This window comes from Streptomyces sp. NPDC048254, assembly GCF_043201895.1.
In the GTDB taxonomy this organism is placed as follows: domain Bacteria; phylum Actinomycetota; class Actinomycetes; order Streptomycetales; family Streptomycetaceae; genus Streptomyces.
Window position 1 is genome coordinate 399587 of the sequence record NZ_JBICZJ010000004.1, and the last position, 57671, is coordinate 457257.

The 57671-nt window shown below is 73.2% G+C and carries 26 protein-coding genes (2 of these 26 running past the window's edge); 13 read left to right on the forward strand and 13 right to left on the reverse strand.

Translation table 11 applies throughout. The features are described from left to right. The 7 genes from ACGFZQ_RS14495 to ACGFZQ_RS14525 all read right to left on the reverse strand — a co-directional run. Nucleotides 1-406, reverse strand: partial view of a PP2C family protein-serine/threonine phosphatase gene (locus ACGFZQ_RS14495; protein ID WP_393840632.1) — the 5' portion only. It extends 692 nt beyond the left edge of the window; the window shows 406 of its 1098 coding nt (coding positions 1-406); its start codon is at nt 404-406; its stop codon lies off the left edge, out of view. A gap of 200 nt (nt 407-606) precedes the next feature. Beyond that, nucleotides 607-1494: a Gfo/Idh/MocA family protein gene (locus tag ACGFZQ_RS14500; RefSeq protein ID WP_393840633.1), complete on the reverse strand. Its 888-nt coding sequence runs from the start codon at nt 1492-1494 to the stop codon at nt 607-609. Nucleotides 1495-1541: 47 nt separating this feature from the next. Beyond that, nucleotides 1542-2525, reverse strand: a complete 984-nt coding sequence (gene tgmB / locus ACGFZQ_RS14505) for an ATP-grasp ribosomal peptide maturase (RefSeq protein WP_351736877.1) — start codon at nt 2523-2525, stop codon at nt 1542-1544. 15 nt (nt 2526-2540) lie between these two features. Continuing rightward, complete coding sequence (tgmA, locus tag ACGFZQ_RS14510; protein ID WP_133024031.1) at nt 2541-2732, reverse strand: putative ATP-grasp-modified RiPP; 192 nt, start codon at nt 2730-2732, stop codon at nt 2541-2543. A 176-nt stretch (nt 2733-2908) separates the two neighbouring features. Beyond that, on the reverse strand, nt 2909-3775 hold the full coding sequence (locus ACGFZQ_RS14515; RefSeq protein WP_393840782.1) for a fructosamine kinase family protein: 867 nt from the start codon (nt 3773-3775) through the stop codon (nt 2909-2911). A 27-nt stretch (nt 3776-3802) separates the two neighbouring features. Beyond that, the gene (locus ACGFZQ_RS14520; RefSeq protein WP_393840634.1) at nt 3803-4270 is read right to left on the reverse strand and encodes a hypothetical protein; all 468 of its coding nucleotides are present in this window, start codon (nt 4268-4270) and stop codon (nt 3803-3805) included. Nucleotides 4271-4611: 341 nt separating this feature from the next. Beyond that, on the reverse strand, nt 4612-5592 hold the full coding sequence (locus tag ACGFZQ_RS14525; protein WP_393840635.1) for a hypothetical protein: 981 nt from the start codon (nt 5590-5592) through the stop codon (nt 4612-4614). Between the two features lie 288 nt (nt 5593-5880). Between ACGFZQ_RS14525 and ACGFZQ_RS14530 the strand changes: the two genes are divergently transcribed. From ACGFZQ_RS14530 to ACGFZQ_RS14540, 3 genes are all read left to right on the forward strand, one after another. Further along, the gene (locus tag ACGFZQ_RS14530) at nt 5881-7269 is read left to right on the forward strand and encodes a glycoside hydrolase family 43 protein (RefSeq protein WP_393840636.1); all 1389 of its coding nucleotides are present in this window, start codon (nt 5881-5883) and stop codon (nt 7267-7269) included. Between the two features lie 236 nt (nt 7270-7505). Continuing rightward, nucleotides 7506-8030, forward strand: a complete 525-nt coding sequence (locus ACGFZQ_RS14535) for a hypothetical protein (protein WP_393840637.1) — start codon at nt 7506-7508, stop codon at nt 8028-8030. A 101-nt stretch (nt 8031-8131) separates the two neighbouring features. Beyond that, nucleotides 8132-8821 (forward strand): class F sortase, encoded by a 690-nt coding sequence (locus ACGFZQ_RS14540; protein WP_382543631.1) that lies wholly within the window; start codon nt 8132-8134, stop codon nt 8819-8821. Nucleotides 8822-8879: 58 nt separating this feature from the next. Here ACGFZQ_RS14540 and ACGFZQ_RS14545 read toward each other — a convergent pair whose 3' ends face one another. From ACGFZQ_RS14545 to ACGFZQ_RS14565, 5 genes are all read right to left on the reverse strand, one after another. After that, complete coding sequence (locus ACGFZQ_RS14545) at nt 8880-9887, reverse strand: LacI family DNA-binding transcriptional regulator (RefSeq protein WP_393840638.1); 1008 nt, start codon at nt 9885-9887, stop codon at nt 8880-8882. A gap of 2 nt (nt 9888-9889) precedes the next feature. After that, a complete protein-coding gene (locus ACGFZQ_RS14550) occupies nt 9890-11191 on the reverse strand; it encodes a glycoside hydrolase family 27 protein (RefSeq protein WP_393840639.1) in 1302 nt (433 codons plus the stop codon). A gap of 17 nt (nt 11192-11208) precedes the next feature. Beyond that, complete coding sequence (locus ACGFZQ_RS14555) at nt 11209-12732, reverse strand: alpha-N-arabinofuranosidase (RefSeq protein ID WP_393840640.1); 1524 nt, start codon at nt 12730-12732, stop codon at nt 11209-11211. A gap of 176 nt (nt 12733-12908) precedes the next feature. Then, nucleotides 12909-14354 (reverse strand): glyceraldehyde-3-phosphate dehydrogenase, encoded by a 1446-nt coding sequence (locus ACGFZQ_RS14560; protein WP_393840641.1) that lies wholly within the window; start codon nt 14352-14354, stop codon nt 12909-12911. Between the two features lie 30 nt (nt 14355-14384). Further along, on the reverse strand, nt 14385-15440 hold the full coding sequence (locus ACGFZQ_RS14565) for a LysR family transcriptional regulator (protein ID WP_393840642.1): 1056 nt from the start codon (nt 15438-15440) through the stop codon (nt 14385-14387). Nucleotides 15441-15508: 68 nt separating this feature from the next. Here ACGFZQ_RS14565 and ACGFZQ_RS14570 point away from each other — a divergent pair, with 68 nt between their 5' ends. Then, the gene (locus tag ACGFZQ_RS14570) at nt 15509-16180 is read left to right on the forward strand and encodes a LysE family translocator (protein WP_393840643.1); all 672 of its coding nucleotides are present in this window, start codon (nt 15509-15511) and stop codon (nt 16178-16180) included. A gap of 101 nt (nt 16181-16281) precedes the next feature. Here the strand turns inward: ACGFZQ_RS14570 and ACGFZQ_RS14575 are convergent, their stop codons facing one another. After that, a complete protein-coding gene (locus tag ACGFZQ_RS14575) occupies nt 16282-16596 on the reverse strand; it encodes a hypothetical protein (RefSeq protein WP_393840644.1) in 315 nt (104 codons plus the stop codon). Between the two features lie 371 nt (nt 16597-16967). Here ACGFZQ_RS14575 and ACGFZQ_RS14580 point away from each other — a divergent pair, with 371 nt between their 5' ends. From ACGFZQ_RS14580 to ACGFZQ_RS14620, 9 genes are all read left to right on the forward strand, one after another. Continuing rightward, nucleotides 16968-18200, forward strand: coding sequence for an exo-beta-N-acetylmuramidase NamZ domain-containing protein (locus tag ACGFZQ_RS14580; RefSeq protein ID WP_393840645.1), 1233 nt, complete (start codon nt 16968-16970; stop codon nt 18198-18200). Beyond that, a complete protein-coding gene (locus ACGFZQ_RS14585; protein ID WP_393840646.1) occupies nt 18197-19180 on the forward strand; it encodes a GNAT family N-acetyltransferase in 984 nt (327 codons plus the stop codon). Before ACGFZQ_RS14580 ends, ACGFZQ_RS14585 begins: the two co-directional genes overlap by 4 nt. Beyond that, entirely contained in the window at nt 19177-20493 is a 1317-nt protein-coding gene (locus ACGFZQ_RS14590) for an ABC transporter substrate-binding protein (protein WP_393840647.1), read from the forward strand. The genes ACGFZQ_RS14585 and ACGFZQ_RS14590 overlap by 4 nt, the downstream gene beginning before the upstream one ends. After that, nucleotides 20487-21452 (forward strand): carbohydrate ABC transporter permease, encoded by a 966-nt coding sequence (locus ACGFZQ_RS14595; RefSeq protein WP_393840648.1) that lies wholly within the window; start codon nt 20487-20489, stop codon nt 21450-21452. Before ACGFZQ_RS14590 ends, ACGFZQ_RS14595 begins: the two co-directional genes overlap by 7 nt. Next, nucleotides 21449-22318, forward strand: a complete 870-nt coding sequence (locus ACGFZQ_RS14600) for a carbohydrate ABC transporter permease (protein ID WP_393840649.1) — start codon at nt 21449-21451, stop codon at nt 22316-22318. Before ACGFZQ_RS14595 ends, ACGFZQ_RS14600 begins: the two co-directional genes overlap by 4 nt. 307 nt (nt 22319-22625) lie before the next feature. Then, nucleotides 22626-23930 carry a cytochrome P450 gene (locus ACGFZQ_RS14605; RefSeq protein ID WP_393840650.1) on the forward strand — a complete coding sequence of 435 codons (1305 nt, stop codon included), beginning with the start codon at nt 22626-22628 and terminating at the stop codon, nt 23928-23930. A 360-nt stretch (nt 23931-24290) separates the two neighbouring features. Then, nucleotides 24291-37406, forward strand: a complete 13116-nt coding sequence (locus tag ACGFZQ_RS14610; RefSeq protein ID WP_393840651.1) for an SDR family NAD(P)-dependent oxidoreductase — start codon at nt 24291-24293, stop codon at nt 37404-37406. 12 nt (nt 37407-37418) lie between these two features. After that, a complete protein-coding gene (locus tag ACGFZQ_RS14615; protein WP_393840652.1) occupies nt 37419-47786 on the forward strand; it encodes an SDR family NAD(P)-dependent oxidoreductase in 10368 nt (3455 codons plus the stop codon). Between the two features lie 13 nt (nt 47787-47799). Beyond that, nucleotides 47800-57671: the 5' portion of a type I polyketide synthase gene (locus ACGFZQ_RS14620; protein WP_393840653.1), read on the forward strand. Its footprint extends 6019 nt past the window's final position; only the first 9872 of its 15891 coding nucleotides appear in the window; its start codon is at nt 47800-47802; its stop codon lies beyond the right edge, outside the window.

Genomic DNA, 57671 nt, shown 5'->3' on the forward strand with positions numbered 1-57671 from the left:
CGGCCCGCTGCACCGCCTCGCCCACCGCCCGCTCGGTGACCAGCTGCGCGTCGCGGTGGCTGCGCACGTACGAAACGAACACGCTCAGTAGCGCGACGAAGGTGACCGTGAGCAGGTCGGTGTCGCCGGGATGGTTCAGATGGGTGGCGGGCACGTTCAGCAGGACCACGACCAGGCAGCTGAGCATGGCCGTGGCCAGCGGGCCGTACGACAGCACGGCCAGCGGCGGGATGGCCCCGAGAAGGAACCCGAAGTCGTGTCCGTCGGGGCTGATCAGCGTCGCCGCGGTCACGACCGCGAGCAGCAGCACGGGCAGCACCCGAACCCAGCGCGGCGGCGGTGCACCCTGCAGCCAGCCACGCCCGTCCCGGTAGTCACGCGACGACCGGTCGCGCACCCAAGTCACATCCCTAAGCTACGCCCGTGCCCGGACACCGGTCCCGTGCGGATCTTGAAATGCCGGAGCGGCGAATTCCGTGGCCGGGTGCGGACCGGGGCCCCTGCCGTGTGGCCGTACGCCCGGGACCGGACGGAAGGAGACGAGTGTGATGTCCGTCTCACCCGTCCCGCGCTCCTTCCCGTCTCCCGGGCGTGACAGGGAGATCGCTAGCCGACGTCCTTGCCCAGCAGGGCCTCCGCCTCCGTGAGGATCTCGGTGACCCGCAGGGCGAACGCGGCGTCACAGGGGTGCGGGCGGCCCGTGCTGACGGCGGTGACCAGGGCGTCGGCGGCCCGGGACAGGGCGGGCACGGCTCCTTCCGTACTCCTCGGCAGCAGCGTCACCCCCGCCTCGCCCCGCAGCTCCACATCGGCCCCGGCCGCCGCCGGGGGAGCCGTGAGGCTCAGGGCCACCGTGCTCGACGCGCCGGCGGCATGGTCGAGAACCAGATGGACGGTGTCCGCGGGGCCGTGCACGGCGGCCGCCACCCGCCGTACGTCGCCCAGGACCGGCAGCAGCACGGACAGGGCGTGCGGGCCCACGTCCCACAGCGCGCCCTTCTCCCGCCGCCACGGCGACGCGGCGAACGGGCTCTCGTCGGTGAACACCGACCCCAGCCACTGTGCCCGCGCCGTGAACCACCCCGCCGTCCCGGCCTGGACGTCGATCCACGCCTCCGGTTCGCTCTGGAAGCGGGTGGTGAAGAAGACCACCGAGGCGACCCCGGCCCGCTCGACCGCCTCCACCACCGCCCGCCCCTCGGCGACGCCGAGCGCGAGGGGCTTGTCCAGCAGCAGATGCCGGCCCGCCGCCGCGGCCCGCACCGCCAGCTCCGCCTGGACCGCCGGCGGCAGCGCCACCGCCACCGCGTCGACATCGGCGAACAGCGCGTCCACGTCGTCGTACGCCCGGCCCCCGTACTCCCCGGCCAGCTCCGCCGCGGCCTCCGGGCGGCGGCCCCACACCCCGGTGAAGTCCAGCGATCCGTGCCCCGCCAGCGCGGGGGCGTAGGCCGCCCGTGCCCAGGGGCCCGTCCCCAGCAGTCCGATGCGCATCTCCCGTTCCTTTCTCCGTGCCCGGTTCCACCGCGTCGCCCAGACCGTCAAGGCGTCGTGCTCCGCCCGCCGCTGACGTACGGCCGGTACTGCTCCGTGCCGTGCGCCAGCCAGCCGGCGATGGTCTCGGCGATCGGCTGACCGGTGTCCATCTCGACGAAACCGAACTGGCCCGACTGGTTGCACTCGAGGAACCACCAGATGCCGTCGGCGTCCTCCGCGAAGTCGAAGGCACCATAGGCCAGCTCGGCGTCCTTCATATACGTGTGCACGGTCTCGGCGACTCGCGGCGGCACCTCCGCCGCCAGCCATGGCGAGACGGACGGGGCGAACCGGACGTCCACGTCGTCGGGACGCGCGTCCGGGCTCACCGGCTTGCGGGCGGCCAGCAGCCGCTCGCCGACCACCGTCAGCCGGATGTCGGCCCGCTTGGCCACCCGCCGCTGCAGCAGCGTCGGCCCGAACGCCACCGCCGCGAAGTCGGTGTCCGGTGCCACCCGGCTGGTCGGCACCGCCCGCGGCGGCTCCTGCGGATGCGCGCCCGACACCGGCTTGACCACCAGGTCCGGGAAGCGCTCCGCGAACTCCCTGGCCGCCTGCGGGAACGTGGTGATCAGCGTCGCGGGCACGGCGAGCCCGCTGCGCTGCGCCAGCCGCAGCTGCCACGGCTTGTGGCGGGCCCGGCGGGCCGCGTCCGGATGGTTCATCCAGCGCGCGTCGGTCCCGCGCAGCATGCCGTACAACGCCTGTTCGGACTCCTCGGTCAGCCAGGTGGACGGCTGGGTGGCCCGGGCGGCCGCCACTCCCGGCCTGCGCACCCAGATGGAGCGGAGGCCGTTCATGCTCACCAGGCGCCCGTTCACGGACAGATGCCCGCGACTGGCGCCCTGCACATACTCGCCCGACAGGGCCACACCGCTGGTCAGATCGGCAGGATCGAGGCGAACGACGGGCACTCCGGTCTCGTGCAGCCGGAGGACCACCATGTCCGCCGTCACGTCCTCGTCACTGGTCAGGATGAGCACAGTCATCGTCGGGGTCCGCGCTCAGTCGTCGAAGTGCGTCTTGGAGCCCGCCGTGGAGGTCGTGGTCCCCAGGGCTCTGAGCGTTGCGTGATCGGTGGCTGCGATCCGGCCATCGAGGAGAACGTTCAACTGCAGTCCGGAGTCATACGCGTACGGAGTGGTGACGTCCAACTGCACTGCGGGGCGTGCGTAGTTGAGCGCGAACGGTTGCATGGTCTCTCCCTGTTTCGTTCTTCCATGCACTTATACGATTCGAACGCGTGGTTGGTTTCCTTACTCTGCGTAATCTCAGCCCTAATTAAGGGCTTGTTAAGGAACCATCCGGAAATCAGCGGCGAATCGTTCCCGCCCGTGGCCGATTTCACATGCCCGTCCGGCATGTGACGGCGTCAGATGCCCGCGATGGTCCGGGATGTCTCCAGGGTCCGTTCGGCGTAGCCCCGTCCGAAGAGCACGGTATGCACCAGCAGCGGAAACAACTGATGCACCGCCACGCGCTCCGCCCAGCCGGCGGCCAGGGGGGCCACCTCCTGGTACCCCTCCAGAATCAGGTCAAGGTACGGGCAGCCGAAGAGGCGGAGCATCGCGAGGTCGGTCTCGCGGTGCCCGCCGTGCGCGGCCGGGTCGATCAGCCGGACCGGGCCGTCGGCGCCCCACAGGACATTGCCGTTCCACAGATCTCCGTGCAGCCGGGCGGGCGGCTCGGGCGGCCCCGCCACCTCCGGGAGCCGCTCGCAGACCCGCTCGACCACCGAGGCCTCGCCAGGCCGCAGGGTCCCCCGGTCGACCGCCATGCGCAGATACGGCAGCACGCGGTGCTCGGCGTACCAGTGCGGCCAGTCGGTGCCCGGCTCGTTGCGCATCGGGGCGCGGCCGATCCAGGCGTCGCCCGGGCCGTCCGGCGGCGCCGCCCCGAAGGCCGGGGCCCCGGCGGCGTGCAGAGCGGCGAGCGCCTGGCCGAAACGCGTCGCCGCCGCGGCGCCCGGGCGTCCGGTGGGGACCAGTTCGGTCAGCAGCCACCACTCGTCGTGCCCCAGCACCTCGGGTACCGCGACCGCTCCGGCGGCGGTCAGCCAGCGCAGCCCGGCCGCCTCGGCCGCCACCGCACCGGGGTCCTCGCCGCGCTTGACCATGACGGTGTGCCCGCCCGCGAGCATCACCTCCGCCAGGCCGCCCGGCCGTGCCCGCACGGCCGAGACCGGCCGCCCGGTGAGCCGGACGGCCGCCGCGCCCGGCCCCTCGCCGCAGTCGACCACGGCCACCAGAGTACGGGCCGTCCCGGGTCAGGAGCCCCAGGTGCCCTGGTCCACGGCGCAGTTCCACCCCGTGCCGTGCAGGGCGAACTTCACCTTGTAGGTGTGGGTGTTCAGCAGATGCGTCTGCACCTTCACGCCGAGGCTGGTCTTCTTCTTCAGCGTCGTCGTGTACACCGACACCGTCTTCGACGTCTTGTGGCTGACCTTGCCGCCCTTGGCCGTGGCGCTGCCGAAGCGGATGTTCTTCACGTCCGTCACGGTGAACGTGACCTTCTTGAAGCTCTTGCTCGCGCTGGTGTTCTTCACCGCGAAGTACAGTCCGCCGTTGGTGACCCAGCCGCCCGAGTTCACGTAGAAGCGGCTCGGATAGACGATGTCGACCGGGCAGCCGGTGCTCCGTGCCGCCCCGGCCTGCGCGGACGCGCCGGTGGCGAGGCCCAGTTGGGCGGCGGTGACGACCCCGGCGGCGGCCAGGACGGCGAAAGAAGTGCGCATACGGTTCACTGCGGTGATACCTCCCCCTGCGGTATTCATCGGACAGTAGAGGAGGGTCCCACCTCCCCGGCCTGAAAGCACCCTTATTTCCACGGGACTTCCACCATTGCTACGACAGGTTCCGGCCAAACCCCGGTGGTAACTACCCGTGTCGATCAGGCACCGCCAGCGTGAGGGCCGCCGCGTCGCCACACCAGGGGCACTGGGCCCCGCCGGACAGGCCCTGGCGCGCGGCGGAGGGTATCCCCCTTACGGCGAGGGCGCGCACGCCGTGATCGGCGCCTGCACGACCTCGCCCACTGGAGACTGGACCACTTCGACAGAGTCGACCCGGGCCTCCCTCAGGCCGGCTGGATCCGGCCGATCGCGTTGCCCAGCAGCTCGGTGAACCACACCGTGCCGTCCGGGCCGGCCGTGAGCCGGAAGGGCGACTTGTCGGGGCCGGCCGGCACCGGTACGACGGTGATCCCGCCGTCCGCCGCCACCCGGCCGATGCGGCCGGACCGGTCGGTGAACCACACCCGGCCGTCCGGCCCCGCGGCGATCCCGCCGGGGTCGCCGTCCGCTCCGGGCAGCGGGAACCGGGTGACACGGCCGGTGCCGTCGATCCGGTCGACGGAGTCCGACCCGGACGCGGTGAACCACATCCCGCCGGGCCCGGCGACGATGTCCTCGGGGAAGTCGGCGCGGCTCGGCAACGGGAACTCGGTGATCCGGCCGGTGGTCTCGATCCGCCCGATCCTGCCGCCGGCCAGTTCGGTGAACCAGAGGGCACCACCGGCACCGGCGGCGATGCCGTACGGGAGGGCGGCGGCCGTGGGCACCGGGTACTCGCTGATCCTGCCCGCGGTCGTGATCCGGCCGATCCGGTTGGTTCCCGGTTCGGTGAACCACAGCGCGCCGTCGGGCCCGCGGGTGATGCCGGCGGGTGCGCTCGCGGCCCTGGGCAGGGCGAACTCGGTGACGGTGCCGGAGGTGGTGATCCGTCCGATGCGTCCGGCCGCCTGCTCGGTGAACCAGAGGGCGTGGTCCGGCCCCGGGGTGATGGCGAACGGCGCGCTGCCCGGGGTCGGGGTGCGGCGGTCGGTGACGGTGCCGTCGGCCGCGATGCGCCCGATCCGGGCGGCGCCGGACTGGGTGAACCACAGCGCCCCGTCCGGCCCGGCGGTGATCCCCGCGGGGAGGCTGTCGGCGGTGGTGGTGATCGGATACTCCGTCACATCACCGCCGCCACCGGCGCGGGCGGGGGCCGCGACGGCGGTCACGCCGGTCAGGGCGCCGAGCAGGAGGGCGAGCACACGTCGGGGGAGTCGGCCGGGCATACGGGGTCCTGGTCCTTGTCAGACGGACTTTCAGATCGAGGCTAGACGCGGCCGTACGACCGTACGACCCGACCGGTCCGGATGGGGGAGGGGAGTGTCATCGCCGCCGGGCGGCCCCGTCCTACAAGCCGAGTCCGGTGACCCTCACGCTCCCGGTGAAGCAAGAGAAATCCGAGTAACTCCCTTGTTACGCAAGGATTGACGCGCCCCACGCGTCCCTCTAGTTTCTGATCGCCTCTCCGAACCGCGTTCGAAATATCGGACATCCCCCCTTCGTCTGGAGCGCACATGACCGGCATCCCCCTGTCGCGCCGTCACTTCCTCGGTGCGGCCGCGACCGTCCCCCTCGCCGCCACCAGCGCCCTCGCCCTCGGCGCCGGAACCGCCCGGGCCGCCACCAACTCGGCGTATGTGATGTGCTACTTCACCGAGTCCCCGGACATGCTGGCCGCCAACTACGGCCTGCACCTGGCGGTCAGCACCGACGGCCTCCAGTGGACCCCGCTCAACCAGAACAACCCCGTCGCGACCCCCACCGCCGGCTCGCTCGGCCTGCGCGACCCGTTCATCCTGCGCAAGCAGGACGGCACCTTCGTCGTACTCGCCACCGACCTGTACGGCACCGACTGGAGCTACGTCAGCCAGTACATCCACGTCTGGGACTCCACCGACCTGCGCACCTTCACCGGCTACCGGCGGATGAAGCTGCATGACATGGACACCCACGCATGGGCGCCGGAGGCCTTCTGGGACGCGGGACGCGGCACGTACGGCGTCGTCTACTCCGCCGTGAACGACAGCGGCCACAACGTCATCATGATCAACTACACCGGTGACTTCGTGACCGCCGGCGACCCCCAGGTCTTCTTCGACCCCGGCTACGACGTGATCGACGGTGACCTCGCGGTCGGCGTCAGCGGCGTCAACTACCTGTACTTCAAGAAGAACTCGACGCTGGTCGGCGCCCGCTCCACGTCACTGGACCCCGGCAGCTTCACCGAGTTCTCCACGGCCGTCTCGCACAACGGCACCGAGGCCCCGACCCTCGTCAAGTCGCTCACGTCGAGCTCGACCTGGTACCTGTGGGGCGACACCTGGGACCCCAACGGCGTCTTCTACGCCTGGGGGACCAGCGCCCTGTCCGCCGGCACCTGGACTGCACTCGACCAGAAGACCTACACCCAGCCGCTCAACTCCAAGCACTGCGGCATCCAGCCCATCACCTCGACCGAGTACAACAACCTCGTCGCCAAGTGGGGCACCCCCACCTGGAACCGGCTGAAGTCCTACAACTACCCGGCCCGGTACGTCCGGCACAGCAACTTCGTCGGCCGGATCGACGAGTACGCCTTCGACCCGTACACCGACGGCATGTGGAAGCTGGTCCCGGGCCTCGCCGACAGCAGCGGCGTGTCCTTCCAGTCGGTCAACTACCCGACCCGCTACCTGCGCCACTACAACTACCAGCTGCAGCTCGACGAGAACGACGGCACGACGACGTACGCCCAGGACGCCACGTTCTACCGGACGGCCGGACTCGCCGACTCCTCCTGGTCGTCGTTCCGGTCGTACAACTACCCGACGCGCTACATCCGCCACTCCGACTACGTGCTGCGGATCGACCCCGTCTCCACGAGCACGGAGCAGGCCGACGCCACCTTCCACGTCGGCTACTGACACCGCGGCCGGCCCGTCGCGCGGCGACACGCCGACGACGGGCCCAGGCACCCCCGAATGGCCGTGTGCCGCCGGGCGGGATTGACCCAGCCGGGCGGTGTTGGGCGTGTCGTCACCACGGATGGGCGGCCTGGATGGTGCCGGGCGTGGGGCTGGCTGACGGTGGTTCATGTCGGGGCCGGGTCGTTTCAGCCGATGGAGTATCCGCTGCCCGGCCACGGCGGAAGGACATCGAGATGCGTTCTGCCCGCATGATCCTCGCGACGACGGCCGCCACCGCAGCCCTCGCCTTCGCGGCACCCGGCGCTCAGGCCGCGGTCGCGGGGGACTGGGACAACGGAGGCCGTGACGACTCTTCCTACAGCAAGGAGCACAACGACGACAGCAGCCACGAAGGGCCGAGTGGCGGGATGTACACGGGCGGCGGTGTACTCGCCGCGGCCAAGCTGAGCGACCAATGGGACTCGGACAGCGGCAACGACAGCAAGTTCGACCCCGAGACCTACAAGGACAAGGGCGACGGTCAGGGGGGCAAGGACGACAGCGGCGGCAAGGGCGACAAGGGGAGCGGTGAAGGCCGGGACGAGGGCGGCTCTTGGGGCGACGACGAGGACAGTGAGAAGCCGCACGGCGGTATGCACACCGGTGGCGGCGGCCTCGCGACGCCCGGGGTGACGGCCGGCGGGCTGGCCGTCCTCGGTGTGGCGGCCGCCGGTGCCTACGCGCTGCGGCGCAGGAAGGCCGTCGGGTCCGTGTCCTGACGGGGTCACGCATACGGGAGCCGCGGCCGCCGACCGTCATGGGCGCGGCCGCGGCCCCGTTCCGCCCCTCCCGCTGCCGTGCCCCAGAAAGGTGACCTGTGATGGCAGCTGGCCCCTCCTCCCCCAACCCCGAGGCCCCCGGACCCGACGCCGCGGATCCCGAGAACCCCGACGGCACCCGGCGCGCCGGACGGCTGCCCGTGTGGGTCGCGGCCGGCCTGCTCCTGGCCGTGGCGCTGCTGGGTGGACACGGCAACGCCTCCGACGCCTCGGGCGGCACACGGGCCGAGAGCGCGGACGCCGCCCCCTCGGGCGGTGCGCGCCGGGCCGGCGAGGCACTGCCCCGGTCCGAGCCGACCCGCCTGCTCATCCCGAAGATCGCTGTCGACGCCCCCTTCACCACCCTCACCCTCGCGCCCTCGGGCCAGCTTGAGCCGCCGCCCGCCGCCGACACCAACCTCGTCGGCTGGTACGCCGAGGGCCCGGCGCCCGGCGAGGCGGGCACCGCGATCATCGCCGGGCACGTCGACACCAAGGTGTCGGCGGCCGTCTTCGTCCGGCTGGACGAACTGGAGCCCGGCGACCGCTTCACGGTGCTCCGGGCCGACGGCGCGAAGGCGCACTTCGTGGTCGACAGCGCCGACACCTTCGCCAAGGACGACTTCCCCAGCGAACGCGTCTACGCCGACACCTCCCGCCCGGAGGTGCGTCTGATCACCTGCGCCGGCGACTACGACCACGACGTGAAGGACTACACGGAGAATCTGGTCGTCTTCGGCCACCTCGTCTGATTCCGAACGCGTGATCGCGTGCCGGGCGGCGCGGATGGGGCCATGGCCGGGATCGCCGTCAGCCGCCCGTCGACTCCCGTACCACCAGGCGGAAGGGGCCGATGAACTGCTCCCGCTCCGGCCCTGGCCCGGCCGGGTCGATGCGTGCCGCCAGCAGGGCGACCGCGCGTTCGGCCATCAGGTCGTGGTCCGGGTCGACGGTGGACAGGGAGGGGACGAGGTAGGCGCTCTCGTCGACGTTGTCGAAACCGATCACCTTGACCCGCTCCGGCACCCGGAGCCCGGCGTCGGCGAGAGCGCGCAGTACGCCCATGGCCACCGTGTCCGTCACACAGAACACCCCGTCGAAATCGAGGCCGCCGGCCACCTCCTCCCGGATGCGGCGGGCGGCCTCCCGCATGGTGAGCGACTCGGTGGTCACCACCAGCTCCGGGGCGGCCGGCAGCCCCGCGGCCGCCAGCGCCCGCAGATATCCGGCGTGCCGCAGGCTCGACACATCGGCCTCGCTGCCCAGGCGCCCGCACACGAGGGCGACGCGCCGGCAGCCCCGCTCGACGAGATGGCGGGTCGCCGCCTGCGAGGCCGCCTCGTTCGGCATGGCGACATGGTCGACGGGCCCGCCGAAGAGCCGCTCGCCCAGGATCACCACCGGATGGTCGACCTCCAGCGCCTCGACGTCGGCCGGCCCCATCCCGACGGTGCTGAGGATGAGGCCGTCGTAGAGCCGGTGGCGGGACAGGGCGATGGCCGCAAGCTCGTTCTCCCGGCGGGCACCGGTCTGCTCGATGCTCACCCCGAGGCCGTGCCGGTCGGCCGCCGCGATGATCGAGGCGGCGAGCCGGCCGTAGTACGGGCGGTTGATCTCGGGGACCGCCAGGCAGATCGTCCCGGTACGGCCCTTGCGCAGATTGCGGGCGGCGACGTTGACCCGGTAGTCGAGCCGGGTCATCGCCTCCAGGACGCGGTCGCGGGTGGCCGGGCGGACGTTGGGGTGACCGTTGATCACGTTGGAGACGGTCATCGCCGACACGCCGGCCGCCTTCGCCACGTCCTGGATCGTCGCCACGCTCACTCCCGCCTGCCGTCCTCGGCAAGACGATAGAGGGCCGCGCCGTGGGCGGGCAGTTCGACGGTCAGCCGCCGCCCGTCGTGGGCGGTGTCGGTGCGGGTCCAGACCTCCCGGACCCGGTCGCGGGGCCCGGCCCCGATCGACCCCAGCGGCACCTCGAAGCGGCGCGCCTCGTCCGCCGGCGAGAACACCGCCGCGTACCGGGTGTGCCCGTCGGTGTCCCGGGCGGTCCACAGCACCAGGTCCCGCTCCCGCAGCACCTCCCGGTTGCCGGTGCTGTGCCAAAGGACGTCGAGCGCCTCGTCGTTGGTGAGCAGGCCGATGGTCTCGGGCGGGCTGGTGGGCAGGTCGCCGCCCATCATCAGCGGTGAGCGGGAGATCAGCCAGAGGGTGAGCAGGCTGGTCTGCTCGGCGTGGGTGAGAGCCGACTGGCGGTCCGCGCCGCGCTCCGCGCGGATGCCGATGTGGCCCAGCGGCAGCATGTCGGCGTCGGCCCAGCCGTGCCGGCCCTGCCAGGGGGCCCAGCGGGCCATCCGCGCGAACTGTGCCTCGACGTCCTCCCAGCGGTCCCACAGGTCGTCGCAGACCCGCCACATGGTGGCGTGCTCCCGCAGGTGGTCGAGACGCGCGAGGGACATGTCCGTGCCGGGGGAGAGGCTCAGCTCGATCGGCCGCCCGCTGCGCTCGACGGCCCGGGCGTAGGCGGCGATCTCCCGCTCGTGGTACGGGAAGAGCATGTCGTCGGCCTTGACGAAGTCGACGCCCCACGCGGCGAATTGGGCCACCTGGCTGTCGTAGTAGGCCTGGGCGCCGGGGTGGTCGTGGTCGAGGCCGTAGTTGTCGGAGTTCCAGGGGCACACGGAGTCGGTGTCGGCGACGTCGGCGGCCGTGAACTCCGTCCCGAGGACAGGGAGTTTCGCCTCGACCGCCCGGCGGGGGATGCCCCGCATGATGTGCAGCCCGAACCGCAGGCCCATGCCGTGCACGCGCCCGGCCAGCGGCCCGAACCCGGCCCCGGCCGCGGCGGAGGGGAACCTGTTCGGTGCGGGGAGCTGACGGCCGTGGGCGTCGAGGACGAGCGGGGCGTCCGGGTTGTAGCCGTGCGCCCGGGCGGTGGGCTCGTACCACTGGATGTCCACGACCACGGTGTCCCAGCCGTGCGGCAGCAGGTGCTCGCGCATGAACTCCGCGTTGGCGAGGACCTCTTCCTCGGTGACGGTGGTGCCGTAGCAGTCCCAGCTGTTCCAGCCCGCCGGCGGCCGCAGGTGGCGTGGGGGCAGCGGGCGTGGGGATCGGGTCATGTGCGCACTCCTGAAAGTCAGCGCTGGTTCAGCGGGGCCTGGACGGTGACGAACGAGTGCGGCGGGAGGGAGAGCCGAAGGCCGTGAGCGACGGCTTCGAGGTCCTCGAACGCCCGCGGGGCAACGGCCGTCGAGGCCTCTGGTGAGTTGTGGGCCTGGAGCTTGTCGGCCGTGAGGACACGGGCGGTCGGCTCGCCCAGGGTGCCGCCGCGCAGGTCGAGGGTGACGTCCGCGGGTTCCTCGGCGTCGAGGTTGCTCAGCGAGATCAGGACCGTGCCGTCCTTGACGCTGGCGGAGGCGGAGAGGGTGTCGAGTTCGGCGTCCCCGACCCGGCGGCGGGTGCCCTCGCCGCGTAGGTGCACCGGAAGCGACGTCGCGTCCTGGTGGCCCTTGTTCATCTCGAAGACGTGGTAGGTCGGGGTCAGGACCAGGGCGTCGCCGTCGGTCAGGAGCATGGCCTGGAGCACGTTGACGGTCTGGGCGATGTTGGCCATGTGCAGGCGGGCGGCATGCCGGTGGAAGATGTCGAAGTGGGTGCTGGCCACCAGCGCGTCCCGCAGGGTGTTCTGCTGGAAGAGGAAGCCCGGGTCGGTGCCGGGCTCCACGTCCCACCAGGTGCCCCACTCGTCGAGGACCAGGCCGACCGTGCGGCCCGGGTCGTAGACGTCCATCACCGTGGAGTGGCCGGTGAGGATGCGGTCGATACGGCGGGCCGACAGCATCGTGCGGTAGTAGTCGTCGGCGGTGAACTCGGTGGCGCTGCCCTTGGCCTCCCAGGGGCCGGAGAGCGTGTAGTAGTGCACGGACAGGCCCTGGAAGAAGGTCTTCGGGGTGGCCTCGCAGCCGAAGCAGCTGATCTGCTGCATCAGGGTCTCGGTCCACTTGTAGTCGGCGTCGGAGGCGCCCGAGGCGATGCGGTAGAGCTTGTTGTCACCGTGGTCGCGGCAGTAGGTGGCGTACTGGCGGGCCAGGTCGGCCGAGTACTCGGCGCGCATGTTGCCGCCGCAGCCCCAGGTCTCGTTGCCGATGCCCCAGAACCTGACCTGCCACGGCGCCTCACGGCCGTTCTCCTTGCGCAGCCGCACCATCGGGCTGTCGCCGTACCGGGTGAGGTACTCGACCCACTCGCTCATCTCGCGGACCGTGCCCGACCCGACGTTGCCGCTGATGTAGGGCTCGGCGCCGAGGAGTTCGCACAGGGCCATGAACTCGTGGGTGCCGAAGTGGTTGTTCTCCTCGACGTTGCCCCAGTGCGTGTTGACCATCCGGGGCCGCTGCTCGCGCGGGCCGATGCCGTCCCGCCAGTGGTACTCGTCGGCGAAACAGCCGCCGGGCCAGCGCAGGTTGGGGATGTCCAGGGCGCGCAGGGCTGCCACGACGTCGAGGCGGATGCCGCCCTCGTTGGGGACGGGGGAGTCCTCGCCGACCCAGAAGCCTCCGTAGACGCAGCGGCCGAGGTGCTCGGCGAAGTGGCCGTAGAGGTGGCGGCTGATGGTCGGGCCTGCGATGTCGAGGTTGATGATCGCGGTGGCGGTCGGCACGCGGGTACTCCTGTCCGGGAGGCCTGATGTTCGATATGTCGAGCAACGTTCGTGACATCGTTTGTATCGATAAAAAACTGCCATCGGGTCGTCGGTGCGTCAAGAGTGCGGACGAGTGCGGACGGCCCGGTCACCCTGTGCGCACAGGGTGACCGGGCCGTCGGAGGCGAGGGGCGTCAGACCGCCGTCGCCGGGAACGTCGGGTACTCGACGCCGGAGACGTGCTGGACGACCCGGACCACCTGGCAGGAGTAGCCGAACTCGTTGTCGTACCAGAGGTAGAGGATCGCGTTGTCGCCCTCCACCTTCAGGGCGCCCGCGTCGACGATCGACGCGTGGCGCGAGCCGATGAAGTCGCTGGAGACCGCGTCCGGGGCGGTGATGAAGTCGATCTGGCGCCTCAGCGGCGAGGTCAGCGACACCTCGCGGAGGTAGTCCAGGACCTCCTCGCGGGATGCCTCGCGGGCCAGCTGCAGGTTGAGGATCGCGATCGACACGTCCGGCACCGGGACCCGGATCGAGCTGCCGGTGATCCGCGCCTTGAGGTCGGGCAGCGCCTTCGCGACGGCGGACGCGGCACCCGTCTCGGTGATGACCATGTTGAGCGGCGCGGACCGGCCGCGACGCTCCGACTTGTGGTAGTTGTCCAGCAGGTTCTGGTCGTTGGTGAACGAGTGGACGGTCTCCACGTGCCCGCGCAGCACCCCGTACTCGTCGGCCATGGCCTTCAACGGCGGCACGGTCGCGTTGGTGGTGCAGGACGCGCAGGACAGGATCTGCTCGTCCGGCTTGATGGTGTCGTGGTTGACGCCGTGCACGATGTTCGGGACGTCGCCCTTGCCCGGCGCGGTCAGCACCACCTTCTCGATACCGGGCCGCAGGTGCGTCGACAGGCCCTCGCGGTCCCGCCACTTGCCCGTGTTGTCGATGAGGATCGCGTTGCGGATGCCGTACGCCGTGTAGTCCACCTGGGACGGGTCGTCGGCGTAGATCACCTTGATCTCGTTGCCGTTGGCGAGGATCGTGCTGTTCTCCTCGTCGACGGTGATCGTGCCCTGGAACTGGCCGTGGATGGAGTCGCGGCGCAGCAGCGAGGCGCGCTTCACGATGTCCTGGGCCCCGCCGCCGCGCACCACGATGGCCCGCAGGCGCAGCCCGTTGCCGGAGCCGGACTTCTCGATGAGCAGCCGGGCGACCAGGCGGCCGATGCGGCCGAAGCCGTACAGGACGACATCGCGCGGCTCGCGCTGCTCGATCTTGTTGGCGCCGGTGGCCCCGGCGACCGCCTCCGCGGTGAACGCCTCGACGTCCAGGCCCCGGTCGTCGGCCTTGTAGGTCGCGGCGAGCATGCCGATGTCGATCTGGGAGGGGCCGAGGTCGAGCGTGGTGAGCGCTCGCAGGAAGGGCATCGTCTCGGTGACGGAGAGCTCGGCGCCGGCGATCTGGCGGGCGAACCGGTGCGTCTTGAGGATGCTGACCACCGACTTGTTCACCAAGGAGCGGCTGTGGAGGAGGACCGTCACGTCCCGCTCCCGGTGCAGCTTCCCGATGATCGGGATCATCGACTCCGCGATCTCCTCGCGGTTCTTCCAGTTGGTGAACGAGTCGTCGTTGACAGTCACAGATCTACTCTCGATCGAGCTAGGTGGCGCTCATATGCTAAACCGGCCGGTCAATGATCGATCAAGGGGGTCCCGGTGTGATGTGGGTCGTCCCTCTGTGACGCGGGTCGTGCGGGTCGGAACCGGTGCGGGCCCCTGCCGTGGCGGTCGCCCGCTCACCCCCGAGGCGTCCAGGTCCCCCGGAGGTCGGCGGCCGCGTCGATCAGCAGGGTGCGGAAGACGTCCGCGAGGGGAGTCAGCGTGGTGTCGGACCGGGTCACGGCGTGCACGTCGCGGCGGGTCGGCGAGGGGGCGGTGCGTGGTGCCGGCGACGGGGGTGAGGGCCAGCCGGGAGACCAGGGCGACGCCGATGCCGGTGCCGACCAGCGCCTGGACCACGTCGTACGTCGCCGTCTGGAAGCGGATCCTGGGAGTGAAGCCGGCCTCGCCCGCCGCCCGGTCGAGCTGCTCGCGGGCGGCATGCCCGGCCAGGATGGTCACCCACGACTCGTCCCGCAGCTGCTCCAGGCGCAGTGGCGTGCCCTCGGGGGACCCGGTGACCAGCGGGTGGTCGTCGGGCAGGACGATCACCATGGGGTCCCGCATCAGCGTGTGCAAGGCGATGTGCGGGGACGGCTCCGGGGGCAGGGCCCAGGAGGCGATCACCGCGACGTCCAGCTCGCCGGCCGTGACCCGCTCGACGCCGCGCTCGGACGGCAGGTCCTCCACGGACACGTCCGCCCTCGGGTACCGGTGGCGCAGCGCGGTCAGGGCGGGCGGGAGCAGATGCAGCGCGGCGGCGAGGAAGGCGCCGACCCGCAGGCGCAGCGACAGATGACCGAGGAGGGCGGCGAGCCGCTCCCCGGCCTGTTCCGTCTGCTCGTCGATGACCCGCCCGTGCTCCGCCAGCAACGCCCCGGCCGCCGTGAGCGACGCCCCGCGCGGCCCGCGCACCACCAGCGGGACGTTCAACTCCCGCTCCGCCCGGGCCACCTGCTGGGTCACCGCGGCCGGTGTCACGCCCAGGGCGTGGGCGGCGCCGGTGAGCGAGCCATGGCGGTCGATCAGGGCGAGCAGGCGCAGCTGCCCCGGATCCGCGGTCGTCACTAAATCATCTTAATGCTGATCCGCGGCGCTCTAACTTCTCTTCACACGCGGCCCGCGCCAGCCTGGTGGTGGATCATCCCCCCGCACCCGGGAAGAAGGTCGGCGAGACCGTGCCCATCCATCTGCCGCTGTTCGTGATCACCACCTGGCTGCTGGCCATGCTCCCGGGAGCCGGACAGGCGCTCATGATCCGGCAGACCCTGGAACTGGGCCCGCGGCCCGCCCGGGCCACCATCGCAGGCAATGCCACCGGGCTGCTCGTCTGGTCGACCGCCGCCGCCGTGGGCCTCTCGGCCGTGCTCCTCGCCAACCCGCACGCCTATCTGGCAGTACGCCTCGCAGGCGGAGCGGTCCTGCTCGTGCTGGGGGTCAACACCCTCAGGGCGGCCGCGAGGCAGAGCGCCGCCGACACCGCTCCGAGCGCCGCGACGGCGGGGCCCACCGGTCTCTGGGGCGCGTACGGCGCCGGACTCGGCACCGCGCTGGGCAATCCGAAGGCCGGCGTCTTCGCCGTGTCGGTGCTGCCCCAGTTCGTCACGACCGACGGTCCCGTCCTCCTGAGCAGCATCGCGCTGGGCGTGCTGTGGGCCCTCGTCAACGTCTGCTGGTACCTGCTCTTCACCTGGGCCGTCGGCCGGGGCCGGGACCTGGTGACCAGGCCGGCGGTGCGGCGCGCCCTGAACATCGTCACCGGCGTGGTGCTGTGCGGGCTCGGCGTCGCCGTGGCCGGGGGAGTCTGACACCCCCGTGCCTCGGGTGCGTTCCGCCCGGACGCAACCCGGTGGCGCCGATCACCGCGTCGTGATCGGCGCCACCGGGCGGGGGCTGGACTGCTCCCGGCCTAGCGGGGGTTGAAGACCACACTCGCGAAGCGGACGCTACTGGGCGCCGAGTGCCCGGCAGGGACCCGGCGTGCGGTGCCCTTGCACTTCTGCTTGCTGTAGACGACGAGCGCCTTCTTCGTGGCGTTCTGCGGACCGCGCGCCTCCTGCGCCATGTCGAGGCACTTACGGTCCGGCGGGTTCTGGATGGCGTACGCCTTGCCCTGGGGCCCCACCCAGACGAACGACCCGTCGGCGGCGGCGGCCGGACCGATGGTGACGACGGCGAGGACGAGCCCGCCGAGAGCGGCGGTGAGGGGACGGCTGAGACGCATCGTGATGTCCTTCGTGAGCGGTGAAAGCGGTGACGACGGTGAAACAGTCGGCGACGGAATCGACGGAAGAGACCGAGGCCCGGCGCCATCACACACCGTCACCGCACCCGTGCGCCCCGGCGACACGGAAACGTCCCACGTCCGGGGGACGCCCGGCGGCGTGCCGTGACGCTCCGGCCCGGCCGGCGGGGCGGTGGTCCCGAGGACAAGTGCGGGACCGGTGACGGTGGTTGACCGACACCGGTCACTCGTGCGCCTGTTACTGAGGAGGCGCGGGAGCCGTCGGCGATTCATTGACGCTAAATGCGGGACATAAGAGTAAATTCCCGACCATTGCTTGCGAGAGGTGTCACCGGCGGACGGGGCAAGGGATGAGCACGGACGAGGGTGTCGCGGTGACGACCGGGATCGCGCGACTGCACGACTCGCCCGGACTCGCCGGGCCCGGCCGGTTCGCACTGGTGACCAACCACGCCGGAGTCCTCCCCGATCTGCGCCCGGCGGCGCCCGCGCTGCTCGCGGCAGGCGCGCCGCTGGCCGCCCTGTTCGGTCCTGAACACGGGCTGCACGGGACCGGCCAGGCCGGCGAGAGCGAGGCGGCCCGGTCCGACCCCGACACCGGCCTGCCGGTGTACGACACCTACCGGTGCGAAGGCGGCCACCTCGACAAGCTGTTGATCGACAGCGGCGTCGACGCCCTGGTGTACGACCTCCAGGACATCGGGGCCCGGTTCTACACCTACGTGTGGACGATGTTCGACCTGATGGTCTCGGCGGCCCGCACCGGCGTCCGGTTCGTGGTCGCCGACCGGCCGAATCCGCTCGGCGGACTCGTCAGTGAGGGCCCGCTTCTGGACCCGGCGTGGGCCAGCTTCGTCGGGCGCGCCCCGATCCCCGTCCGGCACGGTCTCACCTGCGGGGAACTCGCCCGGCACTTCAACGCCTCCGCCGTGCCCCAGGCGGCGGGCGGTGCCGTCGAGTTGACGGTGATCGAAGCCGTCGGCTGGCCGCGCGCCATGGACGCCGAGGCCACCGGCCTGCCGTGGATCGCCCCCTCGCCGAACATCCCGACGCCCGCGACCGCCCTCGTCTACCCCGGAACCTGCCTGTTCGAGGGGACGAACCTCTCCGAGGGACGCGGCACCACGCAGCCCTTCGAGATCGTCGGCGCCCCCTACCTCGACGCACGGTTCGCACCGGCACTCGCCGAACTCGGCCTGCCCGGAGTGCACTTCCGCGACCTGCGCTACGTACCGGCCTTCCACAAGCACGCCGGACGGCCGCTGCGCGGAGTCCAGCTGCACATCACCGACCGCTGGGCGTTCGCACCCGTCCGCACCGCCGTCGCGATGCTCGCCGTGCTCCGCCGGCTGTACCCGGACGACTTCGCCTGGCACACCGTCGACGGCGGCGCCGAGGGGACCGGACACCGGCACTTCGTCGACCTGCTCTGGGGGTCCGACCGGTTGCGGCGGACCGTCGACGCGGGCGAGGACCCGCTGCCGCTGTGCGATCCGCCGGCCCCGCCCGGCCGGTGGGCCGGCGACGACGTACTGCTCTATCCCGCAGCACCGATCTGCCCGGAAGGACGATCCCGTCGATGACCGACCGCACGCCGACAACCCCGGCCGGGATCCGCGGCTTTCGTGCCGGCGACGGCCCCCGGGTGGTGGAGGCCTGGCGCCGCAGCGCACCCGCCGACCCCATCACCCCGGACCGCTTCCGCACCCTGGTGCTGCTCGACCCCAACTTCGATCCCGAAGGGCTGCGGGTCGCCGTCGACGGTGACCGCGTGGTCGGCGCCGCCTACGCGGTGCGGCGGCTGACGCCGATGGCCGGTACCGACCTGGAGCCGGAGCAGGGCTGGATCCCGTTCTTCTTCGTCGCCCCGGACGCCCGCGGGCGCGGCCTCGGCCGCCGGCTGCTGACCGAGGCCCTCGACTGGCTGCACGGCCACGGCCGTACCCGGGTGGACTTCTCGTCGTACACCCCGAACTACGTGTTCCCGGGTCTGGACGCCGAGGCCTACCCGGAGGCGGCCGGGCTCCTGGAGTCGCTGGGCTTTCGCACGCTGTACGAGGCGGCCGCGATGGACCGCGGCCTGGTCGGCTACCGCCTCCCGGACGACGTCGCCCACCGCCTGGACCGACTCACCGGGCGGGGCTACCGGTTCGCCACCCCGGCCGACGACGACCTGGTGGATCTCCTCGCGCTCGCCGGGAGCCGCTTCGGCCCGGACTGGGCGTGCACGATCCGGGCGTGTCTGGCCGCGGGCACACCGCTCGACCGGATCGTCGTCGCCCGCGACCCGGCCGGCCGTATGGTCGGCTGGGCGATGCACGGCGCGTTCGACTCGGTGGACGAACGCTTCGGCCCCATCGGGGTGCTGGAGGAGATGCGCGGCACCGGGCTCGGCGAAGTCCTCCTCCACCTGGTCCTGGAACGGATGCGGGCCCTGCGCGCCCACTCCGCGTGGTTCCTGTGGACCGGCGCCCAGTCGCCGGCCGGCCACCTCTACCGCAAGACCGGATTCACCACGACCCGGGTGTTCCGCGTGCTGCGCCGGGAGGCGGCCGCCCGATGACACCGACACCCCCGGCCGGCCGGCTGAGCCGCCGTCGCCTCTCGCTCGCACTGCCCTCGGCGCTGCTCGCGTCCGGCTGCGCCGCGCCGTCCCGGGGCACCGGGCGGGCCGGGAACCCGGTCGTGCTCACCCTGCTCTCCCACTACGCCAGCGGGGAACTCAAGAAGGCCCTCCAGCGCCCGGTCGACGAGTGGAACGCCACCCACGACCGGGTCAAGGTGGCGACCAAGGCCGTCGAGTTCACCGAACTGCTGACCACGTTCATGGTCCGCCAGGCCGCGGGCCAGGGCGCCGACATCCTCCAGCCGTACTGCCTGTGGAACGGCCAGCTCGTCCGGGCCGGCGTCCTGCGGCCGGCCCCGGCCGGGCACGCCGAGGAGATCAGGCGCGGTTACGGCGCCGCCGCAGTCGGTTCCTCGTCGGTGGCGGGCCGGGTCTACGGCTACCCCACCGAGACGCAGACGTACGCCCTCTACTACAACAAACGGGTGTTGCGCGAGGCCGGCGCCGACGGACCCCCGCGCACCTGGCGGGAGCTGGAGGAGACGGCGTACCGCACCGCCCGGCGGGACGGCTACGGCAACACCCTGGTCCAGGGGTTCGGCCTGTCGACCTACGACGACTCCACGACCGTCGGGCAGACCCTCGCGCTGCTCAACGCCGCCGGCGGACGGTTCGTCGCCGCGGACGGCAGGAGCACCGCCATCGACTCGCCGGCCGGCCGGGCCGTCCTCGACCTGCAGCACCGTCTTGTCGCCAAGGGCGCGAGCGACCCCGGCGTCAACGTCTACAAGGCGTTCGCGTCCGGTCAGGTCGCCATGGTGATCAGCGCCGGCTGGTGGACCGCGAACCTCAAGTCCCTGATGGGCGAGGCCTACCGCGACGTCGGCGTGGCGCCGGTGCCCCTCCCCGGGGCGGACGGCCGGCACGCCACGCTCTCCACCGGGTTCATGCTCGGCGTCAACACCGCCAGCGAACATCCGCGCGAGGCCTGGGAGTTCCTGCGCTGGCTCAACGCCGAGAAGGTGCGCGGTGCCACCCGGATGAGCGCCCTCCAGGTGTCCGTCGGCTCCCTGACCGGCCGCGCCGACGACATGCGGACCCTGCTCGGCGCGGGCGGCGACCCGAACCTGCGGCCCTTCCTGGACGCGCTGGCCTACGCGGTGCCGGAGCCGAACGGGCCGGGCGCGCAGCAGGCCAAGTCGCTGCTGCGCAAGAACATCGAGGCGCTGTGGACCGGTCAGCAGTCCGTCGACGAGGCCCTGCGCACCACCCGCCGCCAGGTCGACCAGGAGGTGTCGCGCTCATGGTGAACGCCACCCTGACAACGGAGGCCGCCGAACGGACCGCCCGCCATCCGTCCGCCGTCGGCGTCCGCGGCGGCGGACGCGACCGGCAAAGGCGCCGCCAGGCCGTCGTCGCCTACCTCTTCCTGGCCCCGACACTGTTGTTCTACGCCGTCTTCCTCGCCCTGCCGCTCGGCTTCGCGCTGCTGCTGTCCATGTCCCGCTGGGCGGGCTTCGACCTCGGCGACATCGACCCCGTCGGACCGGACAACTTCGCCCGTCTCTTCGCGGACGGGGCGACGTTCCTGACACCGGTCCTCACCAACACGCTGCTGTTCGCCCTCGGCACCGTGGCCCTCGCGCTGGCCGGCTCCGTGCTCGTCGCCACCTGTATCGACAAGCTCCGGTTCCAGGGGCTGTGGCGCACGCTGTACTTCCTGCCGATCGTCACGACCGTCGTCGCCGTCGGCAACGTCTGGAAGTACATGTACGAACCCGGCGGCCTCGTCAACGGCGTCCTCAACGCCCTCGGACTCGGCTCGGTGGCGTTCCTCCAGGACCCGGACACCGCGCTGCCCGCGGTCGTCGTCGTCCAGGCCTGGGCCTCGGTCGGCTCGGCGATCCTCGTCCTGACCGCCGGGCTGAAGTCCGTCCCCCAGTCGTACTACGAGGCCGCCGCGCTCGACGGCGCCGGGCCCGTCACCGTCTTCTGGCGGATCACGCTGCCCCTGCTGCGGCCGTCCCTGCTGTTCGTGTGCGTCACCCAGTTCCTCACGGGCCTCCAGTCGTTCGCGCTGATCATCGTGATGACCAAGGGCGGACCCGGGGACGCGACCGACGTGGCCGCCCTCGAGATGTACCGGCAGGCCTTCTCCTACGGCGACTGGGGCACCGCGAGCGCCGCCGCCTTCGTGCTCTTCGCGGTGGTCCTCGCGGTCACGCTGGTCCAGTTGTGGCTCTTCCGGCGCAAGGGGGAGGACGCGTGATCCGCCGACGGTTCCCCTGGCTGTCGTATCTGCTGGTCGTCACCGGCGCCGTGCTCACGGTGGTGCCGTTCCTCGACATGGTGATGACGTCCTTCAAGGGCGCCGACGAGGCCGGCAGGCTGCCGTACCGGTTCCTGCCCGAGGCGTTCGACCTGTCCAACTACCGGGCGGCCGTCCACCAGCTGGACCTGCCGGTGCTCTTCCGCAACAGCGTCGTCGCCACGGCCGTGATCAGCGGTTCGGTGCTGGTCACCTCGTCGCTCGCCGGCTACGCGCTCGCCAAACTCCGCTTCCCCGGCCGGGACTTCGTCTTCCGCCTGGTGCTGTCGACGATGATGTTCCCGCCGTTCCTCTTCCTCGTCCCGCACTTCCTGATCCTGGTGCACTGGCCGCTGGCGGGCGGGAACGACCTGTTCGGGCGCGGCGGCGCCGGCCTGACCGTCAGCATCGCGGCGCTCGCCATGCCGTTCCTCGTCAGCAGCTTCGGGATCTTCCTGATGCGCCAGTTCATGGTCGCCATCCCGGACGAGGTGCTGGAGGCCGCGCGCATCGACGGGGCCGGCGAGTTCACCGTGTGGTGGCGGATCGTCGTCCCGCAGACCAAGCCGGTCCTCGTCACCCTCGGACTGCTGACCTTCGTCGACGCCTGGAACGAGTACATCTGGGCGCTGCTCGTCTCGACCGCCAACCCGGACGTGATGACCCTGCCCGTCGGCATCCAGCTCCTCCAGGACTACGTCGACCCGACCCGCACGACGCCGATCGTCATGGCCGGCCTGGTCCTGAGCACCCTGCCGGTCCTGGTGCTCTTCCTGCTGCTGCAGAAGCACTACATCCGTGGTGTGATGCTCAGCGGCCTCAAGTGAACCGCGGATCCTACCCAGGTCGTGGTGTCGATACGCTGTTTGTCGTAGCACAGCAGATTGTCCTTGGGGGGTTTGTTCTCTCATCGGTCGTGCGGTACGCCTGCACCATGCAACAGTCCGAGTGCCCCGTTGTGGCGACCGTCCTCAACTACCGTGGCCAGGGACGTTACTTGCCGGTCCTTCCTAAAGGACATCCCAGCGTCAGCCCAACTTCTCCAAGGGCCGCTTGACGCCAATTCCACGATCGGGTGACACTGATGTTGCTTTTGACGTCCCTCGATACGTCAGTGCAAAAAATGGAGAGCTAATGTCATTGGAACAGCCCGCCCTCCCGTTATCGCGAAGCGCAACCGAGGTTTCCCAAAGCGAGTTACCCGCTGTTCTCGGCGGGTTCGATCTCAGCGACCAGGACCGGTTCGGTGCCGGTTTCCCGCACGAGGTCTTCGCCCGGCTCCGCCGGGAAGCACCGATCCTGCTGCACCCGCCGGGCCGCACCCGCGACGGCGAGAACTTCTGGGTCCTGTCCCGCTACGCCGACGTGGTCGAAGCCGCGGCCCACCCGCTGCTGTCCTCCCAGGGCGGCGGCGACCGCGAGGGCGGCGGCACCCACCTCGACGACCTGCCCGCCGGCACCTACTCCGGCGCGATGCTGAACATGATGGACGACCCACGGCACCGGCTGCTGCGCGACCTCGTCAGCCCCTCGGTCACCGGCCCGGTCCTCGAAGCGCTGGCCCCGACCATCACCGAGCGCGCCGAGACGATCATCGACGAGGTCGTCGGGCAGGGCTCCTGCGACTTCCAGAACGACGTCGCCGGTCGGTACTCGGTCGAGGTCATGGCCGCGCTGATGGGCATACCCCGCGCGGACTGGCCGCAGTTCGTCGACTGGACCGAGGTCGTGATGGGCTACGAGGACCGCGAGTCCGGCGAGGCCTCCTCCCGCAGCCAGGCCTCCCTGCTGGCCATGTACGAGTACGGCGTCAAACTGATCGCCGAGAAGCGCGCCGACCCGGCCCAGGACTTCCTGTCCGTGATCGCCGCCGGTGATCTCCCGGAGGGCCACGGCGAACCGCCCCTGCGCGAGTACGAGCGCGAGGTGTTCGTCAACCTGCTGACCCTGGCCGGCAGCGAGCCCACCCGCAACGTGATCGCGGTCGGCCTGCTCGCCCTGGCCGAACGGCCGGAACAGTGGCAGGCGCTGCGCGCGGACCGCTCGCTGCTGGACAGCGCGGTCGAGGAGATGATGCGCTGGTCCACCCCGACGCCGTACAACCGTCGGACGGCCACCGAGGACTTCACCTTCAACGGCGTCCGGTTCGGCCGCGGCGACAAGGTGACACTCTGGTGGTCCTCGGCCAACCGGGACGAGAGCGTGTTCGACGACGCCATGTCCTTCGACGTGCGCCGGAACCCCAACCCGCACGTGGCCTTCGGCCAGGGGCCGCACAGCTGCCTCGCGGTCGACCTCGCTCGTGTCGAACTGCGCACACTCTTCGGCGTGCTGCTCGACCGGGTCGCCGAGGTACGGCTGACCGGTCCGGTGCCCTGGGCCAACAACAGCAAGCACACGGTGGCCCTGAGAGTGCCCGTGGAGTTCGTCCGCGCCTGAGCGGGCCCCGCGTCCCGCCGCGTACGGCGGACGCCCTCACCCCGGCCGCCGTGCGGGGGATCCGGTGACGACGGTCACGACGTGGTGACCGCGGCAGCCTGAAACGGACCGGTGCCGACGCCGGTCCGCGCCCCGCCCGCAATCCGATCGGCCCGGTGCTGCCCCGGCCCGGGCCTGCGGCATGCCCGCCGGCCGCAGCTGCCGGGTGTACTCGACGGGCTGTCCAGGTCAAAGGGCCGTTCAGGCCAAGGGGCCGCTCAGGCCTGCCCGTGGCACAGCGCAACCGTGGACGTCCGGAGCACCGACTGCCGGGCGGCCCAGACGTGTCCTCGATGAGACGACGTGGAGGGGGAGACCCGCGTGGGTAACCGAGTGGGCAACGCCGCCGACCAGGAACCGGTGGCGGTCGTCGGACTGGCGTGCCGGCTGCCGGGGGCGGGAAACCCCGCCGAGTTCTGGCGGCTGCTCCGCGCCGGACGGGACGCGCTGGGCGAACCCGGTCCGCGGCGCTGCCACCCGGACGGCCCGGCGGTACCCGTGCTGCCCTCCGGCGAACCGGTACGGGCCGGCTTCCTGGACCAGGTCGACTCCTTCGACGCCGGGTTCTTCGGCGTCTCCCCGGGCGAGGCGGCCGTACTGGACCCGCAGCAGCGGCTGGTCCTGGAACTGGCCTGGGAGGCCTTCGAGGACGCCGGGATCGTCCCGGGCGACGGCGACCGCCAGGGCGGCACCGGGGTCTACGTCGGCGCCACCTACGACGACTACGCGACCCTGCGCGGCGCCCGCCTGAGCCCGCACTCGGCCACCGGACGCAACCGGGCGATGATCGCCAACCGGGTGTCCTACGCCCTGCGGCTGCGCGGCCCCAGCCTGGTGGTGGACAGCGCCCAGTCCTCCGCGCTGCTCGCCGTCCACCTGGCCTGCCAGGCCCTCGCGGCGGGGGAGTGCACGACGGCGCTGGCCGGCGGCGTCAACCTGAACATCACCCAGGACGGCTACGACGTCACCCAGGCGCTCGGCGCGATCTCACCGGACGGGCGCTGCCACACCTTCGACGAGCGGGCCGACGGGTTCGTGCGCGGCGAGGGCGGCGCGGTGCTGGTGCTCAAGCCGCTGTCGGCGGCACTGGCCGACGGGGACACCGTGCACGCGGTGATCCGGGGCAGCGCCGTCAACAACGACGGCGGCGGCGACTCGCTGACCGCCCCCCGCCAGGAGGCCCAGCAGGACGTGCTGCGCCTCGCCTGCGCGGCGGCAGGCGTGTCCCCGGCCGAGCTCGACTACGTCGAACTGCACGGCACCGGAACGCCGTTGGGCGACCCCGTCGAGGCCGCGGCGCTCGGCGCGGTGGCCGGCGCGGTGGCCGGGCGCGAGCGGCAGCGGCCGCTGCTGGTCGGCTCGGTGAAGACCAACATCGGGCACCTGGAGGGCGCGGCCGGGATCGCCGGACTGCTCAAGACAGTGCTCTGCCTGTCGCGCCGGGAACTGGTGCCCAGCCTGAACTTCCGCACCCCCAACCCACGGATCCCGCTGACGGAGCTGGGCCTGCGGGTCGTCACCGAGCCCGGCCCCTGGCCCGGGACAGAGGGCCCGCTGCTCGCCGGGGTCAGCTCGTTCGGCATGGGCGGCGCCAACTGCCACCTGGTGCTCACCGAGCCAACCGCCTCCGGCCCGGCACCGGAGCGCCCCGCCGAGGGGTACGACGGTCCCGTCCTGGTACCGCTGACCGCACGGGCACCGGCGGCCCTGGCCGAACTGGCCCGCCTGGTGGGCCAGTCGGCGGAGTCCCCGGTGGACCTGGCCTACTCGCTGGCCACCACGCGCAGCCCGCTGGAGCGGCGGGCCGTGCTGGTCGCCGAGTCCGCGGACGAGGTGCCCGGGCTCCTCGCGGCGCTGGCCGGGGACACGGCGAACGCCCGGGTGGTGCGCGGCACGGCCGTCGAGGGGCGGACCGTGTTCCTCTTCGCCGGCCAGGGCAACCAGCGGCCGGGCATGGGCCGGGAGATCTACCGGCGACACCCGGTGTTCGCCGCCGCCGTGGACGCCGTCGCCGCGGAACTGCGCCCGCACCTGCCGCGGCCACTGCTCGACGTGCTCTTCGCCGAGGCGGGCTCGGCGGCCGCGGCCCTGCTGGACGAACCGGCGTACACCCAGCCCGCGTTGTTCGCCGTCCAGGTAGGGCTGTACCGGCTGGTGGAGAGCTGGGGGATCACCCCGGACGCGGTCCTCGGCCACTCCTTCGGCGAACTGGCCGCCCTGCACGTCGCCGGCGCGATGTCACTGGCCGACGCCTGCGCGCTGGTCGCCGCCCGCGGCCGGCTGATGCAGGACATCCCGCCCGGCGGGGCGATGATCCTGGTCGAGGCCTCCGAGGCGGAGCTGCTGCCGGACGTCGAGGCGACCGGCGGACTGGTGTCGATCGCCGCCCTCAACAGCCCTACCGCCACGGTCCTTTCCGGGGACGAGGAAGCCACGCTGGCGATCGCGGGCCACTGGTCCGCGCGGGGCCGGCGAACCCGGCGGATCCAGGTCCCGATGGCCAGCCACTCGGCACACGTGGACGGCATCCTGGACGGGATGCGCGCGGCCGCCGCCCAGATCGACTGGCGGCCCCCGACCCTGCCGGTCATCTCCTCGCTGACCGGCGCCGAACTGGACGTCACCGGCCTCGACTGGCCGGAGTTCTGGGCCCGGCACACCCGCGGCACGGTACGGTTCGCCGACGCCGTCGCCACCGCCTGCGCGGGCGGCGCCCGGACCTTCCTGGAGCTGGGCCCGGACGGCACCCTGTGCGCGATGGGCCCGGGCAGCGCGCCCGAGGACGTGGCGTTCGTCTCCGCGATGGCCGGCGGGGAACGCCCCGACCTGCGATCGCTGCTCACCGCGGTGGCCCGGGTGCACACCCGCGGTGTCCCCGTGGACTGGGCGCGGTTCTACGACGGCTCCGGGGCCCGGCGGATCCCGCTGCCCACCTACCCCTTCCAGCGGCGGCGGCACTGGATCGCCGGGGTGACGGCCACCGGCGGCGCGACCCCTGCCGTACCCGCCGTACCCGCCGTACCCGCCGCACCGGCCGCACCGGAGACCGGGACGCAGGACCGGCCGGACTCGGGACTCGCCGGGCTGCCCGCGGCCGAGCGGGAGCAGACGGTACGCGCGCTGGTGCGCGCCGAGGTGGCCGCGGCACTGGAGCTGGACTCCGCCGAACGGCTGGACATGCGCCGCCCGTTCAAGGACCTGGGCTTCGGCTCGCTGATGACGGTGGAGCTGGGACAGCGGCTGGCCGACGTGACCGGGGTACGGCTGCCCGCCACCGCCGTACTCGACCACCCCACCCCGGAACGGATCACCGCGCATCTGGCCGCCGAACTCGCCGCCGGGACAGCGCGGGACGCCGGTACCGAGAGGCTGCTTGCGGGTGCTGTGCCCGCCGCCGAGCCGATCGCGATCGTCGGGATGGCCTGCCGGTTCCCCGGCGGGGTCGGCTCGCCCGAGGACCTGTGGGACCTGGTGGCCGCCGGCACCGACGCGGTCGGCGGCTTCCCCACCGACCGCGGCTGGGACCTCGACGGGCTCTTCGACTCGGACCCGGACCGGCCGGGCCGCAGCTACGCGCGCACCGGCGGATTCCTTTACGGGGCAGCCGAGTTCGACGCCGACCTGTTCGGGATCTCGCCACGCGAGGCCCTTGCCATGGACCCCCAGCAACGGCTCCTCCTGGAGACCTCCTGGGAGGCACTGGAGCGGGCCGGGATCGACCCGCTGTCCCTGCGGGACAGTGCGACCGGAGTGTTCTCCGGGGTGATGGCACAGGACTACGGGCCCCGGATGCACGAGGGCGCCGACGGCCTCGACGGCTATGTGCTGACCGGCACCACGGCCAGCGTCGCCTCCGGCCGCGTCGCCTACAGCCTGGGACTGCGCGGGCCCGCGGTCACCGTGGACACCGCCTGCTCCTCGTCGCTGGTGGCACTGCATCTGGCGGCCCAGGCGCTGCGGTCGGGAGAGTGCTCCCTCGCGCTGGCAGGCGGGGTGACGGTGATGCCCACGCCGGGCATCTTCGTGGAGTTCTCCCGACAGCGCGGACTCGCGCCCGACGGGCGGTGCAAGTCGTTCGCGGCGGCGGCCGACGGCACCGGCTGGGCGGAGGGCGCCGGTCAGCTCGTCCTGGAACGGCTGTCCGACGCGCGCCGCAACGGCCACCCCGTGCTCGCGGTGTTGCGCGGCTCGGCGGTGAACCAGGACGGCGCCTCCAATGGCCTGACCGCCCCCAACGGCCCTGCCCAGGAGGGCGTGATCCGCACCGCGCTGGCCGCCGCCGGCCTGTCCGGCGCGGACGTGGACCTGGTGGAGGCGCACGGCACCGGCACCACCCTCGGCGACCCGATCGAGGCCCATGCGCTGCTGGCCACCTACGGCCGGGACCGCGCCGGCGACCCGCTCTGGCTGGGCTCCCTGAAGTCCAACATCGGGCACACGCAGGCCGCCGCCGGGGTCGCGGGCGTGATCAAGGTCGTACAGGCGCTGCGGCACGGGCTGCTGCCGCGTACCCTGCACGTGGACGAACCCTCGCCGTACGTGGACTGGGCGTCGGGCGAGGTGCGGCTGCTGACGGAGGCGCGGCCGTGGCCGGAGCGCGGACGGCCGCGCCGGGCCGGGGTGTCCTCGTTCGGGATCAGCGGCACCAACGCTCATGTCATCGTGGAGCAGGCGCCCGAGACGGTGCCGGTGGAACCCGCGTCGGCATTGGATCCGGTGCCGCAGTCCGGTCCGGTGCCGGTGGTGCGATCCGGCCTGGACCGGGTACTGCGGTCCGGTCCCGTACCGGTGGTGGTGTCCGGGCAGACCGCGGCCGCGTTGCGGGCGCAGGCGGCACGGCTGGCCGCACACCTGGAGAGCGAGCCGGAGGCGGCTCTCGCGGACGTCGCCCGCGCGGCCGCGACCACCCGGGCCGCGCTGCCGCACCGCGCCGTGCTCACCGCCACCGACCGCACGGACCTGGTACGGGGCCTGCGCAGCCTCGCCGCCGACGAGGAGACGCCCGACCTGGTGCGCGGGGTCGCCGACATCGACGGTCGCACGGTGTTCGTGTTTCCGGGGCAGGGTGCGCAGTGGGCGGGGATGGCGGTGGAACTGCTGGACTCCTCACCGGTGTTCGCGGAGCGGTTGGCCGAGTGTGCTTCGGCGCTGGGTGAGTTCGTGGACTGGTCGTTGCTGGGTGTGCTGCGCCGTGAGGCGGGGCAGCCGTCCCTGGACCGGGTGGATGTGGTGCAGCCGGTGTCGTTCGCGGTGATGGTGTCGTTGGCGGCGCTGTGGCGGTCGTTCGGGGTGGAGCCGGACGCGGTGGTGGGGCATTCGCAGGGGGAGATCGCCGCCGCCTGTGTGGCGGGGGCCCTGTCCCTGCGCGACGCCGCGAAGGTGAGCGCCCTGCGCAGCGCCGCACTCCGGGCACTCTCCGGCGCCGGCGGGATGATGTCGGTGGCGCTCCCGGTCGCCGAGCTGGAGCCGCGGCTGGCGCGCTGGGACGGGCGGGTGTCGGTCGCCGCGGTCAACGGGCCCGCGGCCGTGGTCCTTTCCGGAGAACCCGGAGCCCTCCGGGAACTCGAAGCCGAGCTGACCGCCGAAGGCGCGCGGGCCCGGCTGGTCGCGGTGGACTACGCCTCGCACTCCGCACAGGTGGCACGCATCCGCACCGAACTGCTGGACCGGCTCGCCGGACTGGAGCCGCACACCGCCGAGATCCCCTTCTACTCCACGGTGACCGGCGAACGGCTCGACACGGCGGCCCTGGACGCCGAGTACTGGTACCGGAACCTGCGCCAGACCGTCCGGTTCGAGGAAACGATCCGCGAACTGGACCGCGCCGGGCACCGCGTGTTCGTGGAGACCAGCCCGCATCCGATCCTGACCGCGGCCGTCCAGGACACCGTCGAGGCAGCGGGCAGCACGGCCGTGGTGGTCGGCTCGCTGCGCCGCGACCAGGGTGGCCCCGGCCGGTTCCTGCGGTCGCTGGCCGAGGCGCAGGTACGCGGGGTCCGGGTGGACTGGAGTACCGCCTTCGGCGCCCTGGGCCACCGGGCGGAGCTGCCCACCTACGCCTTCCAGCGGCAGCGCTACTGGCTGCCCACCCCGGCGGGCGGCACGAACCCCGCCGGGCTCGGGCTGGACGCCACCGCCCATCCGCTGCTGGGCGCCGCCGCGCCGGTGGCCTCCACCGGTGAGCTGCTGCTGACCGGTGAGCTGTCCCGGCAGCGGCAGCCCTGGCTGGCCGACCACACCGTCTTCGGCACCGCCGTCCTGCCCGGCACGGCCTTCGTCGAGCTGGCCGTGCGCGCCGGCGACGAGGCGGGCTGCCGGGTGCTGGAGGAGCTGACCGTGCTCGCGCCGCTGACCCTGCCCGAGCGCGCCGGCGTACGGGTACAGGCGGTGCTCGGCGCGCCCGGCGAGGACGGCGGCCGCGCCGTGGACGTGTACTCCCGGCCGGGTGACGGCCCTGAGTGGACCCACCACGCCACGGGCAGGCTCGGCATGACGGAGGCATCCCCGCCGGCGACCGGCGACTGGCCGGCGGCGGGCGCCACCCCGGTCGACCTGGCCGACCGCTATCCGGCACTGGCCCGGCTCGGCTACGGCTACGGACCGGTCTTCCAGGGCCTGCGCCGGCTGTGGCGGCACGGTGAGGACCTGTTCGCCGAAGTCGCCCTGCCCGAACCGGCGACGGCGGACGCCGGAGCGTACGGACTGCACCCGGCACTGCTGGACGCGGCGCTGCACGCGGCCGTCCCGGCCGACGACACGGCCGCCACCCGGCTGCCCTTCGCCTTCACCGGGGTCCGGCTGTACCGGACCGGTGCCACCGCGGCGCGGGTGCGGCTGCGCCCCGCGGCCGGGGGAGCCGTCTCCCTCACCGTGACCGACGCCGAGGACAACCCGGTCGCGGCGATCGACTCGCTGGCGTTCCGCCCGGTCAGCGCCGAACAACTCGCCGCCGGCCGCCGGGACCACCTGTACCGCACCGGCTGGGTTCCGCTGGCGCCCCCGGCGCAGGACGGGCCTTGGGCGTGGCTGTCGGACCTGGATCCGGACGGGCCGGTACCCGCAGTGGTGGGCGTTGCGGTGGCCGGGGTGACCGAAGCCCTGGCGGTGGCACAGCGCTGGCCGGCCGAGGAGCGGTGCGCCGCATCGCGGCTGGTACTGCTCACGCGCGGGGCGGTCGCCACCGGCCCGGGTGAGCCGGTCGGTCCCGATGCGGCGGCGGTGTGGGGCCTGGTGCGCAGTGCGCAGACGGAGAACCCGGACCGCTTCGTCCTGGTCGACACGGACGGCCACCCCGCGTCCGAGGCCCTGCTGCCCCGACTGGCGGCGACCGGGGAGGCCCAACTGGCCGTGCGCGCGGGGCGGGTGTTCGTGCCGCGCCTGGCGCGGGTGACGGAGACGGCCGGGGACGCTCCTTGGTCGGCCGAGGACCTGGTGCTGGTGACGGGGGCGAGTGGGACGCTCGGCGGCCTGGTGGCACGGCACTTGGCGGAGCGGCACGGGGTGCGTGGTCTGGTCCTGGCCTCCCGGCGCGGCGCCGGCGCGCCGGGCATGGCCGAACTGGTCGCCGAGCTGCGCGAGTCGGGTGCCGAGGTGGTGGTGGTCGCGTGTGACGTGGCCGATCGGGACGCGGTGGCCGCGCTGCTGGCCGAGCACCCGGTGACCGCCGTGGTGCACGCCGCCGGGGTTCTCGACGACGGCGTGCTGGCCGCGCTCACCCCCGAACGGGTCGCCGAGGTGTTCCGGGCGAAGGTGGACGGCGCACGCCATCTGGCCGAACTCACCGGCCCGGAACTCAGGACGTTCGTGCTGTTCTCCTCGGTGGCCGGGACGCTGGGCAACGCGGGGCAGGCCGCCTACGCGGCGGCCAACGCCGCGCTGGACGGGCTGGCCGCCCAGCGCCGGGCCGCCGGACTGCCCGCGACCGCGGTGGCCTGGGGGCTGTGGGCCGAGAGCAGCGGCATGACCGAGGGCATGGCCGACACGGACCGGGCCCGGCTGGCCCGCGCCGGTGTGGTGCCGCTGGACTCCGCCACCGCACTGGACCTGTTGGACACCGCCACCGCGCTGGACGATCCGGTGCTGCTCGCCGCCCGCCTGGACCCGGTGGCGCTGCGCGAGCGGGCGGCCGAGGGCGTGCTGTCGCCGGTGCTGCGGTCACTGGTGCCGGTGGTGCGTCGCGCCGCCGCCACGGAGGGTGCGGCGGACGGCGCCGACGGGCTGCCGAGGCGACTGGCCGAGGGGGAGCCGCTGCGGGTGCTCCAGGACCTGGTGCTCACCCAGGCGGCGGTGGTGCTCGGCCACTCCGATCCCGGCGGGCTGTCACCGGACCGCCCGTTCAAGGACTTCGGCTTCGACTCGCTGACCGCGGTGGAACTGCGCAACCGGCTGGGCCGGGCGACCGGCGTACGACTGCCCGCGACCGTGGTGTTCGACCACCCCACCCCCGCCGCACTCGCCGGATACCTGCGCGCCGAACTCGTCGGCGATGCCACTGCCACGAGCACCCCGGCGGCCGCCGCCCCGGTGGTGGCCACCGACGAGCCGATCGCCGTCGTCGGCATGGCCTGCCGCTTCCCGGGCGGGGTCACCTCCCCGGAGGACCTGTGGGACCTCGTGGCCGACGGCGTCGACGCCGTCGGCGGGTTCCCCACCGACCGGGGCTGGGACGTCACCGGCCTGTACGACCCCGACCCGGACCACCCGGGCACCAGTTACACCCGGCACGGCGGCTTCCTCTACGACGCCGGCCGGTTCGACGCCGGGCTGTTCGGCATCTCGCCGCGCGAGGCCCTCGCCATGGACCCGCAGCAGCGGCTCCTCCTGGAAACCGCCTGGGAGGCACTGGAACGGGCCGGGATCGACCCGTCCTCGGTGCGCGGCAGCCAGACCGGCGTGTTCACCGGCGTCATGTACCACGACTACGCCACCACGCTGCGGGAGCTGCCCGAAGGCGTCGAGGGGCACCTGCTCACCGGCACCGCCGGCAGCGTCGCCTCCGGCCGGGTCGCCTACACCCTCGGCCTGCAGGGGCCTGCGGTGACCGTGGACACGGCGTGCTCCTCCTCGCTGGTGGCGATGCACCTCGCGGCCCAGGCGCTGCGCTCCGGTGAGTGCTCACTGGCCCTGGCGGGCGGAGTGACGGTGATGGCCGAGCCGACCACGTTCACCGCGTTCTCCCGGCAGCGCGGACTCGCCGCCGACGGACGCTGCAAGCCCTTCGCCGGAGCCGCCGACGGCACCGGCTGGTCCGAGGGTGTCGGCCTGCTGCTGCTGGAACCGCTGTCCGCCGCGCGCCGCAACGGCCACCGCGTGCTCGCCGTGCTGCGCGGCTCGGCCGTCAACCAGGACGGCGCCTCCAACGGCCTGACCGCCCCCAACGGCCCCTCCCAGGAACGGGTGATCCGTACCGCGCTGGCCGCCGCCGGAGTCTCCGCCCAGGACGTCGACGCGGTCGAGGGCCACGGCACCGGGACGCCGCTGGGCGACCCGATCGAGGCCCAGGCGCTGCTGGCCACCTACGGGAGGGACCGCGCCGGCGATCCGCTGTGGCTGGGGTCGGTCAAGTCCAACATCGGGCACGCGCAGGCCGCGGCCGGAGTGGCCGGGGTGATCAAGATGGTGCAGGCGATACGGCACGGGGTGCTGCCCCGCACCCTGCACGTCGACGAGCCCTCACCGCACGTGGACTGGACGTCCGGCGAGGTGCGGCTGCTGACGGAGGCGCGGCCGTGGCCGGAACGCGGCCGCCCGCGCCGGGCCGGCGTGTCCTCGTTCGGCATCAGCGGCACCAACGCGCATGTCGTCATCGAGCAGGCGGAGCCGGAATCGTCCGCCGAGGCCGGGCGAGTCGACGGGGCCGGTGAGCCTGGACAGGCCGAGGTGTTCGCCGAGGCCGGGCGGGTTGAAGGGTTCGTCGAGGTTGGGCAGGCCGAGGTGTCCGCCGAGGCCGGGCGAGTCGACGGGGCCGGTGAGCCCGGACAGGCCGAGGTGTTCGCCGAGGCCGGGCGGGTTGAAGGGTTCGTCGGGGTTGGGCAGGCCGAGGTGTCCGCCGAGGCCGGGCGAGTCGACGGGGCCGGTGAGCCCGGACAGGCCGAGGTGTTCGCCGAGGCCGGGCCGGCGGAGGTGTTCGCTGGGGCGCGGGCGTACACCGAGCCTCGGCTGATGCCGGTCGTCGTGTCGGGGCAGACCGACGAGGCCCTGCGCGCGCAGGCCGCCCGGCTGGCGGCGCATCTCGCCGCGCACCCCGGCGACCCGGTGCGGGACATCGCCTGGTCCAGCGTGGCCGGCCGGGCCGCGCTGGAGCATCGAGCGGTCGTCCTGGCCGCGGATCCGGAGCAACTGGGCGAGCGGCTCGGCGCGCTGGCCGAGGGCCGTGACCTCCCGGGTGTGGTGCGCGGCACCGCGGCCGACACGGCACGGCGGGTGGCGTTCGTGTTCCCCGGGCAGGGCGCACAGTGGGCCGGGATGGCGCTGGAACTCCTCGGCTCCGCACCGGTGTTCGCGGCCCGGCTGGCCGAGTGCGCCGCCGCGATCGAGGCGTACGTCGACTGGTCGGTGCTGGACGTGCTGCGCGGGCTGCCGGGCGCGCCGACGCTGGAGCGGGTGGACGTGGTGCAGCCGGTGACCTTCGCGGTCAACGTGTCGCTGGCCGCGCTGTGGCGCTCGTACGGCGTGGAACCGGAGGCGGTGATCGGCCACTCGCAGGGCGAGATCGCCGCCGCCTGCGTGGCCGGGGCACTGTCACTGGCCGACGCCGCCGCGGTGGTGTGCCTGCGCAGCCGCGCGCTGACCGAACTGTCCGGCAAGGGCGGCATGATGTCGGTGGCGCTGCCCGCCGACGAGGTGCGGGCCCTGTTCACCGACGACCGGCTGGGCGTGGCCGCGGTCAACAGCCCCACCTCCACCGTCGTCTCCGGCGACCCGGACGCCCTGGAAGAGCTACGGGCCGCCTGTGCGGAGCGCGGGGTTCGGGCCCGCCGTATCGCGGTGGACTACGCCTCGCACTCCACCCACGTCACCGCCGTCAAGGACAGCCTGGCCGAACTGCTCGCCGGGATCAGTCCGCAGGCGGCGCGCACCGAGCTGTACTCCACGGTCACCGGGCAGCGGCTGGACACCCGGGAGCTCACCGGCGAGTACTGGTACACCAACCTCCGTCAGACCGTCCGGTTCGCCGACGCGGTGCGGGCCGCGCTGGACGCCGGGATCGGCACCTTCATCGAGATCAGCCCGCACCCGGTGGTCGCTCCCGGCGTGCAGGAGACGGTGGACGCAGCCGGCGCGCGGGCCGCCGTACTCGCCACGCTGCGGCGCGACGACGGCGGCTGGCCGCGCTTCGCCCAGTCGCTGGCCGAAGCACAGGTGCGCGGGGCCGGGGTACGGCTGGCCGAGGTGTTCGAGGGCACCGGTGCCCGACGGGTCGACCTGCCCACGTACGCCTTCCAGCACCGCTGGTACTGGCTGGCCGAGCAGGCCGGACCCCGCTCCGACACCTGGCGCTACCGCGTCGAGTGGCGGCCCGCGGGCCCGCCGGAGCGCACCGGACCGGAGGGGGAGTGGCTGGCGCTGGTGCCCGCCTCCGGCGCCGACCAGGACTGGCTGAAGACGCTCACCGGGGGCCTTCCGGTGCGGACCCTCACCGTGGACACCGAGCACGCCGACCGCGCCGGACTCACCGACCGGCTGCGCAGTGCGCTGGCCGAGCACCCCCCGCGCGGGGTGCTGTCGCTGCTGGCCGCCGACCGCCGCCCGCATCCGGACCACCCGGTGGTGCCCGCCGGGGTGGCCGCCACCCTGGCGGTGGTGCAGGCGCTCGGCGAACTGGACGCGACGGTGCCGCTGTGGCTGGTGACCTCCGGCGCGGTGAGCACCGACGCCACCGATCCGCTGCGCGAACCGAGTGCGGCCCAGGTCTGGGGCCTGGGCCGGGTGGCGATGCTGGAACACCCGGCCTTCTGGGGCGGCCTCATCGATCTGCCCGCCGAACTCGACGAGGCCGCGCTGGAACAGCTGCGCGGGGCGCTCGCGGGCGGCTGGGGCGAGGAGGACCAGCTCGCCGTGCGCGGATCCGGCACACTGCTACGGCGGTTGGTGCGCGCCCCGCTCGACGGCGGCGCGACCGGCCACTGGCGGGCCCGGGACACCGCGCTCGTGACCGGCGGCACCGGCGCGCTCGGCCCGGAGGTCGCCCGCTGGCTCGCCGCGCAGGGCGTACGGCACGTGGTACTGGTCAGCCGCGGCGGCGCGGGCGCCGACGGGATCGCCGAACTGACGGCCGAACTCGACGGCCTCGGCGTCCGGTTGACCGCGCACGCCTGTGACATCGCCGACCGGGCCGCCGTGGCCGCCCTGCTGGCCGGACTGCGCGAGCAGGGCGAGACGGTACGCACCGTGGTGCACGCCGCCGCGCTGATGCGGCTGGCCGCCCTGCCCGACACCGACCTCACCGAGTACGCCGACGTCCTCACCGCCAAGGTCCAGGGCGCCCGGCACCTCGTCGAACTGCTCGACCCGGCCGAACTGGACGCCCTGGTCTTCTACTCCTCCATCGCCGGGGTGTGGGGCAGCGGCGACCACGGCGCCTACGCCGCCGCCAACGCCGAACTCGACGCCCTCGCCGAGCAGGCCCGCGCCTCCGGTCTGCCGGTCACCTCGGTGGCCTGGGGCGTCTGGGACGGCGCGCGCTTCCCCGACGGGGTCGACGCCGACCAACTACGCCGCCAGGGACTGCCGTTGATCGTCCCCGGACCGGCGCTGGACGCGCTGCGCACCGTCCTCGAACGCGCCGAGAGCGGGCTGTCGGTCGCCGACGTCGACTGGGCCAGGTTCATGCCGCTGTTCGCCTCCGCCCGCAGCAGGCCGCTGTTCGCCGAGATCCCCGAGGCCCGGCGCGTGCTGGACGGCCCGTCCGAACCGGGGTCGCAGCCGTCCGGCTCCCCCTGGGCGCAGCGGCTGGCCGGGCTGTCGGACACCGAACGCCGCAGCACCCTGCTACGGCTGGTACGCGAGCAGGCGGCCGTCGTGCTCGGCCACTCCGGCGCGGCCGCCATCGGCGCCGACCACGCCTTCCGCGACCTCGGCTACGACTCGCTGACCGGGATCGAACTGCGCAACCGGCTCGGCGAGGCGACCGGACTGGCGCTGCCGGCCACCCTGGTCTTCGACCAGCCCACCCCGGCCGCGGTCGCCGCATACCTGCGCACCCGGCTCGCGCCCCCCGAACCACCCCTCCTCACCGAACTGGACCGGCTCGCCGAGCGGCTGTCCCGGACGGACGCCGACGACGACCGGGCCGGCGTCGAACTGCGGCTGCGGGCGATGCTCGCGCAGGTCAGCAGCGACTCCAGCAGCGACTTCAGCAGCCACGAGGAGGACTTCGACCCGATGTCGAACGAGGAGATGTACGACCTCATCGACCGCGAACTCGGCGCGAACTGAAGGGGGTTGCACATGTCCGAGGAAGAGAAGCTGCGCGGTTACCTGAACCGGGTCATGGTCGACCTCCGCAAGGCCAACCGCCGCCTGCAGGAAGTCGAACAGTCCCGTACCGAACCCATCGCCGTCGTCGGCATGGCCTGCCGCTACCCCGGCGGGGTCCGCTCACCGGAAGACCTGTGGCAGGTGCTCTCCGAGGGCCGGGACGTCACCGGCGAACTGCCCACCGACCGCGGCTGGGACGTCGACGGCCTCTACGACCCGGACCCGGAGCGCTCCGGCCGCACCTACGTACGGCGCGGCGGCTTCCTGGACGACCCCGGCGCGTTCGACGCGGGCTTCTTCGGGATCTCGCCGCGTGAGGCGCTGGCCATGGACCCGCAGCAGCGGCTGCTCCTGGAGACCTCCTGGGAGGCACTGGAACGGGCCGGCATCGACCCCACCGCCCTGCGCGGCACCCGCACCGGCGTGTTCGTCGGCCAGAACTACCAGGAGTACGGCACCGGCCTTGCCCACGCCCCCGCGAGCGTCGAGGGACACCTGGTCACCGGCGTGGTCCCCAGCGTGCTCTCCGGCCGGATCTCCTACACCCTCGGCGTCGAGGGCCCGGCCATCACCCTCGACACCGCCTGCTCGACCTCTCTGGTCACCCTGCACCTGGCCATGCAGTCGCTGCGCAACGGAGAGTCCACGCTGGCCCTGTCCGGCGGCGTGACCGTATTGGCCGGACCCGGACCGCTCGTCGAGTTCAGCCGCCAGCGGGTGCTGGCCGCCGACGGCCGTTGCAAGGCGTTCTCCGCCAATGCCGACGGCATGGGCATGGCCGAGGGCGTCGGCATGCTGGTCCTTGAGCGGCTGTCCGACGCGCGGGCCAACGGCCACCAGGTGCTGGCCGTGCTGCGCGGTTCGGCGGTGAACCAGGACGGTGCGTCCAACGGGCTCACCGCACCCAACGGTCCCTCCCAGCAACGGGTCATCCGCGCCGCCCTGAACGCCGCCGGGCTGACCCCCGCCGACGTCGACGTGGTGGAGGCGCACGGCACCGGCACCTCCCTGGGCGACCCCATCGAGGCACAGGCCCTCCTGGCCACCTACGGCGCTGACCGCGAACGGCCGCTGCTCCTCGGCACGGTGAAGTCCAACATCGGACACACCCTCGCCGCCGCCGGGGTGGCCGGAGTCATCAAGTCCGTGCTGGCACTGCGCCACGAGACCGTGCCGAGGACCCTGCACGCGGACACCCCGTCCCGGCACATCGACTGGTCCACCGGCACCCTCTCGCTGGCCACCGAGGCGGTGCCCTGGCCACGCGGTGAACGGCCGCGCCGCGCCGCGGTGTCCTCGTTCGGCATCAGCGGCACCAACGCCCACGTGATCCTGGAAGAGGCTCCCGAGCCGGAGGACGTGGAGCAGGCGGCGGCCCCGCAGCCGGTGCTCTCCCTCCCGGTGCCGGTGGTGCTCTCCGGCCGTGGCGCGACCGGCCTGGCCGGCCAGGCCGCGCGACTGCGCGAGTTCGTCGCGGCGGACCCCGAACTGACCGTCACCCGGCTGGCGTTCGCCATCGCCACCACCCGGGCCGCTCTGGAGCATCGCGGTGTGGTGGTGGCCGCGGACCGGGATGAACTACTGGCTGGGCTAGGGGAGTTGGCGGATGGCGGGCCGGGCGCTGTTGGCGCGGTGGCGGACCGTGGCGGGCTGACGGGGTTCTTGTTCTCGGGTCAGGGGTCGCAGTGGTCGGGTATGGGGCGGGAACTCGTCGAACGGTATCCGGTGTTCGCGGAGTCGTTCGCGGATGTGTGTGGGCGGTTGGAGTCGGTGTCGGGGCGGCCGGTGCGGGAGGTGATTCTCGATGGCGGTGATCGGTTGGATGAGACGTTGTTCGCGCAGTGTGGTCTGTTCGCGGTCGAGGTCTCGCTGTTCCGGCTTCTCGAATCCTTCGGTGTGGTGCCGGACTTTGTGGTGGGGCATTCGGTGGGTGAGGTGGCGGCGGCTCATGTGGCGGGGGTGTTGTCGCTGGATGATGCGGTCACTGTGGTGTGTGCGCGTGCCGGGCTGATGCAGGAGTTGCCGTCGGGTGGGGCGATGCTCGCGGTCAATGCCACCGAGACGGAAGTCGCGGGGGTCCTGTCCGGCGAGGTCGGGATCGCGGCGGTCAACGGGTCTCGTTCCGTGGTCGTCTCCGGTGCGGAGTCGGCGGTGGAGGGTGTTGCGGGCGAGGCGCGGGAGCGGGGCTGGCGGAATACCCGGCTGCGGGTCAGTCACGCGTTCCATTCGCCGTTGATGGAGCCGGTGTTGGACAGGTTCCGGGAGGCGATCGCCGGGGTCACCTTCGCCGCTCCGAGCATTCCGTTCGTGTCCACGGTGGATGTCGACACGGCGCCGGTGGATGCCGATTACTGGGTGCGTAATGTCCGCGACACGGTCCGGTTCGCCGATGCGGTTGCCCACCTGCACGAGCAGGGTGTGACGAGGTTCGTGGAGGTTGGTCCGGACGCCGCGCTGACCGCCGTAGGACCGGACTGTCTGCCGCAGGACGCGACCGCGGCGTTCGTGCCGCTGCTCCGCCGCGACCAGCCGGAATCGGTGACCCTGCCCACCGGACTGGCCCGCTTCCACGCACACGGCGGCGGCCTCGACTGGACCCGCTATCTGCCCGCTGCCGACCCGGTCGACCTGCCCACTTACGCCTTCCAGCACCGGCGCTACTGGCTGGAGCACGCCGAGTCGGCCGACCCGGCCGCGCTCGGTGCGCTCCCCGCCGGGCATCCGCTGCTCGGCGCGCTGGTCGCCCTGCCCGGTGCCATCGACACCGTCCTGACCGGGCGGTTGAGCCTGCGGGCCCAGCCCTGGCTGGCCGACCACCAGGTCACCGGCACGGTGCTGCTGCCCGGCACCGCGTTCGTCGAACTCGCCCGGCACGCCGCCGAACTGCTCGGGGACAGCCGACTGGACGAGTTGACCCTGGAGGTCCCGCTCGTCCTGCCCGCCGAGGGCGCCCTCGCCCTGCGGGTCGTCGTCGCAGAACCCGACGACGCCGGCAGCCGCGGTATCGAGGTGCACTCCCGGCCGGAGGGCTCCACAGCGCCCTGGACCCGGCACGCCACCGGCGTGCTGTCCGGGAGCGGCGACGACAGCGTCGGTGCGGATCTCGTGCAGTGGCCGCCGGCCGACGCCGAGCCGGTCGACCTCGAGGGGTTCTATCCCCGGCTCGCCGCGACCGGCCTCGGCTACGGCCCGGCGTTCCAGGGGCTGCGGGCCGCCTGGCGGCGCGGCGACGAGATCTTCGCCGAGATCGCCCTGCCCGACCAACAGCGAGCCCGGGCAGGGGAGTTCGGCCTGCATCCGGCGCTGCTGGACGCGGCACTGCACGCCCTCGCCCTGCGCGGTGACGACGGTCTGCGGCTGCCCTTCGCCTTCCGAGGGGTCCGCTGGGACGACACGGGCGCGACGGCGCTGCGGGTCCGGCTCACCGTCGTCGGGGACGAGGCGGTCCGGTTGGACCTGGCCGACGGCAGCGGGGCCCCGGTCGGCACCGTCGAGCACGTGGTGCTGCGTGCCCTCACCGGCGAACTGCGCGCGCCCGCAGGGCTGGACTCGGTGTACCGGCTGGACTGGACGCCCGCCCGCACCGGACGCCCTCGCCATCCCGGCGCCGATGTGCTGTTCCGGGTCGAGGACATGCCCGTGGCCGAGCGCACCGCCGCCGTACTGGACCGGGTGCGGGGCTGGTCGGCCGAGGAGCCCCCGCAGGGCGCCCGACTGGTCGTGGTCACCCATGGTGCCGTCGCGGCCACCGCCGACGAGGTGCCCGACCCGGCCGCCGCGGCCGTGTGGGGGCTGGTGCGCTCGGCGCAGATCGAGTGGCCCGACCGGTTCGTGCTGCTGGACACGGACGACCCCACCGTCACGGACGCCGACCTGACCGCGGCACTGGCCACCGACGAGCCTCAACTGGCCCTGCGTGCGGGGCGGGTGTTCGTGCCCCGGCTGGCGCGGGTGACGGAGGCGGGCGGCGACGCTCCTTGGGCGGCTGGGGACGTTGTGTTGGTCACCGGGGCGAGTGGGACGCTCGGGGGCTTGGTGGCGCGGCATTTGGTGGAGCGTCATGGGGTGCGTGGCGTGGTGCTCGCCTCTCGGCGGGGCGCTGACGCGCCGGGTATGGCGGAACTGGTCGCCGAGTTGGGTGAGTTGGGTGCCGAGGTGGCGGTGGTGGCGTGCGATGTGGCCGATCGGGATGCGGTGGCCGCGTTGCTGGCCGAGCATCCGGTGACGGCGGTGGTGCACGCGGCCGGGGTGGTGGACGACGGTCTGGTCACCGGTCTCACCGAGGAGCGGCTGCGGGCGGTGCTGGCGCCGAAGGTGCTGGGCGCGCGCTGGCTGGACGAACTGACCCGCGACCGGGACCTCACCCGGTTCGTACTGTTCTCCTCCGCCTCCGCGACCCTCGGCAACGCAGGACAGGCCGCCTACTCCGCCGCCAACGCCTACCTGGACGCCCTGGCCCGGCAGCGCCACGCCGCCGGGCTCCCGGCCACCTCGCTGGGCTGGGGGCTGTGGGAGCAGCGCAGCGGCATCACCGGCGAGCTGTCCGAGGCGGACCTGGCCCGTATCGCCCGCAGCGGTATCGCGGCCCTGCCCACCGCGGAAGCCCTGGTGCTGCTGGACGCCGCCGTGGGGCTCGATGACGCGGCCGTACTGCCGATGCGGCTGGACACCCCGGCCCTGCACCGGCTCGACCCGTTGCCGATGGTGTTCGCCGGACTGGTCCGTGGCCGCCGCCGTACCCGCCAGCAGTCCGGCTGGGCCGACCGGCTGCGGGCGCTGCCCGTACCGGAGCGCCGCCGCGCCGCCCTGGACCTGGTGCGCACCCAGGCCGCGGGGGTGCTGGACCTCGCCGGAGCCGAACAGGTCGGCGCCGAGCAGCCCTTCGCCGACCTCGGCGTCGACTCGCTGACCGCGCTGGAACTGCGCAACCGTCTCGGCACCGCCACCGGGCTACGGCTGCCCACCACCCTGGTCTTCGACCACCCCACCCCGGCCGCGCTGGCCGGGTTCGTCCTCGCGGAGGCCGGTGACCTGCAGACCGCACCGGAACCCGCCGCGCTCACGGTCACGGCCGCCGCGGACGAGCCGATCGCGATCGTGGGCATGGCCTGCCGCTATCCTGGCGGGGTCGGCACGCCCGAGCAGCTGTGGGACCTGGTCGCCGCGGGCCGGGACGGCATCTCCGCCTTCCCCGCCGACCGCGGCTGGGACCTCGGAGCCCTGCCGGTCGGACTGGGCGGATTCCTCGCCGACGTCGCCGGCTTCGACCCCGGGCACTTCGGCATCTCGCCGCGTGAGGCGCTGGCCATGGACCCGCAGCAGCGGCTGTTGCTGGAGCTGTCCTGGGAGGCGTTGGAACGCGCCGGGATCGACCCGACGGGCGTCCGGGGCAGCCGTACCGGCGTGTTCGCCGGACTGATGTACCAGGACTACGCGACCCGGCTCGCGCACGTGCCCGAGGAGCTGGAGGGCTACCTGGGCAACGGCAACCTGGGCAGCATCGCCACCGGCCGGGTCGCCTACACCTTCGGGTTCACCGGCCCCGCGGTCACCGTGGACACCGCCTGCTCGTCCTCGCTGGTGGCCCTGCACCTGGCCGCCCAGTCGCTGCGCTCCGGCGAGTCCACCCTGGCGCTGGCCGGCGGGGTGACGGTCATGTCCAGCCCGACCCCGTTCCGCGAGTTCGACCGGCAGCGCGGACTGGCCGCCGACGGCCGCTGCAAGTCCTTCTCCGCCGACGCCGACGGCACCGGCTGGTCCGAGGGCATCGGCATGCTGGTGCTGGAGCGGCTGTCCGACGCGCGTGCCAACGGTCACCAGGTGCTGGCCGTGCTGCGCGGTTCGGCGGTGAACCAGGATGGTGCGTCCAACGGGCTCACCGCACCCAACGGGCCTTCGCAGGAGCGCGTCATCCGCGCCGCGCTGAAGGCAGCGGGACTGTCCCCCTCGGACGTGGACGTGGTGGAGGCGCACGGCACGGGCACCACACTCGGCGACCCGATCGAGGCGCAGGCCCTGCACGGCGTCTACGGCGCCGATCGCGACCGGCCGTTGTGGCTGGGATCGGTGAAGTCGAACATCGGGCACACCCAGGCCGCCGCAGGTGTCGCCGGCGTGATCAAGGTCGTACAGGCCATGCGACGCGGCCTGCTGCCCCGAACCCTGCATGTCGACGAACCGTCCCCGCACGTGGACTGGTCGGCCGGTGACGTACGGCTGCTCACCGAGGCGATCGACTGGCCGGAGACGGAGGTCCGTCGGGCCGCGGTGTCGGCGTTCGGGGTGAGCGGGACCAACGCGCACGTGATCATCGAGCAGGCGCCGGTTGTCGAGCCGGTAGCTGTCGGTGAACCGGTGTTGCCGGTGCCGGTGTTGGTGTCCGGGCGGAGTGGTGAGGCGTTGCGGGGGCAGGCGGCGCGGTTGCGTGAGTACGTGCTTGCCGAGCCGGGCGTCGGCGTTGCGGAGGTGGCGCGTGCGGCGGCGCTGTCCCGGGCCGCTTTGGAGCATCGCGGTGCGGTGGTGGCCGCGGACCGGGACGAACTGCTCGCCGGGCTGGCCGAGTTGGCGGATGGTGGCGTATTGGCCGATCGGGGTGGGCTGACGGGGTTCTTGTTCTCGGGTCAGGGGTCGCAGTGGTCGGGTATGGGGCGGGAACTGGCTGAGCGGTACCCGGTGTTCGCGGCTTCCTTCGAGGACGTCTGTGCGCGGTTGGAGTCGGTGTTGGGGCGGCCGGTGCGGGATGTGGTCCTCGGCGGTGGCGCGGAGCTGGATGAGACGTTGTTCGCGCAGTGCGGTCTGTTCGCGGTCGAGGTCTCGCTGTTCCGGCTTCTCGAGTCCTTCGGTGTGGTGCCGGACTTTGTGGTCGGGCATTCGGTGGGTGAGGTGGCGGCCGCGCACGTGGCCGGGGTGTTGTCGCTGGATGACGCGGTCACTGTGGTGTGTGCGCGTGCCGGGCTGATGCAGGAGTTGCCGTCGGGTGGGGCGATGCTCGCGGTCAACGCCAGTGAGGCGGAGGTCGCGGAGGTCCTGTCCGGCGAGGTGGGTGTCGCGGCGGTCAATGGCGCCCGCTCGGTCGTCGTGTCCGGTGCCGAGTCGGCGGTGGAGGCTGTAGCGGCGCAGGCGCGGGTACGGGGTTGGCGGAATACCCGGCTGCGGGTGAGTCACGCGTTCCATTCGCCGTTGATGGACCCGGTGCTGGAGCGGTTCCGGGCGGCGATCGCCGGGGTCACCTTCGCCGCTCCGAGCATCCCCTTCGTGTCCACGGTGGATGTCTGCGCCGCTCCCGTGGATGCCGATTACTGGTTGCGTAATGTCCGGGACACCGTGCGGTTCGCGGATGCGGTTGCCCACCTGCACGGTCAGGGTGTGACGAGGTTCGTGGAGGTCGGTCCGGACGCCGCGCTGACCGCCGTAGGACCGGACTGTCTGGCGCAGGACGCGACGGCGGCCTTCATCCCGTTGCTGCGGCGCGATCAGCCCGAAGTCCGGTCGGTGGCGGCCGGGTTGGCCCGGTTCCATGCGCATGGCGGCGTCGTCGACTGGGCGTCGTATCTGCCCGCCGCGGCCCCCGTCGACCTGCCCACCTACGCCTTCCAGCACCGCCGTTACTGGTTGGACAGCGCGGAACTGGAGCACCGGAACGGCTACCCGTTGCTGGACGCGGCCGTGGAATTCGCCGAAGAGGACGGTTTCCTGCTGGCCGGGCGGCTGGCCACCCGGGCGCAGCCGTGGCTGGGGGAGCACACCGTGCTCGGCGCGACCGTCGTGCCCGGCAGCGTGTTCGCCGAACTGGCACTGCACGCCGCTGCGGAGACCGGCGCCGGCGAGGTCGTCGAACTGACCCTCCAGGCGCCGCTGGTGCTGCCCGAGGACGGTGCCGTCGAGGTGCAGATGAGGGTCGGTGCGCGGGACGCGGCGGGAGAGCGGCCGCTGACCGTGCACGCCCGCCCGGCCGAGGACGGAACCCCGTGGACCTGCTACGCCCGAGCTGTACTCGGCTCGGTGCCGGCAGCGCCTCAGGACGCGCCGGCTCCCTGGCCGCCGCCGAATGCCGTCGCGCTGGACGTCGGTTCGGCCTACGCCGAGTTCGCCGCCACCGGGCTGGAGTACGGGACGGCGTTCCAGGGCCTGCGCGCGGCCTGGCGGAGCGGTGACGAGATCCTCGCCGACATCGAGCTGCCCGATCTGACCGACGCCGGCCGCTACGGGCTGCACCCGGCCCTGCTGGACGCGTCGCTGCACGCCTTGCGCTACCTGCACGAGGAGGAGGGCGACCGCACCTTGCTGCCGTTCGCCTGGAACGGGATCGCGCTGCGCCGCACCGGGGCGTCCGCGCTGCGGGTGCGGATCTCCCCGGTCGCCGCCGAGGCGGCCCGGATCGAACTGGCGGACGTGACGGGTGCCCCGGTCGGGGTCGTCGAGTCCCTCGCGGTCCGGCCGGTCTCGGCCGAACAGCTCGGCCACCATGAATCGCTGTACGCCGAGGAGTTGGTGCCCGCCGCCCTGCCGGGCGGCCCGGAACCGACCGTGCTGGACTGCGCCGAGCTGGCCGAACTGCCCGACGGGGAACTGCCCGAGGTGGTGGTGCTGGCGGCCGGGACCGAGGCCGATCCGGTGGCCGCGGCCGGCCGGGCGCTGGGCGCGGTGCGCACCTGGCTGGCCGAGGATCGCTTCGCCGGCACCGGCGCCCGGCTGGCGCTGCGGACCCGCAACGCCCGCACCGATCCGGCCGCCGCCGCGGTCTGGGGTCTGCTGCGCTCGGTGCAGCAGGAGCACCCGGACCGCTTCCTGCTGGCCGACTTCGAGGACGCCGACGGCATCGACAGTATCGATGGCATCGAGGCAACCGAGGCAACCGAGGCCACCGGGGCCACCGAGGCAACCGCGGGCACCGACGGGGCCGGGATTCCCGCCGTCGCCTGGAACGTGCCCGGCGGGCAGCTGGTGGTGCGTGACGGCGCGGTGCTCGTGCCGCGGCTGTCCCATGTCCCGCTGTCCAGGATCACCGACCGGGACGGCACCACGTGGGACCCGGGCGGCCCGGTGCTGATCACCGGGGGCCTGGGCGCGCTCGGTGCGGCCCTCGCCCGTCATCTGGCCGGCGACTGCGGGGTGCGCGAACTGGTGCTCACCGGCCGCCGGGGCCCGGACACCCCGGGCGCCGGCGAACTGGTCGCCGAGTTGGGTGAGTTGGGTGCCGAGGTGGCGGTGGTGGCGTGCGATGTGGCCGATCGGGATGCGGTGGCCGCGTTGCTGGCCGAGCATCCGGTGACGGCGGTGGTGCATGCGGCCGGGGTGGTGGACGACGGTCTGGTCACCGGTCTCACCGAGGAGCGGCTGCGGGCGGTGCTGGCGCCGAAGGTGCTGGGCGCGCGCTGGCTGGACGAGTTGACCCGGGACCGCGAGCTGACCGACTTCGTGCTGTTCTCCTCCGCCGCCGGGGTGCTCGGCGCCGCCGGGCAGAGCGCCTACTCGGCGGCCAACGCCGCACTGGATGCGCTGGCCAGGGCCAGGCACGCCGCCGGGCGCCCGGCCACCTCGCTGGCCTGGGGGCTGTGGGAGCAGCGCAGCGGCATCACCGGCGAACTGTCCGGTGCCGACCTGGCCCGCATCGCCCGCGCCGGGCTGCGACCACTGACCACCCCCGAGGCGCTCGAACTGTTCGACCTCGCGCGTACCGTCGACGAACCGGTACTCGCCCCGATGCGCCTGGACCGGACGGCCCTACGGACAGGCGGGCCGGTCCCGGCGGTCCTGCGCGGCCTGGTCCGGGAAACGCCCGCCACGACCGCTGCCATGGCCACGGCCGACGGCGTGAGCTCCGCACCCGCCGCCGTGCCGGCCGCGTTGTCCGGACCCGACCGCGAGAAGGCGCTCCTGGAGCTGGTTCGCGCCGAAGCGGCCAGGGTGCTGGCCTACGACTCACCGGCCGCCGTGGCCGAACACCGCACCTTCGCCGAACTCGGCGTCGACTCGCTGGCCGCGGTGGAACTGCGTAACCGGCTGTCCGAGACCACCGGCATCCGGCTGCCCGCCGCGGTGGTGTTCGAGTACGCCACCCCGGTGGCGCTGGCCGCGCACCTGCACACGTCCATGCCCGCGGCCGACGGCGCACAGGCCGGCTCGCCGCTCGCCGGGCTCGACCAGCTCGAAGAAGCCCTGGCCGGTGCCGTACCCGGCGCCGTGGACCAGGCGAAGCTGCGCATGCGGCTCACCGCGCTGCTCGCCAAGTACGGCGGCGAGGAGCAGTCCGGCGCCGCACCGGAGCACGACCTGTCGTCGGCCTCCGACGACGAACTGTTCGGCCTCGTCGACGGCCTCGGCGCCGACCAAGGGTGAGAAAGGGAACCGCGTGGCTAACGAGGACAAGCTCCGGGACTATCTCCGGCGTGCGCTGAGCGAGGCGCAGAGTGCGCAGCGCAGGCTCGCCGAGATCGAACAGGCCCGGCGCGAGCCCATCGCGATCGTCGGCATGGCCTGCCGCTACCCCGGTGGCGTCGGCACGCCCGAGCAGCTGTGGGAGATGCTGGCCGCGGGCCGGGACGGGATCTCCGGGTTCCCCGCCGACCGCGGCTGGGACCTGACCGGACTGCCGGTCGGGCTCGGCGGGTTCGTCGCCGACGCCGGTGACTTCGACCCCGGGTTCTTCGGCATCTCGCCGCGCGAGGCGCTGGCCATGGACCCGCAGCAACGGCTGCTCCTCGAGACCTCCTGGGAGGCGTTCGAACGCGCCGGGATCGACCCGCTCACCGCACGCGGCAGCCGCACCGGCGTCTTCGCCGGCGTCATGTACCACGACTACGCGACGCTGATGGACAGCGTGCCCGAGGAACTGGAAGGTTTCATCGGCAACGGCAACGCCGCCAGCATCGCCACCGGCCGGGTCGCCTACACCTTCGGTTTCGAAGGCCCCGCGGTCACCGTGGACACCGCCTGCTCCTCGTCCCTGGTCACCCTGCACCTGGCGGTGCAGTCGCTGCGCTCCGGGGAGACGACGCTGGCCCTGGCCGGCGGTGTGACCATCATGTCCACCCCCGGCACCTACGTGGAGTTCGACCGGCTCGGCGGACTGGCCGGTGACGGCCGGTGCAAGGCGTTCTCCGCCGACGCCGACGGCACCGGCTGGTCCGAGGGCGTCGGCATGCTGCTGCTGGAGCGGCTCTCCGACGCGCAGCGCAACAACCACCCTGTCCTCGCCGTCATCCGCGGCTCCGCCGTCAACCAGGACGGCGCCTCCAACGGGCTCACCGCCCCCAACGGCCAGGCACAGCGCCGGGTCATCGTCGAGGCGCTGACCAACGCGGCACTGTCCCCCGGGGACATCGACGCGGTGGAGGCACACGGCACCGGCACCTCGCTGGGCGACCCGGTGGAGGCACAGGCCCTGCACGGCGTCTACGGCGCCGATCGCGACCGGCCGTTGTGGCTGGGATCGGTGAAGTCGAACATCGGGCACACCCAGGCCGCCGCAGGCGTCGCCGGCGTGATCAAGGTGGTCGAGGCGATACGCCACGGGGTGCTGCCCCGCACCCTGCACGTCGACGAACCGACCCCGCACGTCGACTGGGCCGGCGGCCCGCTGGAACTCCTCGCCGAATCACGGCCCTGGCCGGAGACGGAGGTCCGTCGTGCCGCGGTGTCGGCGTTCGGGGTGAGCGGGACCAACGCGCACGTGATCATCGAGCAGGCGCCGGTTGTTGAGCCGGTACCTGTCGGTGAACCGGTGGTGCCGGTGCCGGTGTTGGTGTCCGGACGTAGCGGTGAGGCGTTGCGGGGTCAGGCGGCGCGGTTGCGTGAGTACGTGCTTGCCGAGCCGGGCGTCGGCGTTGCGGAGGTGGCGCGTGCGGCGGCGCTGTCCCGGGCGGCTTTGGAGCATCGCGGTGCGGTGGTGGCCGCGGACCGGGACGAACTGCTCGCCGGGCTTGAGGAGCTGGCGGACGGGTCGGTCACCGGCGTTGCCGGGCACGGAGGTGGCACCGGGTTCTTGTTCTCGGGTCAGGGGTCGCAGTGGTCGGGTATGGGGCGGGAACTGGCCGAGCGGTACCCGGTGTTCGCGGCTTCCTTCGAGGACGTCTGTGCGCGGTTGGAGTCGGTGTTGGGGCGGCCGGTGCGGGAGGTGATTCTCGATGGCGGTGGTCGGTTGGATGAGACGTTGTTCGCGCAGTGCGGTCTTTTCGCGGTCGAGGTCTCGCTGTTCCGGCTCATCGAGTCCTTCGGAGTGGTCCCGGACTTCGTGGTCGGGCATTCGGTGGGTGAGGTGGCGGCCGCGCACGTGGCCGGGGTGTTGTCGCTGGATGACGCGGTCACTGTGGTGTGTGCGCGTGCCGGGCTGATGCAGGAGTTGCCGTCGGGTGGGGCGATGCTCGCGGTCAACGCCAGTGAGGCGGAGGTCGCGGAGGTCCTGTCCGGCGAGGTGGGTGTCGCGGCGGTCAATGGCGCCCGCTCGGTCGTCGTGTCCGGTGCCGAGTCGGCGGTGGAGGCTGTAGCGGCGCAGGCGCGGGTACGGGGTTGGCGGAATACCCGGCTGCGGGTGAGTCACGCGTTCCATTCGCCGTTGATGGACCCGGTGCTGGAGCGGTTCCGGGCGGCGATCGCCGGGGTCACCTTCGCCGCTCCGAGCATCCCCTTCGTGTCCACGGTGGATGTCTGCGCCGCTCCCGTGGATGCCGATTACTGGGTGCGTAATGTCCGGGACACCGTGCGGTTCGCGGATGCGGTTGCCCACCTGCACGGTCAGGGTGTGACGAGGTTCGTGGAGGTCGGTCCGGACGCCGCGCTGACCGCCGTAGGACCGGACTGTCTGGCGCAGGACGCGACGGCGGCCTTCATCCCGTTGCTGCGGCGCGATCAGCCCGAAGTCCGGTCGGTGGCGGCCGGGTTGGCCCGGTTCCATCCGCATGGCGGCGTCGTCGACTGGGCGTCGTATCTGCCCGCCGCGGCCCCCGTCGACCTGCCCACCTACGCCTTCCAACGCCGCCGCTACTGGCTGGAGTCGGCCCCCGGCGGCAACCTCGCCGCCTCGGGACTGCTCCCGGCCGGCAATCCGCTGCTCGGTGCGGCCACCGCGCTGGCCGGATCGGACGCGTATCTGCTCACCGGCCGGCTCTCGGTGGTGTCCCAGCCCTGGCTGGCCGACCACCGGGTGTCCGGGGCGATCGTGCTGCCCGGCGCGGCGTTCGTGGAGCTGGCGGTGCAGGCCGCCGACCGTGTCGGTTGCGACCGGGTCGAGGAACTCGTGCTGCGGGCGCCGCTGGTCCTGACCGACACGGGTGCGGTCCGGCTGCAACTGGCCGTCCGCGAGGCCCAGGACGCAGGCCATCGTGCCGTGGAGATCTACTCTCTGGCCGAGGACGCGTCCGAGGACGAGCCGTGGACGCTGCACGCCACCGGCACCCTCGCCGTCGGCCCGCCCGAACCCGTCACCGCCGAGGAGGTCTGGCCGCCGACGGACGCCACCCCGGTGGCCGTGGACGCCGCCTACGCCGATCTCGCCGCTCGCGGCCTCGGCTACGGCCCGGCGTTCCAGGGGCTGCGCGCGGCCTGGCGACGCGGTGACGAGATCTTCGCCGACATCGAACTGCCCGATGAACTCCGGGACAGGGCAGGCGGGTTCGGGCTGCACCCCGCCCTGCTGGACGCAGCCCTGCACGCGCTCGCGCTCACCGACGACACCGGTACCGCGCGGCTGCCGTTCTCCTGGGCCGGCGTCCGGCTGCACGCCGCCGGAGCAGCCGCCGTGCGGGTGCGGCTTGCCCCCACCGGCGAGGGTGCCTTCGCACTCGGCCTGTTCGACGGCACCGGTGCCCCGGTCGCCTCCGTCGAATCGCTGACTCTGCGGGCCGCCACCGGACAGGGGACGACGGGCCGGATGCCCCGGGACTCGCTGTTCCGGCTGGACTGGGAGACCGTCCCGGCCCCCGCCGAACCGGCCGCCGACCGGTGGGCGGTGCTGGGTGCGCCGCCCGATTCCCTGGCCGCCGACCTGCGGGCCGGCGGGGCCGACCTCGCGGGTGACGGTGCCGCCGACATCACCGTGCTGGCCGTTCCGGTGGGGCAGCCCGCCGAAGCGGTCACCGCCACCGTGCTGCGGCAGGCGCAGGACTGGCTGGCCGACAGCGCGGCGCCCGCACGGCTGCTCGTGGTCACCACCGGCGCGGTCGCCGGCGAACCCACCGACCCCCCGGCCGACCCGGGAGGGGCGGCGGTCTGGGGGCTGTTGCGTGCCGCGCAGGCCGAACAGCCCGGACGGATCGTGCTGGCCGACCTCGACGACACCGCCGAGTCCCGCCGCGCGCTGTCCTCCGTGCCGGCCATCGGGCAGCCTCAACTGGCCTTGCGCGGCGGTCTGTTGCGCGCGCCCCGGCTGGTCAGGCCCGAGCTGGTGCCGCCCGTGGAACCGCACTGGCGGCTGGCCGTCACCCGCCCGGGCACCCTGGACAACCTCGAGCTGGTGCCGGCCCCGGCCGCGGCGGCCCCGCTGCGGCCGGGCCAGGTGCGCATCGCGGTGCGGGCCGCCGGGCTGAACTTCCGTGACGTGCTGATCGCTCTGGGCATGTACCCCGGTGAGGTGGCCCTCGGCGGCGAGGGCGCCGGCGTGGTCACCGAGGTCGCCGACGACGTCACCGACCTCGCTCCCGGCACTCGGATCACCGGCCTCTTCGGGGACGCGTTCGCCCCGGTCGCGGTGGCCGAGCGGGCGGCCGTGGCACCGATTCCGGACGGCTGGACGTTCGAGCAGGCCGCCGCCATGCCGATCGCACACCTCACCGCCCGGCTCGGCCTGGTCGAACTCGCCGGACTGCGGGCCGGCGAGAAGGTGCTGATCCACTCCGCGGCCGGCGGCGTCGGCACGGCCGCCGTACAGCTGGCCCGGCACCTCGGCGCCGATGTCTACGGCACCGCGAGCGAGGGCAAGTGGCAGGTGCTGCGCGACCTCGGCCTGGACGACGCGCACATCGCCTCCTCACGGGACACCGGCTTCGCCGCGAAGTTCGGTCCGATGGACGTCGTACTGAACTCGCTGTCCGGCGAGTTCGTGGACGCCTCGGCGGGACTGCTGCGCCCCGGCGGCCGGTTCCTGGAGATGGGCAAGACCGACCTGCGCGACCCGGCCGACTTCCCGGACATCGACTACCTGCCGTACGACCTGATGCAGCTACCGCCGCAGGAGATGCAGCGGCTGCTGGTCGCGGTGCTGGAGCTGTTCGCCGCGGGCGCGCTGACCGTACCGCCGCCGTCCGTGTGGCCGGTCTCCCGGGCCGTGGACGCGTTCCGGTACCTCAGCCAGGCCCGGCACACCGGCAAGCTGGTGCTCACCCTGCCCCGTCGGCTCGACCCCCGGGGCACTGTCCTGATCACCGGTGGCACCGGCACTCTCGGCGGGCTGGTCGCCCGGCACCTGGTGCGCGAGCACGGTGTACGGCACCTGCTGCTGACCAGCCGCCGTGGCAGCGCCCCGGAGCTGGAGGCCGAGCTCACCGAACTCGGCGCCGAGGTGCGCGTGGTGGCCTGCGATGCCGGTGAACGGGACGCACTGGCCGCTTTGTTGGCCGATGTACCCGCCGAACATCAGCTGACCGCGGTGGTGCACGCGGCCGGGGTCTCCGACGACGGGTTGTTCACCGCGCTCACTCCGGAGCGGCTGGCCGCGACGCTGCGGCCCAAGGTGGCCGCCGCACGGCACCTGGACGAACTGACCCGCGGCTTGGACCTGGCCGCGTTCGTGCTGTTCTCCTCGGCCACCGGCACCCTCGGTGGCCCAGGCCAGGCCAATTACGCCGCCGCCAACGCCTGCCTGGACGCACTGGCCGGCCGGCGGCGCGCCGCCGGGCTGCCCGCCCAGTCGCTGGCCTGGGGGCTCTGGGCCCCGCCCAGCGGCATCACCGGCGAACTCTCGGCCGCCGACCTGGCCCGGATGGCTCGCGCCGGAGTGCAGGCGCTGTCCGCCGAGGAGGGGCTGGCGCTGTTCGACACGGCGCTGGCCGTCGACGAACCGGTGCTGCTGCCGGCCAAGGTCCGGTTGCACACCGCCGACCCGGTGCTGCTGCCACCGCTGCTACGCGGCCTGATGCGCGGCCCGCGACGTCGTACCGTCGCGGCGGCCGGGACCGGTACGGTCACCAGTCCGGCCCGGCTCACCGCTGAGGAACTGCTGACGCTGGTGCGTGCCGAGACGGCCGCCGTCCTCGGCCATGCCGACGCCGACGCCGTCGACCCGCGGGCGGAGTTTCGCGCGCTCGGCGTGGACTCGCTGTCCGCGGTGGAACTGCGCAACCGGCTCACCGCGGCCACCGGCACCGCCCTGCCCGCCACCCTCGTGTTCGACTACCCGACCCCCGCCGCGGTCGCCGGACACCTGCGCCAGGACGCGCCCGAGGACACGGCCGCGCCCACCACGGCCGGTGTCGGCATGCGCACCGACGAGCCCATCGCGATCGTCGGCATGGCCTGCCGGTTCCCGTCGGAGATCCGCTCCCCGGAACAGCTGTGGCGGTTCCTGCTCGACGGCGGTGACGGCATCACCGAGTTCCCGGCCGACCGCGGCTGGGACCTGGACTCGCTGTTCGACGCCGACCCGGACCGGCCGGGCACCTCCTACACCCGGCACGGTGGGTTCCTGCGCGCCGCCGCCGACTTCGACGCCGACTTCTTCGGCATCAATCCGCGCGAGGCGCTCGCCACCGACCCGCAGCAGCGGCTGCTCCTGGAGACCTCCTGGGAGACCTTCGAACACGCCGGGATCGACCCGGCCACGGTGCGCGGCAGCCGGACCGGGGTGTTCGTCGGCGTGATGCGCCAGGACTACGGCCCGATGCTGCACCACGCGGCCGAGGGCGTGGAGGGCTACCGGCTCACCGGCAGCGCGGCCAGCGTCGCCTCCGGCCGGCTCGCCTATGCGTTCGGCCTGGAAGGCCCCACCCTGACCGTGGACACCGCCTGCTCGTCCTCGTTGGTGGCACTGCACCTGGCCGCCCAGGCACTGCGCCGCGGCGAGTGCGACCTGGCGCTGGCCGGCGGCGCCACCGTGATGGCCACCCCTGGGCTGTTCGTGGAGTTCTCCCGGCAGCGCGGCCTGGCCGCCGACGGGCGCTGCAAGTCGTTCTCGGCCGACGCCGACGGCACCTCCTGGTCGGAGGGCGCCGGGATGCTGCTCGTGGAGCGGCTCTCCGACGCCCGTGCGGCCGGGCACCCGGTGCTGGCCGTGGTGCGCGGCTCCGCGGTCAACTCCGACGGCGCGTCCAACGGGCTCACCGCACCCAACGGCCCGTCCCAGCAGCGGGTGATCCGCACCGCGCTGGCCACGGCCGGACTGTCCCCCGGGGACGTCGACGCGGTGGAGGCGCACGGCACCGGCACCACCCTGGGCGACCCCATCGAGGCCCAGGCCCTGCTGGCCACCTACGGCCAGGGCCGGGACGGCGAGCCGCTGTGGCTCGGGTCGGTCAAGTCCAACATCGGGCACACCCAGGCCGCCTCCGGTGTCGCCGGGATCATCAAGATGGTCCTTGCCCTGCGGGAAGGGCTGCTGCCCCGCACCCTGCACGTCGACGCACCCAGCCCGCACGTGGACTGGGCCTCCGGCGCGGTGTCCCTGCTCACCGAGGCACGGCCCTGGCCGGAGACCGGCCGGGCCCGCCGCGCCGCGGTGTCCTCGTTCGGCGTCAGCGGCACCAACGCACACATCGTCATCGAGCAGGCCCCGGTCGAGGCATCCCCGCGGTCGCCCGCCCGGACACCCCTGCCGCTGCCGGTCGTGCTCTCCGCCCGCACCGAGACGGCCCTGCGCGCCCAGGCCGCCCGGCTGCTGACCCACCTCGGCGACCACCCGGACCTCGAACCGGCCGCGCTGGCACATTCGTTGCTGACCACTCGTGCCGCGCACCCGCACCGGGCGGCGGTGCTGACCGGTCCGCATGCCAGGGGGCCCCACACCGGGCTGGCCGCCCTCGCCGACGGCACCCCCGACGCCGACGTGGTCACCGGCTTCGCCTCCGACGCCGGGAAACTGGCCTTCCTGTTCCCCGGCCAGGGCTCCCAGCGCCTCGGGGCCGGCCGCGAACTGGCCGCCGGGTTCCCCGCCTACGCCGAGGCGTTCGACGCGGTGTGCGCCGAACTCGACCGGCACCTGCCCCGGCCGCTGCGCGAGGTGCTGTACGCCGCCGAGGGCAGCGCCGAGGCCGACCTGCTCGACCGCACCGACTTCACGCAGGCCGCGCTGTTCGCCGTGGAGGTCGCGCTGGTCCGGCTCACCGAGAGCTGGGGGCTGCGCCCCGACCTGGTGGCCGGGCACTCCGTCGGCGAGATCGTCGCCGCGCACATCGCCGGGGCGCTCACCCTCCGCGACGCCGCCACGCTGGTCACCGCCCGCGGCAGGCTGATGGCGGCGGCCACGGCGGGCGGCGCGATGGTCGCCGTCCAGGCCACCGAGGCCGAACTCGCCCCGACGCTGGCCGAGTACGCCGGGCAGGTACGGCTGGCCGCCGTCAACGGCCCGAGTGCGGTGGTGGTGTCCGGCGACGCCGACGCGGTCGCCGAGATCGGCGCGCACTGGCGCGGACGAGGCCGCCGTACCCGGCAGTTGCGGGTCAGCATGGCCCCGCACTCGCCGCACGTGGACGGCATCCTCGACGAGTACCGGGAGATCGTCACCGGCATCCCGTTCAGCGCGCCACGCCTGCCGGTCGTGTCCACGGTGACCGGGGCGCCGTTGTCCGAGCGGGAGATCGCCGACCCGGAGCACTGGGTGGCCAACGTCCGGGACAGCGTGCGGTTCCTGCCCGCGGTACGCGCCCTGGCCGAGGCCGGGGCCACCGCGTTCGTCGAGATCGGCCCGGCCGCCGCACTGACCGCGATGGCCCGCGACTGCCTGACCGCGACCGAACCCGACGGCGGGTCCGCGACCGAACCCGCCGCCGCCGGAACGGTCGTGCTGCCCACCCTGCGCGACGGCCGGGACGAGATCCCGGCCCTGCTGGACGCGCTGACCCGGCTGCATGTGCACGGCGTCTCCGCCGACTGGGCCGCGGTCACCGAAGACCGCGCGCCGGTGCCGGTTCCGCTGCCCACCTACCCGTTCCAGCACCGCCGGTTCTGGATGACCGGCGAAACGGCCGCCGACGCCGGCGCCGCCGGTCTCGGCACGATCGGACACCCGCTGCTCGGCGCGGCCGTCACGCTCGCGGACGGCGCCGGGGTGCTGTTCACCGGGCGACTGTCCACCACAGCCCAGCCCTGGCTGGCCGACCATGTGGTGGCCGGCCGGATCGTGCTGCCCGGCACCGCGTACGTCGACCTCGTCGCCCGCGCAGGGGACGAGGTCGGCTGCGGGCGGATCGCCGAACTCACCCTGGACGCACCCCTGGTCCTGCCCGAGCGCGGCAGCGCCGTACTCCAGCTGGTGCTCGGCACCCCCGACGACCAGGGCCGCCGGACGGTGACCCTGTACTCCCGGGCCGAGGCGGGCACCGCCGACGAGCCCTGGACCCGGCACGCCACCGGCACCGTCGAACCGGCGGACGACAGCGCGCCGCCGTTGGGCGAGTGGCCCCAGGCCGGGTCCGAGTGGGGAGAGCCGGGCGCCCTGTACGAGCTGCTGGCCGACCGCGGCCTCGCCTATGGACCGGTGTTCCAGGGCCTGCGCCGGGTCTGGCGGCACGGCGCGGAGCTGTACGCCGAGGTCGCCCTGCCCGAACCGGCCGGGCCCGCGGGCTTCGGGGTCCACCCGGCGCTGCTGGACGCCGCGTTGCACGCCCTGGCCACCGACCCGGAGGCGACCACGGCCGCCCTGCCGTTCGCCTGGACCGGCGTGACCGTCCGGCAGCCCGGCGCCGACTCGCTGCGGGTCCGGCTGACCCCGGCCGACGGCGGCTTCGCCATCGCCGCGTACGACGGCTACGGCGCCCCGGTCCTCACCGTGGACAGCCTCGCGCTGCGCCCGATACCCGCCGGACTGAGCGCCCCGGACTCCGGGACCGAGGCACTGCACAGGGTCGACTGGACGCCGGTGCGCCCCGCCGCGGAGGACCCCGCGCCCACCGACACCGAGTCCCCCGATGCCATCGAGCTCGGCGCCGACCTCGACCTCACCGCGGTGACCGACCCCGGAGAGTGGTTGCTCGCCACGCTGCCCGCCACCACGAACGACCCGGCCGGCATCGCCACCGCCACCCACCGAGTCCTGGCCCTGCTGCGCACGTTCCTGGCCGAGGAACGCTTCGCCGGCAC

What these genes read in the sequence shown, in the direction of transcription:
- ACGFZQ_RS14590 (WP_393840647.1), top strand. Translation starts at nt 19,177, where the DNA reads ATGACACCGACACCCCCGGCCGGCCGGCTGAGCCGCCGTCGCCTCTCG.
- ACGFZQ_RS14535 (WP_393840637.1), top strand. Translation starts at nt 7,506, where the DNA reads ATGCGTTCTGCCCGCATGATCCTCGCGACGACGGCCGCCACCGCAGCC.
- ACGFZQ_RS14550 (WP_393840639.1), bottom strand. Translation starts at nt 11,191, where the DNA reads ATGACCCGATCCCCACGCCCGCTGCCCCCACGCCACCTGCGGCCGCCG.
- tgmA (WP_133024031.1), bottom strand. Translation starts at nt 2,732, where the DNA reads ATGCAACCGTTCGCGCTCAACTACGCACGCCCCGCAGTGCAGTTGGAC.
- ACGFZQ_RS14615 (WP_393840652.1), top strand. Translation starts at nt 37,419, where the DNA reads ATGTCCGAGGAAGAGAAGCTGCGCGGTTACCTGAACCGGGTCATGGTC.
- ACGFZQ_RS14530 (WP_393840636.1), top strand. Translation starts at nt 5,881, where the DNA reads ATGACCGGCATCCCCCTGTCGCGCCGTCACTTCCTCGGTGCGGCCGCG.
- ACGFZQ_RS14575 (WP_393840644.1), bottom strand. Translation starts at nt 16,596, where the DNA reads ATGCGTCTCAGCCGTCCCCTCACCGCCGCTCTCGGCGGGCTCGTCCTC.
- ACGFZQ_RS14520 (WP_393840634.1), bottom strand. Translation starts at nt 4,270, where the DNA reads ATGCGCACTTCTTTCGCCGTCCTGGCCGCCGCCGGGGTCGTCACCGCC.
- ACGFZQ_RS14580 (WP_393840645.1), top strand. Translation starts at nt 16,968, where the DNA reads ATGAGCACGGACGAGGGTGTCGCGGTGACGACCGGGATCGCGCGACTG.
- ACGFZQ_RS14525 (WP_393840635.1), bottom strand. Translation starts at nt 5,592, where the DNA reads ATGCCCGGCCGACTCCCCCGACGTGTGCTCGCCCTCCTGCTCGGCGCC.
- tgmB (WP_351736877.1), bottom strand. Translation starts at nt 2,525, where the DNA reads ATGACTGTGCTCATCCTGACCAGTGACGAGGACGTGACGGCGGACATG.
- ACGFZQ_RS14585 (WP_393840646.1), top strand. Translation starts at nt 18,197, where the DNA reads ATGACCGACCGCACGCCGACAACCCCGGCCGGGATCCGCGGCTTTCGT.
- ACGFZQ_RS14500 (WP_393840633.1), bottom strand. Translation starts at nt 1,494, where the DNA reads ATGCGCATCGGACTGCTGGGGACGGGCCCCTGGGCACGGGCGGCCTAC.
- ACGFZQ_RS14595 (WP_393840648.1), top strand. Translation starts at nt 20,487, where the DNA reads ATGGTGAACGCCACCCTGACAACGGAGGCCGCCGAACGGACCGCCCGC.
- ACGFZQ_RS14540 (WP_382543631.1), top strand. Translation starts at nt 8,132, where the DNA reads ATGGCAGCTGGCCCCTCCTCCCCCAACCCCGAGGCCCCCGGACCCGAC.
- ACGFZQ_RS14605 (WP_393840650.1), top strand. Translation starts at nt 22,626, where the DNA reads ATGTCATTGGAACAGCCCGCCCTCCCGTTATCGCGAAGCGCAACCGAG.